Below are 55,162 nucleotides of genomic sequence, written 5' to 3' on the forward strand. Positions count from 1 at the left end.
CTGGTGCGCTGGGCGGCCATGGGGGTCTCCTCGCTGTGCTGTCGTGCTGTGCTGTCGTGCTGTGCAATGTCATGCGGTACCCGTCATTGTCGTCGAGATCTACAGGACGAATCCCGCCGGGAACGGGTCGGTCGGGTCGAGCAGGTACTGGGCGGTGCCGGTGATCCAGGCTCGGCCCGTAAAGCTGGGCAGGACCGCGGGGCGGCCGGCCACCTCGGTGGTGCCGAGGAGACGGCCGGTGAATTGGGTGCCGATGAAGGACTCGTTCACGAACTCGGTGTGCAGGGGCAGTTCACCGCGCGCGTGCAGCTGCGCCATGCGCGCGCTGGTGCCCGTACCGCACGGCGAGCGGTCGAACCAACCGGGGTGGATCGCCATCGCGTGCCGTGAGTGGCGGGCGGTGGCGCCCGGGGCGACCAGGTGGACGTGGTGGCAGCCGCGGATGGTGGGGTCCTCCGGGTGAACGGGCTCCTCCTCGGCGTTGATCGCCGCCATGAGGGACAGCCCGGCCTGGAGGATGTCGTCCTTGCGGGCACGGTCGAAGGGCAGCCCGAACTGCTCGAGCGGCAGGATGGCGTAGAAGTTGCCGCCGTAGGCCATGTCGTAGGTGACTGTCCGTCCGTCGGCCAGTGCGATCTTGCGGTCGAGGGCGACGACGAAGGAGGGGACGTTGGCGAGGGTGACCGCCGTGGCGGCGCCGTCCGTCACCGCCACCTCGGCGACGACCAGCCCGGCCGGGGTGTCCAGCCGGATCGTGGTGACCGGCTCGACGACCTCGACCATCCCGGTCTCCACCAGCACGGTGGCCACTCCGATGGTGCCGTGCCCGCACATCGGCAGATAGCCGGAGACCTCGATGTAGACGACACCCCAGTCGCAGTCGGGGCGGGTGGGCGGCTGGAGGATGGCGCCGCTCATCGCCGAGTGCCCGCGTGGCTCGTTCATCAGGAACTGTGTGATGTCGTCGCGGTGCGCGCGGAAGTGGAGGCGCCGCTCGTTCATGGTCGCGCCGGGGATCGTGCCGATGCCGCCGGTGACGACCCGGGTGGGCATGCCCTCGGTGTGCGAGTCGACGGCGTGCAGGACGAGTGTGCTGCGCATGACGCTCCTGGTGCTCCGGGACGGCAGGGCGAGGCTGGGTCGGGCGGTTCGGCTCAGGTCAGTCCGGCGGCGACGGCCTTCTCGGTGGCGGCGCGGACGGCGCTCTCCTGGTCCGGCGCCAGCGGGACGCGGGGCGGACGCACGGGGCCGCCGGGTCGGCCCACGATGTCCATGGACAACTTGATGGCCTGCACGAACTCGACCTGGGAGTCCCAGCGCAGGAGGGGATGCAGCTGCTCGTACAGCTTCTTGGCGGTGCCGAGGTCTCCCTCGGTGGCCGCGCGGTACAACTCCACGCTCGCGGCGGGCAGCGCGTTCGGGTAACCGGCCACCCAGCCCTTTGCGCCCGCGATGGCGAGCTCCAGCAGGACGTCGTCGGCGCCGATCAACAGGTCCAGTTCCGGGGCGAGTTCAGCCAGCCGGTAGGCGCGGCGGACGTCCCCGGAGAACTCCTTGACCGCGTGGATGTATCCCTCGCCGTGCAGGCGGGCGAGCAGTTCCGGCACGAGGTCGACCTTGGTGTCGATGGGATTGTTGTACGCCACGATCGGCACGCCGGCCTCGGCGACCGCCGCGTAGTGCGCCAGCACCGAACGCTCGTCGGCACGGTAGGCGTTGGGCGGCAGCAGCATCACGGACCGGCAGCCCGCGTCGCTGGCCTGTTCGGCCCAGCGGCGGGCCTCGGCGGAGCCGTAGGCGGCGACGCCGGGCATCACGCGTGCCCCGCCGACGGCCGCCACGGCCGTCTCGACGACCTTGGCCCGCTCCTCGGGGGTGAGTACCTGGTACTCACCGAGTGAGCCGTTCGGCACGACCCCGTCACAGCCGTTGTCGATCAGCCAGACGCAGTGCTCGGCGTAGGCGTCGTGGTCGACGGAGAGGTCCTCGCGCAGCGGGAGGGCGGTGGCGACGAGAACGCCGCGCCAGGGGCGGAGGTCGGTGGCGGTCATCTGAGGTTCCCTCTCACTAGGGTGTGACATTTTACTGAAGGTCGTCCTCGGACTCCCCGGCGTGGGCCAGCACCCCCAGGGGCACCGGGCGGGCGAACGGCCGTCGGGACGGGGTGAGCGCGCATCCGGCGAGTCCCGCGACCGCGGGCCCGCAGACCCGGCCCTGGCACCAGCCCATCCCGGCCCGCGTCAGCAGCTTCACGGTCCGCAGATCGCCGGCGCCCAGGTCGGTGACGGCCTCGCGGACCGCGCCGCCGGTGACCTCCTCGCAGCGGCACACGACGGTCTCGTCGGTGACCTGGTCACTCCAGTGGGCGGGCGGCGCGTACACACCGTCCAGCGCGGCGGCGAACTCCCGCAGCCGGGTACGGGACTTCGCGGCCGTCGCCCACCCGCGGGGGTCGGGTGCGGTGCCGTGGAGGCGGGCCGCGGCGGAGCGGCCCGCGATGTGGCCCTCGGCGAGGGAGAGGGCCGCGCCGCCGATGCCGGTGGTCTCGCCCGCCGCCCAGACGCCGGGTACGTCGGTGCGCTGCTCGTCGTCGACCTGGACGTTCAGCCCGTCGAGACGGCAGCCCAGGGTCTCGGCGAGGTCGGTGTGCGGGAGCATGCCGTGGCCGACGGCGAGGGTGTCGCAGGGGATGCGGCGCCCGGTACCGGGCCGTACCCGTCCGGTGGCGTCGAGCGCGGCGACGGTCACCGACTCCAGCCGCTCGGTGCCGTGCGCCTCGACGACGGTGTGGTGGAGGAGGGTGCGCACCCGGTGCCCGAGCAGCCGGGCCGCGTACCGGGCGCCTTCGGCGGCCTTGTCGGGCTGCGCGGCCAGTGCGCGGGAGTGTCGTACGAAGGCCTTCGGGTCGGCGGACTCGACGAGCGCGGCCACCCGGACCCCGGCCGCGGCGAGCCCGGTCGCCACGGGCAGCAGCAGCGGTCCGGTCCCGGCGACGACGGCGGTGCGTCCGGACACCGCGAGGGTGCCCTTGAGCATGGCCTGGGCGCCGCCCGCGGTGAGGACACCGGGGAGGGTCCAACCGGGAAAGGGCAGCACCCGCTCGTAGCCGCCGGTCGCCAACAGGACCGCGTCGGCGCGTACCTCGACGGGCTCCTCCTGCTCGGGCCCGAGCAGGGCGTGCACGGTGAAGCCCTTGTCGCCCTGAGCGGTCCGCCGCTCGACCAGCCAGACATGATGGTCCGTCAGGTGCCGGACGGTGCCCGCCGCCAGGTGCGCGTCGAGTGCGTCCCGCAGCCCTTCCCAGGTCCGCCACTGATGGTGCAGGGCCTCGGGGCGACGGGCCCGCAGTTCGGGGGCGGGCTGCCGGTAGAACTGCCCGCCCTCCCGCGCGGCGGAGTCCAGGAGGGTGACCCGGACCCCGAGGGCCGCCGCGGCGACGGTGGCGGAGAGGCCCGCGGGACCCGCACCGATCACCGCGAGGAGCGGTCGCTCAGTCATCGTGTCCGGTCCCTCCCTGGGTGCGGATCGCGTCTCCCGGGCGCAAGGGCACCAGGCAGGCGCGCTGGTTGGGACGGTCGTTGACCGTCACCAGGCAGTCGAAGCAGACGCCGATCCCGCAGAAGATCCCGCGCGGGCGGCCCGCGCCCCGGGTGGTGCGCCAGGAGGTGACCCCGGCCTCCCAGAGCGCGGCGGCGACGGTCTGACCGGGCAGCGCCTGGATCTCACGGCCGTCCAGGGTGACCGTGAAGGCGGGGCCCGGCCGGGCGCCGGCCAGGTCCTGGGGCGAGCTCACGCGGCCTCCTCGGTGAAGCGGTCCGGGCGGAAGGGAGCCAGGTCCAGGTCGGGGGCACGCCCGGTCAGCGCCTGGGCGAGGAGGTGCCCGGTACCGGTGGCCAGGCCGATGCCCGCGCCCTCGTGCCCGCAGGCGTGGTGGAGACCCGGGACGCGCGGGTCGGGACCGATGGCGGGCAGATGGTCGGGCAGGTAGGGGCGGAAGCCGAGGTAGGCACGCGTCGCGCGGACATCGGCGAGGAACGGGAAGAGCCGGGTGGCGCCCGCAGCCAGCGCCCGGACGGCCGGCAGCGAGAACGTCCGGTCGAAGCCGACCCGTTCGCGGCTGGCGCCGATCAGGACGGGCCCGGCCGCGGTGCCCTCGACGACCGGCGAGGTCTGCAGCGCGGCCGAGTCGCTGGCCACGTCGGCCACGTAGTCGGCGGCGTACACCTTGTGGTGGACCAGGCGTGGCAGGGGTTCGGTGACCAGGACGAAGCCGCGGCGCGGGAGGACGGGCAGGTGGGTCCCGGCGAGAGCGGCCAGTTCGGCGCCCCAGGTGCCGGCCGCGTTGACGACCGCCGGGGCGTGGATGTCGCCCCCGTCGGTGCGCACTCCGCGCACCGCGCCGTCGGGCGTGCGCAGGACCTGGGTCACGGTCCGGCCGGTGAGCAGACGGGCCGTGGAGGCGCGTAGCAGGTGGGCGGTGGCCAGGGCGGGCATCACCTGGCGGTCCTGGGGATAGTGGACGGCGCCCGGCAGGCCGGGGGCGAGGTGGGGTTCGAGGGCGTACAGCGCGTCGCCGGTGACCGGTTCGGCGACGACTCCGGCGGCGCGCTGCCCCGCGGCGAACCGCTCCAGCGCGGCGAGCCGGCCGGGCGAGGAGGCCACCACGACGCCACCCTTGGCCTCATACTCGATGAACTCGCCGAATTCCTGGGCTAGTTGGTGCCACAAGCGGCCGGACAGCAGGGCGAGGTCCAGCTCGGGGCCGGGCTCCTTGTCGGAGACCAGGAGGTTGCCCTCACCCGCGCCGGTCGTCCCGCCGGCGACCGGACCGCGGTCCACCAGGACGACGTCGAGGCCCGCACGAGCCGCGTACAGGGCACAGGCCGCGCCCACCATTCCGGCTCCGACGACCACGACATCGCAGGTCAGTCGCTTGCTCACGGCAGTACTATGTCACATGTCGCACTGTCAGGGAATGTCCTCACCCGGCGGAAGAGGTTGAGCGCGGCACCTCAAAATGAGAGTGAATACCTCAAAATGTTAGTGATGCAGGTCACTCTCTGGAGGTGGGCGCATGCTGCCACGGCGATTAGCGCTGGTCACAGCTCCGCGGGCGGATGAGGCGTTCGCGTCGTCGTGGGTGGATCGGATGGCTCGCGTGAACAGATGTCCGCTGGCCGAGGTGGCCGACCTGATGGGGCTGCACCTTCGGGGTGTGTATGCGAATGCCCGGCCTCCTGTATGCGGAGTGCAGTGTGATGAGGCGGTCCGACAGACCGTGTACGCAGCGACGGGTGTCCCGGGCGGCATGGTGGACAGGATGCACCTGTCACCTGTCGGTTTTCGATGGTGGGCCGCTGAGCGTGGCGGCGGTGCTCTCCGCCGACAAGGCGCACTGGCCGTCAGCGAGCCGGGAGTGGGTGGAGGTGTACGGCAGCCGGGCCTGTCCATGCTGTCTGCTGGCGTCGGGTGGGGCGGGTCTTGCCGGCACGGTGGGTCCGGCTTCCGACGAACTGCGCGAATTTTGTTCGCGGGAAACCGTGTTCACAGTGGCTGCCCGCGATTCGCGTGAGCCAGGCAGACAAGCGGACGGTCGCCGCGCAGCGGCGTTGGCTGGACATCGCGTACAACCGGGCTTGCCCCGCGCTGAGCGGCGTGAACGTGTCTGCAGGAGAGTGGTTCGCCGCGTTCCGCGCCTGTGTGATCTTGTTGCGGCTCGGACTGCCCGGGATCTTAGGACGTCTACCGAACGTGCCTGACTGGTGCTGTCGCGCCCTTCTGGATGAACGCGCCGAGCGCGATGTGCACCGGAACCAGTTTGGATGGGGTCCTGCTTCGGCCGGAGCTGCGGCAGCGTTTCTCAGGGTGGTGACCCCTCTTCTGGCCACGGCTGACACGCGGAAGTTGACTCAGCGCTTGGCGCCGTTGGTGCGGACGGCGATTGAAGGAGGCTGCTTGACGGCCCGGCCCTTTGCGCGGCTGCCGCTGCCAGAGGTCTTCGCGGAGGCAGTGGCGGCGCAGGTGCCGATGGGACGTTCGGCCAGGAGTCCGCGAGGCGGAGCAAGAGGAGGTGCTCGCGGTGAGCGGTGATGCGAAAGCACCGGAGCCATCCGGTCGAGACATCGACCTGGTGCGAGTACGGTACGTCGATTCCGGAGGGCTCCAGCATCTGGTGCGGCTGGAGGAGGCTGCTGACGTGCCGTTCGAGGACGGCAGGATGGTGCGGGCCATCCCCAGCCACCGGGACCAAGGACACATGCCGGGCCAGTACTGGGTGGCGAAACGGGGTGACTTCGCCGACTATGAAAGCGTGCTGGAGTCGAAGTGGCTGACGCTGCTGGACTTCGACCCGCAAGTGACCGCATTCGTCACGCAGCCCCTGGAGGTCGACGCGATCGACGCCCGCGGTGCCTGGCAGCACACCCCGGACGTCTTCGTACGCCACCGTGACGGCAGCGCGCTGCTGCTGGACGTGAAGAACCCCGAGCTGCGTGACGATCCGGACGTGCTGCTGCAGGAGGAGCGCACGCGGCGTACCTGCGAGCGGCTGGGCTGGGACTACGCGATGGTTTCGGAGCCGAGCGGGCAGCGCTGGGTGAACGTCGATCTGCTGTCCAGTGCTCGGCGCCCGCTGCATCTGGGTGCGGATCTGGCTCCACGCCTGCTCGATCTGGCCCGTGAGCCGGTGGAGATCGGGGAGCTCATGCGGTTCATGGAATACCCGGATCTGGCACGCGGGGTGCTGTATCACCTGATGTGGCATCAGCGGATCGTCACCGATCTGGATCGCCCGTTGCGGGAGACAACGCTGGTGAAGACCGCGACGAAGGCACAGGCATGACGTCCGACGGCGCGGTGCGACTGCAGCGTGGATCCAGGGTGTGGCTGGACGACGAGGTGCACACGGTGACCGGGGTGACCGATGACGGTGTACGACTGCGTTCGGAGAGCGGCTCGTGGACCGTGATCGGCCTGGGACACCTTCTCGCGGACCCGACCTTCCGTCCCTACGAAGGCGATGCGAACCCGGAAGGCGAGGACGTCGCTGAGCGCGACCGCTCGGAAAGGAAACTGTGGCTGGACGCTGCCGCCCTGTTCGACAAACTGAGTGACAAGCAGTTGGGGGAACTGCAGCGCGCCCAGGAGCACCTCCTGGAAATGACGACCGGTTTTCGCAGCGGAGATCCGGAGGACGCCTCGCCCGGAGAACCCAGGCCGGAGTATGCCCCTGACGTGTCGCTGGCCCAGCGGGTGCAGAGCAAGGCGCGGGAACTGGGCTACAGCGAGCAGCAGATTTGGCGACGTCTGCGGAAATGGCGGGACGAAGGCCCGTGGGGCCTGGTGGACCGGCGCAGCCATCGGCCGTCGGATCCCCTGGCTGGGGCGGACCCACGGTTGATCGATGCGATCGTCACCCAGTACTCCGTGACCGAGGCGGACGACTCGACCGGCAGTCTGAACCGGCTGCGCCGCCGAGTGGAGCGCCGCCTGGTTGACGCCCACGGGCCGGGCACGGTGAAGATGCCGGTTCCCAAGACGTTCAACAGGTATGTCGCCGCTCTCCTGCCCGGCCGCTACACCACTGGGCCCGCCACGACACGGCAGTCGGTGGCGAACCGGCCGGGCGGCCACTACCAGCCGATCACCGCCGGCCGTCCCGGTGAACTGGCGATGATCGACACCAGCTGGCTGGACGTACGTGCCTATGACCCGGTCGAAGACGTCGTCTTTTCGGTGGATCTCACCATCGCGATCGACGTGTGCACCCGCAGCCTGCTGGGATGGCGTCTGGTGCCCAAGGGAACGAAAGGCGTGGATGCGGGGCTGGTGATCGCGGATGCGATGATGCCGGAGCCGATGCGTCCGGGCTGGCCCGAGGGGCTGCGCCACCGGATACTGCGTCTGCCGTGCGAGCCGCTGCTCGCGCAGGACGAGCGGTTCGCGGCGGCCGCGGCCCGTCCTGTGGTGTTTCCCGAGAAGAGGTGAAACGTTTCAATACTTTCCAAGTGGAAAGCTTACGAACGGTACGGGCGAAGCACAATGGCTTGTTTCAGTCCGGTTTCGAGAGTCACGTCCTATGCGAGGTCGTGCGCGCTGACCCGGTGAAGACCAGGCAGCGCTTGTTTCTGTCGTCGCGAGCGGCCCAGGTTTCTGCCGCCTTCGGTGGCGCAGCACTGACCCGGGCACTTCATCCGGGTCGCGGCGCCTCGATGTTCACTGGATGAACAGTGGCGTTGTACGGGCAGAGCGGCCTTCGGATACTCGCGTCTGACTGCTTGCCGTGGGTCGGCAGCCGACCGTTACGAGGAGACGCCGACGTGATCATCCAGGACGAATCCCAGCTCACTGCGGCGGTGCTTGCCGAGACGGAGCGGGCCGGCGACCCGCGTGTCAAGGAGATCACCCAGGCTCTGGTGCGCCATCTGCACGAGTTCGCCCGCGAAGTACGGTTGAGTGAAAGGGAGTTCGACACCGCCCTCACCATCGTGACCCGGCTGGGCCAGCTCACCACGGCCAGCCACAACGAGGTCAGGCTGATGGCGGGCTCGCTGGGCCTGTCGACACTGGTGTCCCTGATGAACAACGGCACCGAGGACAAGCCGACTTCGGCGAACCTGCTCGGCCCGTTCTGGCGCCAGGGCAGCCCGACGATGAACAACGGCGAATCGATCGTCCGCTCGCCCACCGAGGGACCACCGCTGTTCTTCACCGGCCGGATCGTCGACACCGAGGGAAACGCGGTCGCCGGCGCGGAAGTCGACATCTGGCACGCATCACCGGCCGGCCTGTACGAAAACCAGGACCCCGAGCAGGCCGAGTGGAATCTGCGTGGCAAGTTCTTCAGCGACGAGGAAGGTGTGTTCGCCTTCCGCAGCATCAGGCCTTCCGGTTACCCGATACCGATGGACGGGCCCGTTGGCGATCTGCTGACCGCGCTCAAACGCCATCCCTTCCGACCGGCGCATCTCCACGCGCTGATCCACAAACCGGGCTACAAGACGATCGCCTCCCAGCTCTACAGCCACGACGACCCCATTCTGGAGACCGACGCGCAGTTCGGCGTCGTGCAGAATCTCGTCGGCATCTATACGCGCCACGAGAACGAGTCGGCACCGGACCCGGACGTGACCGAGGCCTGGTATAGCTTCGAGTTCACCTTCGTCGTCGAGCCGGGTGAGGCCTGGCTGCCGACGCCACCCGTGTCGGCCAAGCGCGACACGATGCCGGACAACGCCTGACGTGACCGTGCCGTCACCCGACGTGTGGTGCATGCCTTGCTCCACCCGAACGCCGCGCGACGACAGTCCGCACCTCCCGAGAGGAAACCGGTGATCCCCGAAGCAGAACGTCGCGCAGCCGCGGCTGCCCTCATGCAGGCCGACCGTGATCGTCAGCCGATCACCCAGCTCAGCGTGACCTATCCCGATCTCGAGATCGAAGACGCCTACGCCATCCAGCAACTCTGGGCGGCGGAGCGGGTGGCGGCCGGGGCCAGGCTCGTCGGGCACAAGATCGGGCTGACGTCCCGCGCCATGCAGATGGCCTCGCAGATGACGGAACCCGACTACGGTTTTCTCACGGACGACATGGTCGTCAGCGACGGCGCCTGTCTCGACGTGAGCCGCTACACGAAGCCCAGGCTGGAGGTCGAGCTGGCGTTCGTGCTCGGTGCGGACCTGCATGGTCCGAATCTGCGGGTCCACGACGTCCTGCGGGCGACGGAGTACGTCGTCCCCGCTCTCGAGGTCATCGATTACCGCACCGAGGTGCCGCGCTCGATCACCGACACCATCGCGGACAACGCCGCCGCCGCGGCGATGGTCGTCGGTGGGCGGGTCGTGCGCCCGATGGACGTCGATGTCAGGTGGGTGGCCGCGACGTTGTCGAAGAACGGTGTGATCGAGGAGTCCGGGGTCTCGGCCGCCGTCATGGGACACCCGGCGGCAGGGATCGCCTGGCTCGGGAACAAGCTCGCCGCGGTCGGCCAGCACCTCGAAGCCGGCCAGCTGCTGCTGTCGGGCTCGTTCACCCGACCCGTCTCGGTCGAAGCGAACACCGTCATCCACGCCGACTTCGGCCCCTTGGGCTCGATCGGTGTGGCGTTCCGATGACCGTGCACACCCCTCCGGCCGGCTCCTCGCGGCCCGCACCGGGCCAGTGGCCCCTACCACCGAACGCGTTCAAAGCGGCGCTCGCCCGAGGCGAGCAGGTGATCGGCATGTGGTGCTCGCTGGCAGACCCGTACCCCGCCGAGATCATCGCCGGCGCCGGCTTCGACTGGCTGCTTCTCGACACCGAACACTCCCACGCCGACATCGCGACCGTGCTCTCACAACTCCAGGCGGTCGCCCCGTACTCGTGCTCGACGGTGGTACGTCCCCCGGTCAATGATCCCGTCGTGATCAAACGACTCCTGGACGTCGGCGCGCAGTCGCTGCTGATTCCGCAGGTCGAGTCGGCCGAGGAAGCGCGGGCCGCGGTCGCCGCCACCCGTTACGCCCCCATGGGCGTCCGCGGGGTGTCGGCACTGACCAGGGCCACTCGATTCGGTCGCGTCAAGGACTACGCCACGCTGGCGCACACCGAACTGTGCGTGCTCGTCCAGGTCGAATCGCGGCAGGCGCTGGAACAGATCGAGGTGATCGCGTCCGTCGACGGCGTGGACGGGATCTTCATCGGCCCCAGCGACCTGGCCGCCAGCCTCGGTCACCCCGGAGACCTGAACGCACCTGGCGTCATCGAGGCAGTGGAGGAGGCGATCGGACGCGTGCGCGCGGCGGGCAAACCGGCCGGCATCCTGACGACCAACTCCACGTTCGCGCGACGGTGCATCGATCTCGGAACCACGTTCACCGCCGTCGGGGTGGACGTAGGCGTGCTGGCACGCGGCGCCGACGCCCTCGCCCAGGCTTTCCGGCAACAGGCCGTGTCGGCTGCCGCGAGTGGGTCCTCGGAGCCCCCATGAGGGTGGAGTCGTACGCCATGTACCGCCCGCAGAGGGCGCGTTCGTCGGCGGCCACGGTCGTAGCGTCTACGCCTCTGCGTCGCGTGCTCAGACGCTGTACGTCTCGTTACATCCGTCGAGTGGGACGCGGCAGGCGGCGGCACGCCTGTCCGCGGGCCAGGTTCCGGCTCACGGGCAGGCGTCCGGGTGCCTCAATCGGCCTGGAGGAAGGGGTAGTCGGTGTAGCCCTCGGGGCCGTGCGCGTAGAACAGCTCGGGGCGCGGCTCGTTCTCGGGGTGGCCGCCCTGCCAACGCTCGACCAGGTCGGGGTTGGCGATGAGTCCCCGGCCGATGGCCACGGCGTCGACGTGAGCGGCCTCGATCAACTGAGCGGCTTCCTCGTGCGAGGTGACCGAGGCGAAGCCGGTGTTGGCGATCAGCTTGCCGGCGAAGCGACGGTCCAGCTCCTGGACGAGGTCGCCGGCCGGCTCGTGGTGCAGCACGGACAGGTAGGCCAGGCCCAGCGGGCGCAGCTGGTCCAGCAGGGAGCCATAGGTGGCCGGCACGTCGTCCCGGTCGTGCTCGAAGGTGTCCTGGATGTTGTGCTCGGGCGAGATGCGCAGGCTGACCCGCTGCGGGCCGACGGCCTCGGCGACGGCCTTGACCACCTCGACGACAAAGCGGGCGCGGTTGTCGGGAGAGCCGCCGTACTGGTCAGTGCGCTGGTTGGACGCCGGGGAGAGGAACTGGTGGAGCAGGTAGCCGTTGGCGGCGTGGATCTCCACGCCGTCCAGGCCCGCGTCGGTGGCCCGGCGAGCCGAGGCGACGAAGTCGGCCAGGGCGTCCTGCGTGTCCTGGGCGTCATCTCCTGCGGCACGGGACAGGTCTCCATACCCGTGCCGGTGTGCATTTCGCCCTGGACGGCTATCACGCTGAGGGCGAGGAAGCGCCAGCCGCCGTTGACGCCGGGGTGGGCGGTGCGGCCATCGTGCATGATCTGCATCACGATGCTGCCGCCGCGTGCGTGCACCGCCTCGGCCACTCGCGCCCAGCCTGCCGCCTGCTCATCGGTGGCGATGCCGGGCCGCCCGATGTAGGCCTGCGACTCGTGGCTCGGGTGGGTGCCCTCGGTGATGATCAGCCCGGCGCTCGCACGCTGCCCGTAGTGCTCGACCATCAGCTCGCCGGGGATGCCGACCGAGCCGCTGCGCATCCGGGTCAACGGGGCCATGACGACGCGGTTTGCGAGCTCGATCTTCCCGAAGGAGACGGGAGAGAAAAGTGACGAAGCGGGTGAAAGTGGAGGAGTAGCGACAGACATGGGTTTCCTTCTGAAGGGAGGTGACCGCGGGATGGTCTCTTCATAGGCATCGAGTGCCGCCCACGCCGCACCGACCTGGACAGCCGCGAGCGAGGCCGGATACAGCGGCTGGATCTGGCCCAGGTACAAGGGGTTACCGGTGGAACGGGTGCCGTGCGTGCCTTCGGGAAGGGTCGAGTATCCCCAGTCGAACAGGGGAGACACGTTGTCGGCCGGGACGAAGACGTCCTCCACGACGACCGTGTTCGACCCGCTCGCACCGAGGGCCATCGTGGCGTGCCCTCCCCAGTCGTCCCGTACGGTGTAGTCGCTGCGAGGCAGCAGAACCACGGCCGGGGCGGGGTCGCTGCCCTCGGCCAGGATGATCGTGCTCACCATCGCGTGGGTCGAGTACGGGACACCGGACGAGTACGGCCACACCCCCGTGAGGCGGAATCCACCTTCCCTGGGAACAAGCGCGCCTCGGGGGTTGGCGGAGTGCGGCGCGATGAAGACGCCGTCCTCACCGAAGGCTTCCCGCACAACCTCCTCCGGGAAGTGTGCGACCAGGGGGATGGTGTGGCCCGTCCCCAGGGTCAGGCACCAGCCGATGCCGGGGTCTCCGCGCGAGATCTCGATCATCGTCCGGTAGTACGTCTCCAGGTCGAACTCGTAGCCGCCGTACTTCCGCGGTTGCACGAGGCGATAGAAGCCGGCGTCCTGGAACGCCTGGTGGATCTCAGCGGAGTACTTGCCCTCCTCCGCAGCCTTCACACGATTTTCGCGGAGAGTCGGGCGCATCGCCGCGGCACGGGCGATCACCTCCCGCGGGGTGAGGTCCGGCTCCGGTACCCGGAGATCGCCGATCACAGCGGTCGTGTCGTTCGACGACATCGTCGTTCCCTTCGTCCGCTCCTTCTCACCCGGCCTCGTTGCCGTGGGATGAGGAGTGGATCTCGCTCGCCTGCAGCGCCGCCTACGCGGCCGAGGAACAAGCGTGGCTCACGAGCATCGACGGTTCGCGCGGGGAGCTGGTCAGGGCTCTGCTGCGTGGCGACCACGCGGTCCTGGACCCCGCGAAGGCGCTGCGGTACGAGCTCGTGAACCGGACCCATGTCAGCCTGATACTGCGACGCGACGCGCACGCCGACGGCGACGAGGAGTCAGAGGGACTCGACCGGGTGGCCGCCAAGCTCTTGACGTGTATCGGCGCGACCGCACACCTGGTGATCCCTTCGGACGAGCGCGAGGTGTGGGCATGGGGCGGGTTCACCGACCCGCGGAGTGCGGCGGTCCGCTCGATCCCCGTGGTGCCGGGTGCCCTGGTGACGGTCGGTCGCCCAGCGCGCGGACTCGATGGTTTCCGGGCCACGCACGAAGAGGCGAAGGCAGCGGCCCGCGTCACGCTGTACTCGGCCGGCCGCGCACGCGGCCGCACAGTCTTCTTCGAGGACGTCCGACTCGCGGCGTTGCTCACCTCGGACCCGGAGCGGGCGCAGAGCTTCGTCCGGGACGAGCTCGGGGCCCTGGGACATCCGCGAGAGTCGCTGCTCCGGGAGACCGTGCGCGTCTACCTCGAATGCAACTGCAGCCCCGCGACAGCGGCGGCGCGGCTCGACGTGGTGAAGAACACCGTCGTGTACCGCATCCGACGTGCTGAGGCGATGTTGGGACGGAGCGTCAAGGAACAGCAGGGCATTCTGTGGGCAGCGCTCCACCTCGTCGACATCGTCGACCCCGTGGAGTCGCAGTTTTCGGCCTGACGACGGGTCGCACTCGGGCGGATGACCACTCGCCCGCCATGTGACTCGGCCCTGTCGCCCGAACCGTTTGATCATTGGGCACTGCGGCGTACCGACTGTGGCGGTGAGCACAACAGACACCGCAGGTAGTGAACCTGTCCGACAAGGCCGCCGGTAAGGTCGTCCATGTGACAGGGGAAGAGACGACATCAGGGAAGTCGGGAGCGGCGTCCGGCAGGCAGCAGCGCCGGAGGCACCCCGGTGATCCCGGTCGTCAGCGAGACCCGGTGGGCACCCGGCGGGCCATTCTGACCGCCGCCGCCGCGGAGTTCGCCGCCCACGGATTCGACGGAGCCCGGGTCGTACGGATCGCGGAGTCTGCCGGCGTCAGCCATCAGCTGATCACCTACTATTTCGGGGGCAAACGAGGGCTGTACGAGGCGCTGAGCGACCAGTGGCTCGCGGAGTCCATGCGCGTCAGCCAGTCCCGCACCTTCGCGGATGCCGCGCGGCGCTACGTCCACTGGGCGCATGAGGACCCCTCGTGGGTGCACACGCTGACGCGCGAAGAGCCCGGCACGCGCCCGCCCGCCGAGGACGAGCGGGCCGCCGAACTGTTCAAGCACGTCGAGGAACTCCGCGAGCGGCAGGCGCGCGGCGAATTCCGCAGCGACCTCGACGTAGGGGCCGTGGCCCTCGTCTTCTTCGCCGCCTCGATCGCTCCGGTGGCCATCCCGTGGATCGCCCGTGAACTCGGCCAACAGGACCCCGACTCACCGGAGTTCATCGACCACTACGCGGAGCAGGTGGGCCTGATAGTCTCCGCGCTCGCCGAAGCGACGACGGCGACACAAGCGGCTCAGGCGGCTCAGGCGGCTCAGGCGGCTCAGGCGGCTCAGGACGAGGGCTCGCCGGTGGACGGCGAGCCCCAGGACTGACGGCCGGCCCCCGGGTTCCGGGAGTCCGTACGCCGCTCAGCCGGGCGGCAGCCGCCGGGCCATCTGGAGGTGCGCCAACCGCCAGCCACCCGATGAGGAGCGCACCCAGACCCGGGTGACGGCGGCCTGGATGACGAACGGGGCCAGGTCAGGCACGAAGGCGACCCACAGCTCCTGGAGACAGCTGACCACGGCCGTGGTGCCGAAGCGCTGGACGGTCACGTCATGGGTGTCCACCTGACTGGTGCGGCCCAGCTGTGCCGCGTACCGCAGCCAGTCGTCCACGCCGTGGATGTGACCCACCGCCGAGTGCACGATCACGCAGTCGGGATGCATCAGGGCGCGGAGCGCCGGTTCCGGGTCCGGGAGGGTCTGCGCGGCAAGCCAGGCGGCCTCGGCCTCCTCTACCGTGGCGGGAGCGGACGCCGAGACAGGAGCCGAGGCCGAAGAGGGGGCAGAGGCCTCGAGGTCTTTCGCCCCGGTCGACGAGGTGGTCACAGCTCCAGCTCCAGGACCGGCGACTTCGACCGGGACGAACACGGGGTGAACAGACCCTCCCCGCGCTCCTCGTCGGTCAGGACGTCGTCCCGGTGGTCGGGCTCACCGGCACGCACCCGCACGACGCATTCGCCGCAGATGCCCTGTCCGCACGAGTTGGGCGCGTCGACGCCGTTCGCCAGCAGGACGTCCAGGACGCTCTGGTCCTCGGGGACGGGGTACTCCGCTCCCGTGGAGGACAGGCGCACGGTGAATCCGCCCTCCCCTCCCCCGCCGGGCTCGGCCGCCACCTGGGGCGAGGCGCTGAAGCGCTCCTTGTGCAGGGCGGACGCGGGCCATCCGAGCTCGGCCGCCCGCCCCAGTGCGTAGTCCATGAACCCGCCGGGACCGCAGACGTAGACCGCGGTCCCGGGAGCGGGGTCCCCCACGTCACGTCCCAGATCCAGGAGTTGTTCCGGAGGCTCGTCGTCGAAGTGGAGGGTGACCCGCGGATGGTTCTCCAGGTCGGCGAGGAAGGCGGCCTCGCTCCGGCTGCGGGCGCAGTAGTGCAGCTGGTAGTCACCGCCGGTGGCGTCGAGGCTCTGGGCCATCGACAGCAGCGGGGTGATGCCGATGCCGCCCGCGAGCAGCACATGCCGGCGCGCGGACGTCAGGCCGAAGCGGTTGCGCGGTGCGGCGATGCGCAGCGTGTCGCCCTCGGCGAGGGCGTGCATGGCACGTGAACCGCCGCGCGAAGCGGGTTCGTCGAGGACCGCGAGCCGGTACTGCTTGCGGATGTCCGGTGGTCCGCACAGGGAGTACTGGCGGATCAGTCCCGCCGTACCGACGGTTACGTCGATGTGGGCGCCGGGCTCGTACTCCCACAGCTCTTCACCGTCAGCCCGGGCGAGGTCGAACACCGCGATTCTCGGCGTGGCGTCGTACCGGGCCACGACGACCGCGTCCGTCCAAGTGGTGCTCACGCTTCAGTCACGCCCCTGCCGCCGTGGGCACTGCCGCCCGGTCCGTTCCCGTGGAGTCCTTCGGCCGGGTGGAGAGGCCTGCTTCCACGCGGCGGACCGGCTCGCCGGGGGCGGCGACGCCGAGCGGGGTGCGTCCGGCCTCGACGTCGTCCAGCATCGTGCGCAGCATGCGCCGGAGCATGACGACGCCCTTGTCGGACGGCGCCAGGGTCTCCTCGGAGTGCTGGGTGATCGGGCCCTGCGACCACTGGGCCTCGTAGTCGCCGGGGAAGCGCTGCTTCTCCTCCTCGCTCAGCTGCCAGCCGTCCTTGCCGTTCTGCTTGATGCCGAACATGAAGGACGTGGCCCGCTCGGGGTCGGCGGAGCGGATGGAGAAGACCAGCCGGTGGTGTGTGTCGTCGGCGGGGACGACCCAGATCAGCATGTCGTTGCGGACGTCGGGGGTCGAGCGGATGAAGTCGGGCAGGGCGATGATGTTGGGCAGCATGCACTCCACGGACCACTCCAGGTCGACGGGTGCGCCGCCGTCGCCCTTGGTGTCCTCGTAGCGCCAGATGTACCGCACGCCGTTGTCGGTTCGGTGGTATGTGGTGCGCTCGGCGGCGGTGCGATGGTCGTAGTAGTGCTCGGGGAAGCCGGTCGTGCCGGTGCCCTGGAACTGGAAACCGCTGTGGTTGGAGTGCAGCCACGCCGCGTGCACGGGGTCGACTGCGTTCTCGAACAGCTGGAGCCAGTTGTAGTCCTGCTCCAGGCCGATGACCTCGGCGCCGGGCACCATCCAGCTGGTGTGGTAGCTCTCGCCCTCGCCCAGGGGTTCGAGGCTGTCGTAGCGCGGCAGCGGGGGCTTGAGCTCGGGCGGGCCCATGTAGACGAAGACCAGGCCGTAGGCCTCCTCCACCGGATACCACGGCTGACGTGCGAGATTGCGGCGCTTGCCGCCGTCGAGTTCGCAGGCCTGGTCCAGGCAGTGGCCCTGCACGTCGAACTTCCAGCCGTGGTAACAGCAGCGGATGCCGTCCTCCTCGACGCGGCCGTAGAAGAGGCTGCTGCCTCGGTGCGCGCACCGCTCGAAGACGACGCCGGGGCGGCCCTGTCCGTCCCGGAAGACGATCAGGTTCTCCCCCAGCAGACGCACTCGGTGCGGAACGTCGCTGGTCAGGGCGGTGGAGCTGGCGACCGGCTGCCAGTGGCGGCGCAGCGCCTCGCCCATCGGAGTCCCGGGGCCGACCTCGGTCAGGCGGGCGTCGTGGGAGGAGGGCTTACGGCCGTAGCCGGTTCCCGTGTCGGGCACGGTCGTGTCGGTCATGTGGACCATCTCCTCGGCGTTGAGGCAGTGGGGACGCGTGGACGAGCGCCGTTTGACGGGTCGGACAGCCCGCGGTCGGGGCTTCTTCGCGCTGTCGCGAGGTGTCACGGCACGATCGTGCGGCGGCTCTTCCGGCACGCTCGGACAGGGACGGACGGGCACGGCGAGCGGTGTGTGCCCATGAGGCGGTCATGCCGTTGTACGGCTCTGATGAAAAACTGTCAATGGCTCCGACCTGCTTTGATGAATTACTTGCAGACCCCTGTCGGATCGCCGGACGCCCTTGTTACGGTGACCCGGCACCGAGGTGACGACCCGCTCACGGACTCCGCCACACCTCGCGACAACACCTGAGAACGTGCCGAGCCGGCGACCGCCTCCCCGCGATTTTCCGCAGCTCCTCCAGCGCGCGTTCGCTCCAGAGCCGAAGGAGACGAGATGTCCGGACCCACCGCAGGACCCTCCGTATGAACGCCGGGCACAGCACCGAGTACGACTACGTCGTCGTCGGCGCGGGTACGGCCGGCTGCGTCCTCGCCGCGCGCCTGTCCGCGGACACCGGGACACGGGTGCTGCTGATCGAGGCCGGCCCGCCCGCGGACCGCGGCCTGCTCGTTCAGCTGCCCCTCGGGGTCGGGCTGCTGTCGGGACGCAAGGACATCAGCTGGGGTTATGAGTCGGAGCCCGAGCCGGGCCTGGACGGCAGGCGTATCCCGGTCCCGCGTGGCCGACTGGTCGGCGGCACCGGATCGATCAACGGCTCGACCCATGTCCGTGCGCATCGCCTCGACTACGACGACTGGGTCAAGTCCGGTGCGACGGGCTGGGGTTGGGACGACCTGCTGCCGTACTTCCGCCGCTCGGAGAGCAGTTGGCGCGGGGACACCGAGCACCACGGCGGGTACGGCCCCGTCACCGTGTCGACCACGGTCCGGCGAGGTCCTTTCGGCCGCCGTCTGGACCGCGCCGCCCGATCGCTGGGCATCGAGTTCCCCGACGACACCCAGAGCGGGGACCCCACCGGAGCAGGCCAGGTCGAGAACGCCATCCACCGCGGGCGACGGCACAGCACCGCCGCCGCCTACCTGCGCCCCATTCTGCGGCAGCGGCCCAACCTCACCCTGCTCACCGGGGTGCTGGTGGACACGCTCGTGCTCGACAAGGGACGCGTGACGGGCGTCCGTGTCGTGAAGGGCGGACAGAGCCGGGTGATCCGGGCGGCCCGCGAGGTCGTGGTCTGCGCGGGTGTCTACAACTCGCCGCAGCTGCTGATGCGTTCGGGCATCGGACCGGCGGGTCACCTGCGCGAGCACGGCATCGAACCGGTGGCGGACCTGGCCGGCGTCGGCGCCAACCTCCAGGACCACCCGGCGGCTCCCGTGCTGTTCGACGTCAAGGATCCGGTGACCTTCCACGAGCACCTGCGCGCCGACCGCGCGGCGGTGGGCGCGCTCCGCTGGTTCCTCAGGGGGAACGGTCCGCTGGCCGGGATGCCCGAGTTCCTCTCCGCGTACATTCGCACCCGCCCCGACCTGGACCGTCCCGACGGGTTCCTCGGCATCCTGGGCGGCGGTTTCGACGCCCGGCCGTGGTTCCCCGGCATCCGGCCGCTGAAGAACCGGCACTGCGTGGCCCTCAACGCCGTCGCGACCCCGCGCAGCCGCGGTGAGGTCCGGCTTGGCTCCGCCGATCCGGCCGCCCCGCCGCGGATCACGTTCAACCTGCTCACCGAGCCGGAGGACGTCGCCGCGCTGCGCGAGACCGTGCGCACCACGCTGGCCCTCCTGCGCAGCTCTGAGGTCTCCCCGATGATCAGGGTGGAGCTCGCACCGGGCCCCGACGTGCGCACCGACGCCGACTTCGAGCGTTATCTGCGCGAGACCGGTTATTCCGCCAACCACGCCTGCGGCACGTGCGCCATCGGCACCTCCGAGACCGCGGTCGTCGACCCCGAGCTGCGGGTGCGCGGCATCGACGGGCTGCGTGTCGTCGACGCGTCGGTGCTGCCGACCGTGCCCGGCGCGAACATCAACGCCACCGTCATCGCCGTGGCGGAGAAGGCCTCGGACCTGATCCGCGGGATCCCGGCAGCCTCCGGCGCCCCGCTCCATGAGAGGACCGCGGGATGAGGGAACCGCTGTCGTACGCCATCGCGTACGGGGCGGCCGAGGCCGCGCTGGAGGCGGCCCGGGCCGAGGGGGCGCGGATCTGCGTGGCGGTCGTCAACCGCAGCGGCATCACCAAGGTGCTGCTCAGCGACGACGGAGTCGGCCCCATCGGGATCGAGACCGCGCGCCGCAAGGCCTACACCGCCGCCGTCACCGGCGTGCCGACCTCGACGTTCGCCGCTTTCGCCGCGTCACCCGCGATGGCGGTCGCGCCCGTGCACCTCGTCGACGCGCAACTCCTGCCGGTGCCTGGCGGGGTGCCCATCACCGTGGACGACGGCGAGGTCATCGGTGCCGTCGGCGTCGGCGGAGCCGACGGCGAGACCGACGAACGGCTCGCCTCCCGCGCCCTGGACAGCGTGAAGGACCTGATCGCGTGAGCGCCTCTGCCACCCGTGACACCAAAGGAGAACGACCATGATCGAGGACTTCCTCGTCGTCGAGGGCGTGGCCCACAACTACAACTTCCGGCCCGAGAACTGCGTCAACCCGCACATCGGGGCAGCCATCGGCGAGCACCTCTACGGCCTGCACAAGCGGGTCAGCGGCCCCGAATACACCCTCGAACGCTCCACCTACATGCAGGGCGCGGGCGCGGACATCATCGGCCGGGCCCTGCTCGCGGAGAGCCAGACCGACGTGATCGCCTACCACGAGACGCCCATCTACGGCCACTTCCGGGACGGGGGCTCGGCGCTGAGCTTCGGCCTGGAGATGCGCGAGAAGTGGCCGGAGCGCGTGCTGATCTACGGCGCGGTGTCCCCGCTGCGCCCCGGCGCCCTGGACCGGGTGGACGAGCTGGTGGAAAAACACCGGGTCAACGCCCTCAAGCTCTATCCGATCGACGTCGTCGAGGGCCGGGTGACCGCGCTGGACATGGGTGACCCGGAGATCTGCTTCCCCCTGTTCGAGCGGGCCCGGCAGCACGGCCTGAAGGTCGTGGCCATCCACAAGGCCCTCCCCGTGGGGCCCGGGCCGACCTCCGCCCTCGGGATGAGCGACGTGGAAGCCGCCGCGCTGGCCTTCCCCGACCTCACCTTCGAAGTCGTCCACGGAGGCATGGCCTTCGTCGAGGAGACGGCCCTTCAGCTGGAGTCCTTCCGCAACATATGGGTCAACCTGGAGGCCACGTCGTTCATGGCGGTCTACGCGCCCCGCCGCTTCGCCCAGGCGATGGGCGCCTTCCTCCAGGCCGGTGCCGCCGAGCGCATCATCTGGGCGACCGGCTGCGACGCCGTCCACCCCCGGCCGGCGATCGAGGCCTTCTGGAACTTCGAGATGCCGCGTGACCTGATCGAGGAGTACGGGCTGCCCGAGCTCACCAAGGAGATCAAAGCCGACATCCTCGGCCGTAACTTCCTGCGGATGCACGGCATCGACGAGAAGGCCCTCCGCGCGCGCATCCGCGGCGACGAGTTCGACACCACCGAACTCCAGAAGCCGTGGGGCGGACGGGTCGCCCCGGTCGACGACGCGTTGGCCGGTGCCCGATGACGGTCACGGAAACCCAGGTCCGCGCGGCGCTCAACGAGATCCTCGATCCGTGCAGCATCACCGCGGGAGTCCCCGCCGGACTCGACGACATGGGACTCGTCGGTGACATTCACGTGCAGGACGACGGCGTCGGCGGTCAGCGCATCGCGGTCACCGTCGGCGTGACCGAGCCGAGCTGTGTGCTCATCGGCTCGTTCGCGACCGAGGCCCGGATCCGGCTCACGGCTCTGACCGGTGTGTCCGCGGTGGACGTACGGCTGGCGGACGACTTCGACTGGACGCCGGACAGGCTCGCACCGCACTACCGGCAACGGCTCGACGAACACCGTGCGCACAAGCGTCGTACCCTCCCCCTTCTCGCCATGACCAGGACAGGACCCACCGGTGACCAGTGAGACCCGACAGCAACCGCACACCGTGGACCTGACGGCCGTCACGGCGAACAACGCCGCCGTCATGGGCCGCTTCATGGAAGGGCTCAGCCAGGCACCGCTCCCGCCCGAGAGCGTCGACCCGACCCCCGTCCGGGTGGTGCGCGACATCGCATACGGCGCGGCACCGGACGCGGACCTGCGAATGGATCTGTACCTGCCGACGGGCGCGACGGCATCCACCCCCGTGATCGTGTGGCTGGCCGGGGGCGGCTGGCGCCATCAACGCCGGGGCTACGGGCCCCGCTTGCCCCGGCTCTTCGCCGAACGCGGATACGCCATGGCGGACATCGAGTACCGCTCCTCCGAGGCCGCCGTCTGGCCCGCGCAACTGCACGACGTCCAGGCCGCGTTGGACCACCTGCACGACCTCGCGGACACCCACAACCTCGACCCGGCGTCGATCGGGCTGTGGGGCAGCTCGTCCGGCGCGCACCTCGCACTGCTCACGGCCTTCGCCACCGACGCCGACGGCACCCCCGCGGCCCCCGGCGTACGCGCGGTGGTGGCGGGCTATCCCCCGACCGATCTGCTCCGGCTCAACGAGGACGCGCTGCCCGGTGGAATGCTGGGCGTGGATCCCTCCGATCCGGCGTGGGGTCTGCTGGGCGGCCGGCCGTCGGACCGGGCCGCCGCCGCGATCGAGGCCAGCCCGGTCCGGCAGGCCCACCCGGGGGCCCCGCCCGTGCTCCTCCTGCACGGCGACGCCGACCTGCTCATCGGCCCGGCCCAGAGCCGCCGCCTCCACGACAACCTGGTCGCCGCGGGCGCCGAGTCCCATCTGCTGCTGGTGCACGGCGCCGACCACGGCCTCCTCAACACCGGCGCCTGGGAACTGAACCCCATGACAGCCACGGTGCGCTCCTCACACTCCCCGGACGCCGAGAGCTCCGTGCAGCTGACCCCCGCACTGATCGAGCGCTTCTTCGACCGCCACCTGCGAGCGGACCCCTGGAACACCTGACACATCACGGCGGTACGACGACATGCGCCGCGATCTGTTCCGTCGCGCCCTGCGGACGCGCACAGGCAGGGCCCAGTTGGGCAGGGTGTTGTCGGGGTGGTGGTGCGGTGTGCCGACGAGTTCGACGCACCCGACGCGGCGCGGTCAGCAGCGCCTCGGCCTCCAAGCGGGCCACGTGCAGGCCGACGCAATGATGGACGCCCGTGCCGCAGCCGATCTACCCGAAGGGGGCGCAGGCGAGGTCGAAATGAGCGGTGCCCGTCGCTCACCGAGGGCCTCGACCACGCGATGGTGTCGTCGTCGGCTTTCCCGGTTCAGAGGGAGTCGGGGAACGCCTGGTCCATTCCGAGCAGGCTGAGTGCGTACTCCTCCCGGTTCATCAGGGTGTTGTTCAGGCCGTGGCGGCTGGCGACTTCGAGGTCGCGCCACACCCGCTGAAGCGGGTTGGACAGCGCGAAGCTGCGGGTGCCCCCGATGTCGAGGAGCAGGTCGACGGCGTTGCGGAAGCTCCGTGTGGCAACGGCGGCGGCACCGCGAAGGTTCCCTCGCTCAGCGAGGCTGAGAATCCGGCCCTCGTGGGCCGCGCTGTCGATGGCGTCGGCGGCCCGGAGCAGGTGGAAGCGTCCCGTGTCGATCGCCGTGCGCGCGTCGGCGAGAGCGAGGCGGTAACCGGGAGCGTCACGGATGTCGCTGTATGCGGCCGTGATCGGCCGGCCTGACTTCATCGAGTCCAGCACCAGATCCCACGCTCCTTCGGCCATTCCCATGAGCGGTCCCACGATGCCCAGAGAGGCGAGAGTGCCGATCGGAGCCCGGTAGATGGGCTCCTCCGGGAGCCAGGTCGCGAACTTCCGTCCTGCGAAGGTCTCCAGATCGAGCGTGAACTCACGCGGCACGTACAGGTCGTCCGCGACGTAGGTGTTGCTGCCGGTGCCGGCCATCCCCGCGACGTACCAGGTGTCCTCGATCGTGAGATCGGCCGCGGACACGAGGGCGAAGCGGACCTCCCGCAGCTGGCCGGCGTCGTCCAGCACCCTGAAGGCGGTCACCGTCCACTGTGCCTGGTGGCTGCCCGATGCGAACGGCCACTTTCCGGTGAGCCGGTACCCACCGTCCACCTCGGTTGCCGCTGCGACCGGTGTGAACTGGCTGATCGCCACACTCTGGGGATCGGTATAGACGGCGGCTCGCACGTCGTCGGGGAACAGTCCGAAGGTGAAGGCGGTGGTGTTCGCGATGAACGCGACCCAGCCCGTGGAGCCATCGCCACGGGAGAGTTCGGCGGTGACGTCCACCATGGTGCGCAGACCGCCGCCGAACCCCCCTGACGCACGCGGTGTGCAGACCTGGAAGAGACCGGCGGATCGCACCGCGTCGGTCACCTCGTCCGTGAGGCGGCGATCGCGCTCCGTGCGTTCCGCGTTGTCGCGCAGGAGGGGGATCAGGTCATGTGCCGTGCGCACCAGCTTCTCGCGGGTGGTTGCTTCGTCGGCTGCCGCTTCCGTGGGGATGACCGCGTTGATCGTCATGATGTGGGCTTCCTTTGGGGCAGATGTCCGCCTGCCTTCGGGCTCCGGCCGGGTGGACGGAGCGGCATGGGGCTGCGATCGCGTCATTGCGCGCCCGGCATCACCTGGGACTGCTCGCTCAGCTGATGCCAGGTCCGGTTGTGGTAGACGAGCGGGCGCGGCGCGTCACTACGGGCGGCGATGTCCGGGGACGCGTAGTGCGCGTGGGTGGCGTTGACGACGACGAGCGTCGAGGCTCCCGCCGTGAAGGTGGCCGCGATGGTGCCGCGGATGCTCACCGGGGCCGCGACGAAGTACGGCTCGCCGGTCACCAGCCGGGCCCAGGAGCCGGTGTCCGCGAAGCGGTCCGCTCCGCTCGTCGCGCAAAGACGCGCGAGGTCGACCTGGTCGGCGCCCAGCAGGTGCACGACCATGGACGACGACTCCAGGATCGTCGGCGTCGCCGAGGAGAGGACCGACACCGAGAACACGAGCAGAGGTGGCGTCGCGCTCACCGATGTCACCGATGTCGCCGTCAGCGCGACCGGGCCTCGGCCGGCATCGGCGGTCACGACCGCGACCCCGCCCCGGTGATTGCGGAACGCCCGCGGAAAGCCTCGGACGACAGCCCCGGCTCCAGAGAGGATCCGGCGGTCAGCGCGCCGTGGTTGCGTATTCGATCACGGCCACTTGTCTCGGACATCGGCAGCGTCTCCAGTCAACATCGTCGAAACGATGTCTTCATGGAACCGAAGGTGCCCACCTGCCTGCTTGCCCGAACTCACCAAATCGTTCGCCGTCGATTGCCCTTACGGACCAACGCCTCGCCGGGCGACCGGCTTACGTAGCTGGTGAAGGAGAGCCTGCGTCCGGGCCGATGACGGCCGGGAGCCGCAACGCGACGCGCAGTTCGAGCCGCCCGGGCACCCGCGTACACCTGACGCGGTGGATGACAGTGATTTTCGCGACGAACAATGCCCATGTCCCGACGCCTGCGGAGCAGGCCTGTTGCCGCCTGCGCCGGGCGGTGTCCGACGGCACGCCAGACGCCGCATGCGTGGCGAACTCCACGTATGCGGCGCGTCTGCGAGGCCTCGTTCGACCGACTCGGCCCGCGGTCGCTCGGACGCCGGGTCCACGGCGAAGGGCACGCCAGGGGAGCCGGGTTGCAGGGCTCCCGCCCTCCTCAGTAGCCGACGCTGAACCGTGTCCGGTGGTGGGCAGGCGTGTCGATCTCGTCGAGGAGTGCGATGGCGTAGTCGGCACCGGAGATGGAGGACTTGCCCTCGGCGTCGGAGAGCAGCACGTCACCACCGACGCGCTAGGTGCCGGTGCGCTCGCCGGGGGCCTGAGCGCCGAACTGGGCGGCCGGACTGAGGTAGAACCAGTCCGCGTCGGTGTCAGATGTGGCCGCCGGCGTAACCGGTCGCACCGAACACGGTGATGATCGCCATGATTGGCTTTCTCGGTAGGTAGGTACGTAGGTGGGTCGCGAGCGGGCCAGGGCCGGTCTGACGGCGAGCCCACGCAGCGGTCCCTTCACGGGCCGCCGCACTCGCGTGCGGGAGACACCACTGCCGCAAGCCCGCCGTCGGCGTACTCAAGGGTCTGCCAGCACGTAAGGAGCACGGGGCCGCGGCGGCGCGGAGGGTCAGTCCCGGGTGACGGGGAGGGGCAGGAAACGCCGGAAAGCGGGGACGGCGACGGCTGCGACAACGACGTGCATGACCATCAAGGCGATGACCGCGCCCCAGCTGGTCCCGGGCCGGCTGTCGGAGGCGCCGACCATGATGTCCGGGATCAGGCTGACGATCAGGATGACGGGCACGAGGGTGCGCAGCAGCCGGTCCGGGCGGGCGGAGCGCGCGCGGATGATCGCCCAGGCGGCAGCGGCGATCAGGACGCCGAAGACGGTGAGGGGGGCGTAGGCGGAGAGTTGGAGGGGCTGGAAGTCGTCCGAGGCGCCGGCGGCGTGGGCTATCACGGCGACGACAGCGTTGACGGCGATGGCGACGGCAGCGGTGCCGATCAGACCGCCGGCGATGACGAGGCCGCTGGGGCGGGCCGGGTGGGCGGCGAGCTGGTGGCTCATGGTGTTTCTCCGGATCGAATAGGGACGGGCGGGAGGGACGGGCGGGGAAGCGGGTGGGGTCAGCCGGCTATCACGACGGAGCGACGGCTGGTGGTGGTGTCGGTGAGCGCGGTGAGCATCCAGGTGGCGACGTCGGCGCGACTGATGGTGTCCGCCATGCGCAGGGTGGCCGACTCGGGCAACAGCTTGGTGACGCCGGTGGCGGGGCCGTTGGTGAGGCGGACGGCGTGGACGAGGGTGTAGTCGAGGTCGCTGGCGCGCAGCGCGTCCTCGGCGGCTGCCTTGTCCTTGACCATGGCGCCCATGGCCGTGCTGGACATGAACTTGGCGGGTCCGCTCAGGCGCTCGCGCAGCACGGCGAAGGAGGACATCTCCACGAACCGACTGACACCGGTGGCGCCGGCTCCGGAGATGACGGCCCGCGTGGCGTCCGTGATGACGGATCCGCCGGTGGCGCCGAGCGTGCTGATCACCGCGCCAACGCCCGACATGGCCTGCGTGACGTCATCGGCGTCGGTGGCCTGCCCGGCAACCACGTCGAGGCCGGGCTGAGCATCCAGCTTCTCGGGCGAGCGGACAAGCGCGCGGACGGTGTGGCCCGCGGCCAGCGCCTGATCGACGACGAGACGCCCGGTGGCACCGGTGGCGCCGAGTACAAGCAGCTTCATGGGGGGGACTCCTCAAGGCTTGGACGCTGCTCGGAACCCCCGGGCAGTCACTTAAAGCATTAACTCAAAAATAGCGGCTATGACTTCAAGCTTCAAGCAAAGGTGGGCTGAACTTACTTCAAGCGTTAAGCGTTCGGTACATTGGGGGGCATGACGAACACCCCCGCCGACGAGGCACCCCGCTGGCTCGACGAAGAGGAGCGCCACGCCTGGCTCGGACTGGTCGGCATCATGCGGCGCCTGGAACACGCGCTCGACGCGCAGCTGCGAGACGAAGGGCTGACGCACTTCGAGTACGGGGTGATGGCAGCGCTGTCGGAAGCGCCGCAGCGGGAACTGCGCATGAGCGCGCTCGCCGCGTACGCCGAGGGGTCGCTCTCTCGTCTGTCCCAGGTCGTGGCCCGGCTCGAACGGAAGGGGTATGCCCAGCGGCGCCCCGATCCGGCCGACGGCCGCTACACCCTGGCCACCCTGACCGACGAGGGGTACGAGAAGATCGTCAGCACTGCTCCCGGCCACGTCGCGGAAGTACGCCGCCTGGTGTTCGACCCACTGACCAAGGCGCAGGTCAAACAACTCGGCCACATCGGCCGGCGCATCCTGCACACCATCGCCGCCGACCCCTGCGACGGTGACCGCGGCTGAGACTCCTCGTCGGCGGGACATCCCCCCTTGGGCTCGGCTGTCCGGCCTCAGCAACTCCGCCGGAGCGCCTCCTGCAGCGACACCCGGGCATGTCGGCCCACATGGCCGGGTGCCGTGCCGATCGCGCGTGTCTAACGCTCTCGGGCGACCACGCCGCCCGAGGAGATGTACGACTGCTGTCACTGTTCATGCACAAGGCCGACTCGTCGCATCATGGCCGCCGGTGGCCGTTACCCACGACCTCGTGCTCACAGCCTTCGCCGGACCAGCGAACTTGGACGAGCTGGACCGGGACACTTCCACACGAGCGTGTCAGGAGCTCCAGGGCAGCGTGGTGCCGAGTCGTTCCGCCAGTTCGTCCGCGCTGATTCCGTACGTCTCGCGTATCCGTGCGCCTTCGGGGCCGACGTCGAATACGCCGTGGTCGGTGTAGACGCGGCTAACGCAGCCGGCGCCGGTGAGCGGGTAGGCGCACTGCGGCACGAGCTTCGGCTCACCGGAGCGGGTGAAGAGCGTCATCATCACGTAGACGTCCTTGGCGCCGATGGCGAGGTCCATGGCGCCGCCCACGGCGGGGATGTCCTCGGGCCTGCCGGTGGTCCAGTTGGCCAGGTCTCCGCCGAAGGCGACCTGGTAGGCCCCCAGGACGCAGACGTCGAGGTGTCCGCCGCGCATCATGGCGAAGGAGTCGGCGTGGTGGAAGTAGGCCGCCCCCGGCCGTTCGGTCACCGGGACCTTGCCGGCGTTGGTCAGGTCGGGGTCGACCGCGTCACCCTCGGCCTTCGGGCCCCGCCAACCGCGAAGCGCCGTCGTTGAGCGGGCTGGCGTTGCCCGCGGTGATGGTGCCGCCCTGCTCCGCCGTACGGAAGACCGGCTTGAGTCCCGCCAGCACCTCCGGCGTGGATCCGGCGCGGATGCCCTCGTCACAGGTCAGGTCGACGCCTCCGACCGGCACCACCAGATCGTCGTAGAAGCCCGACTCCCATGCCGCGTGGGCGAGTCGGTGGGAGCGGGCGGCGAACTCGTCCTGGCGCTCGCGGGAGATCCCGAAGCGCTCCCGGAGCTGCTCGTTGGACTCGCCGAGGCTGACCGTCCACTCCTTCGGCATCCGCGGGTTGACCAGCCGCCAGCCGAGCGTGGTCGACACGGCGGTGACATCGCCGGCCGGGAACGGCTTCGCCGACTTCGGCAGCACCCACGGCGCACGTGTCATCGACTCCACGCCGCCGGTCAGTACCACCTCGGCGTCGCCGGATTCGATCGTGCGGCTCGCGATCATCGCCGCGTCGAGGCTCGATCCGCACAGCCGGTTGACCGTGGTACCGGGCACGCTCACCGGCAGCCCTGCGAGCAGCGCCGCCATACGGCCGACGTTGCGGTTCTCCTCACCGGCGCCGTTGGCGTTGCCCCACACCACGTCGTCGATCGCGGCGGGGTCGAGGCCCGGCACCCGGGCGAGCGTCGAGGTGATCGCGGCGGCGGCGAGGTCGTCGGGCCGGAGCCCGGCCAGCGCGCCGTTGAAGCGCCCGAACGGCGTGCGGGTGGCGGAGTAGAGGAAAGCACTCATGGCAGCGACGCTAATGGCGGGCCGCGATATTCTGAAGTACGTATATCGAGACTGATTGATATGGAAGGCATATGGATCTGCGTCAGCTGCGGTACTTCGTGGCGGTGGCCGAGGAGCGGCATTTCGGTCGTGCTGCGGAGCGACTCCACATGGCCCAGCCGCCGCTCTCCACGCAGATCCGCCAGCTGGAAACCGAGCTCGGCGTACAACTGCTCCACCGCACCACACGCCGTGTCGACCTCACCGAGGCCGGCCGGGCCTACCTGGAGCGGGCGCGCGGGATCCTCGCCGACGTCGACGCGGCCGGCCATCACGCCCGGCTCGTCGCCGCCGGCTCGGTGGGCCACCTCGCGATCGGCTGCGTGGGCTCGGCGACGTACAGCCTGCTGCCCGCGCTCTCGCGGCGACTCACGGAAGAGCTTCCCGGCGTCGACTTCTCCTTCCGGGGCGAGATGCTCGCGCCCGACCAGGTCGAGGCGCTGCGCACCGGCGCGATCGACGTCGCGCTGCTGCGCCCTGTGGCCGCCGACCTCTCCCTCACCGTGCACAGCCTGCGCCGGGACCGGCTCGTCGTCGCCGTACCCGTCGACCACCCGCTCGCCCGCCGGAAGCGGCTGCGGGCAGCGGACCTGGCCGGCGCCGATCTGATCGTGCACTCCGCCGACCGCCGTTCAGTGATGTACGACGTCGTGCTCGGCCTCCTGCGCGACGCGGGCGTCGAGCCGCACATCCGCCACGAGGTCGGCGAGACCTCGACGCTGGTCACGCTCGTGGCCGGCGGCCTCGGCGTCGCCGTCGTACCCGAGCCCGTGACCGCGCTGGCCCTCGACGGTGTGGTCTACCGACCGCTGACCGGAGCCGACGCACGCGTGGAGCTTGCCGTGGCCCACCGCGCGGACCGCTCCGAGCCGCACCTGGGGCGCACCGTGGGAATCATCCAGGCGATGTTCTGAGACGTCCACCGACGCCGGACACGGTGCGGCGTGGGCCGCGGGGTCGAGGGTGAGACCGGAGCCTGCGGATCGTGGCTCAACCTCACTTGGCCACTCTCGGCGACGAGGGTGTGCGGAGGCAGCGCGTCGAGGTCGATGTCGGCGGTGCTCATGGGAGGACCATCCTTGATGCAGCCCTCCGGCCTGGGGCCACACACAAAGCACCGGACCAAACGCTCAGTCAGTCGTGTCGGCCGAGGGTGTCGGTCAGTGGATGTCGCCGGCGGTTTGTACGCCACTCCAGCGGCTGGTCTCGGCTGCCAGGTCCAGGGGTTCGATGGGCACGGCGGTCGCGTACGCGGCCCACTGCTCGCGCGGGAGCATCCACATGATCTCGAATTCGTTGCCGTCGGGGTCGGCGCCGTAGACGCTCTTGGTTGTGCCCCCGTGGCTGGACTCTCCGGTGTACGCGCCGGCCTCGGCCAGTACTTCGCGGGCGCGCTGGAGGTCCTCGATGGTGTCGACCTGCCAGGCCAGGTGGTAGAGCCCGATCCCGCCGCGCCGCTTGGGCGGCGCGGACGGGCCGACGCCCATGAGGCCGAGATCGTGATCGTTGACGGAGCGCGGCAACCGCAGAAACACGGCCCGGCCCCGGGGCTCACGCGCGGCGACGTCCATGCCGAAGACCTTGGTGTAGAACCGCTCAGATCGCGCCACATCGGCGACGAACAGAACGGCATGGTTGAGTCGCACCGGACCGATGCTCATCGGGATTCTCCTTGTCGTGAATGCTCAGGAAAGCGTTGCTGGATGGCCCCGGGTCGCTCGGGGATGTGCGGCAGGCAGCGTCGCCGACCCCACGTCCCCCGAGCCGTGGTGTCACTGAGCCAGGATGAATCCGCCGGTCCACGAGGTCTTCGCGCCGGCGGCGAGGGTGAGTTGCAGGAAGCCGAGTGCCTCCAGCTCCCGAGCCCGCTTGAGGCCGCCCGCGTCCACGGCGCGCAGCCCGGCGGCCATGATCACGCCGACGAGCAGCGCCTTGGCGTCCGCGTCGTCGCCGGCGAGCAGCACGGTGGTCGGCTGCCCGCCGACCGTGCCGGTGGCCAGCGTGCCGGCGAAGCAACTCGGCGGCGGCCGAGCTCTCGGCCGGGACGGCCAGTGAGCCGAAGGTCTCGAAGGTCAGCAGGTTCGTGATGTCGACGACGACATTGCAGGCCGACTGCGCACCACGTTGCCGCCCTTGCCGGCCAGGTCGGCAAGGGCCTGACCCATGTTCCCCGTGCCGATGATGCTGATATGCGTCATGCGGCCCCAGAGGTTGCAGCTACAACCATGGCACATCAGCATGGTTGTAGCAACAACTATATTGGTGACATACTGTGCCGCGTGGACACGCGATGGCTCACCCGGGAACAAGTGGCGGCATGGGTACGGCTGGCCGCCGTACTGGAGTTGCTACCGACGGCCCTGGACAGCCAACTGCGACGCGACGCTCAACTGACGCACTTCGACTACTACGTACTGGCCCTGCTCTCCGAGGCGCCCCAGCGGACGATGCGGATGGCCAAGCTCGCCCAGAGCACCACTGCCACCCTCGCCCGACTCTCCCACGTGGTACAGCGTCTGGAAGGCCGCGGCCTGCTCGATCGCGTTCCCTGCCCGACGGACCGGCGCGCCACCAACGCCCGCCTCACCGAGGCCGGCTGGCAAAAAGTGCAACAGGCCGCCCCGGGCCACGTGACCTTCGTACGAGACCACGTGATCGACGCGCTCACACCCGACCAGGTCATCCAACTCGCTGACATCACCCAAGCCATCCTGCACAGGCTCGACCCCGATGCCGGCCGGGCCGACACGAACCAGTTGCACGACTCGCCCGACTAGCCGCTCGCCCTCGCGAGTGCGAGTGGCCGTGACCGCGCACGCCAGCCGGGTCGTACCTGCCCGGAAGCGTCAGCTCATCCATTCCGCGGCGACATCAGCGATCCCAGGTCCGCCGCGGGACTGCGGACCGTCTGTTCGGTGAACAGCTCATAGGCCTTCGTCAGTACCAGCGTGTACAGGCACCCCTGCCGCCTGGTCTGGTGACGCACTGCCAGCTCGACGGAGTCGATCATGACGACACCATGCCGCCACCCCTCCTGCACAACCATGTCGCCCAGCTCTGGACACTGCAGATCAAGCGGTTGCCCCGCGCGGGGGGCCTCCAGCACCAGAAACGTAGGCGGCCGGCGCCGCACCCTCCACGCCCACCCGTCGGCTTGGAGAGAGGTGCGGTCAGCACCGGAAGAGCGCTCTGCACCCCGATCCCAGGTCATTCAAGTTCCATACCTCATCGAGAGAAGGCCCCGTGCCCGGTCCCGTAGTCCACTGGTCCGCCGCCGAGACGGAACGCGCCGGAACACCCCTGGTCCTAGCCCTCCACGGCTGGGGCGCCGACGAGCGGTCCTTCGCCGACCTGGCACCGCAACTGCCTGCCGGGACGACCGTCGCCTCCGTCCGAGCGCCCATCCCGGCAGGCGGCGGCTACGCCTGGTTCGCCAATCGCGGCATCGGACGGCCGCTTCCGGACTCGATCGCCGACACCGCCCGCCGGCTCTTCGACTGGCTCCACACTGTGCAACCGCAGCATTCCTCCGTCACCGTGCTCGGCTTCTCGGGCGGCATGGTCATGGCCGGCGGTCTGATACTCGCACGCCCCGGGGAGTTCTCCGCCGCCGTCCTGCTCTCCGGCACCCTGCCCTGGGACGCGGCCCTCCCGGAGGAGCCCGGCCGACTCGGCGGTCTCCCTGTCTTCTGGGGGCGCGACACCGAGGACCAGGTGATCCCGGCCGATCTCGTCGCACGCACCGGGACCTGGCTCCGCGAGCAGTCCGGGGCAGTCCTGCATGAGCACACCTACCCGGGCCTCGGTCACGGCATCAACGCGAAGGAAGTGGCGGACATCCGCGACTTCCTCGCCGCGCTCCCCACACACAGCGCCGGGGGGTCGCCGTCAGGAACGTGAAGGGCACTGTCACGTTGACTGACTCGCGGGATGATCAAGTTGGTCGGGCTGAGGAGGCTGTCCATGGCGGACGCACTGTCGTCGCACAAGGGGCAGCGGTACCCGGTCTGGGCAATCTCCCACTGCGAGTGGCTGTACCACGCTCCCCGCTGTCGTTCGGGGAAGCCGAGGAAGTGATCCCGAAGCGCGGTGTGACCGTCTCGTAGGAGACGGTCACACCGCTGGTGCGCCAAGTTCGGGCGGCAGTACGTCAACGCGCCGCGCCGTCGGCGTCCCCGGCCAGGGGGCAACCGGTACCTGGACGAGGTCTTCACAAGCCCAGGTTCGACGTACCACTCCTGGAGGTGGCACTGCGATTGCCCGAAGTCGGGTACGTCGGGGCGATGGGCTCGCGTCGTACCCACGACGACCGGATGGCCCGGCTGCGGAACGCGGGACTGACCGAGGAGGAACTGGCCCGTCTCTCCAGCCCCATCGGCCTGGACCTCGGCGCACGCACGCCCGAGGAGACCGCCATCAGCATCGCCGCCGAAATCGTCGCCGGCCTTCGAGGGGGATCGGGGCAGCCCCTGGCCCGTTCGGCAGGGCCGATTCACGGACCGACGCGCTCCGGACACGCCGACCAGCGCGAGGACCTTGTCATCGGCGGAGGTGAGCTGGTTCAAAGAGCGGGGACTCCGGCTCACCTGTCCGCGTAGGCGGCAGCCTCACCTCATCGGCCCAGGGCCGCTTCCCGCAAGAGACAGGCGCGCGACGCGAGATCACGCACACTGGCCGGCGCCCGGAAGTCAGCCCACACCGCACGGGTCGCAACGGCGGCAGCGGCCCTCCATACTTTCGCCGTACCGACCAGGAGGCAGCCCTGCGCGACAAGAACTTACGCGACGATCTTCGCGACGGAATCACGAGCCTGCTGCGCGATGCGGTCGTCCGTGGTGTCGTCCGCCCCGCCTATGCCGATGGCGCCGATGACCTCCCCGTCGGCCGTCACGATCGGCACGCCGCCGGCGACAGGCAGAAGGTTGGAGTCAAGCAGGTGGGGAGGTGCCACCTGCATCTGCGGGGATGCCGCGAAGGCCGCGAACTTTGCCGTCGGGACACCGCTCACGGCCGAGGTGTAGGCCTTACGTCGAGCGGTCTCCACGCCGAGGAGTCCCACGCCGTCGTCGCTGAGGAGGACCTTCGTGACACCACTTCGGTTGACCACGACAGCGCACACCTGGTGCCCCTCGGCCCTCCCCGCTTCCAGCGCGGCGAGTGCGGCGCCGTGCGCGATCTCGTAGCTGAGCGGCTCTCGCATGGAGCGGTTCCTTCCCTTGCCGACCGGAAGGTCGACCGGCCGCCTTCCGTGAAGTCCGCTCAGTATGCAGCCGCCAGACATGAATGTGAAGCGGGGATCGCATTCACATCTTGCGGTCCGGCGCTCACTGCGCCGGCATCCCGAGCAGGTACAGACAGGCGACATTCACCAGCTCGTCGGTGAGCTGACGCCACGTCAGCGACTGGTCGGACTCGAACAGTTCGCCGTACAGAACGCGGTTCTGACAGGTCCCGTAGATCAAGCGATAGACGACGTCCACGCGCACCTCCGGCTCCGGCGCGTCGATCATCTGCACCATCGGCTCCAGGAACTGCCGAAAGACTCGAGCGGCGTCAATGGCGGCCTCGGAGCCGACCCGGGCCACCGCGGAATCGGTGGCGCCCGCGGCCAGGAAGACGCGCATCAGGCGCTGGTGCGCTTGGTACGTCTCGGTGAGTCCGGCGACCGCGGAGGCGACCAGCGCGGCGGGATCCGTGCGCAGCGGAGGGAAGCGGCGGATGATGTCGTCGCGGAACTGGTCGATCATGTCGCGCTGCAAGGCTGCCATCAGGCGGTCCTTGTCGCCGAACCGCCGATAGACGCTGCCCACCGAGACGCCCGCCCGGGCGGCGACGGCCGCGACGGTGAGCGCTTCGGTGCCGCCCTCTTCGAGCAGGGCCGTGCCTGCCTCCAGGATCCGCTGCTGAGTCAGCCGGCTACGCGCCTGCTGCGCCGGAGGTAGATCGAGCGAGGGTTCGGTACTCACCGCACCAGCGTATACGGCGCCAACATCCCCTCCAGCGGCCTCCGTACGCGCCGCCGCCGGACGCCACCAGCGGTGCACCCAAGCGCCCTCCGACCTCACTTGGCCGCCGCCGACCGGTCACACCTTCCGCCTACGAGCACCTGAACGTGACCCTTGACACACTCGCACGTTAAATGCGAATGTGAATTAACAATCCTATTCGAGGTCGCGCACGACGGTGCCCTCGCAGGTGCTCCCCCGTAGCCCTGCATGCTCCATCTGCTGTGCACCCGAGCCGCACGGGAGACGAACGATGACCACCACTTCAGAGGTCGACACCGGCACGGCCTACGGCCGCCCGAAGCCTTCGTACAACGCCCGCCTCCGCGAGGTGGGGCCCGGTACCCCCATGGGCGAGGCGCTGCGCCGCTACTGGCATCCGGTCGCCAGCTCGGAAACTCTGATCGCAGGCGCGCTGCCGCAGAAGACCCGCGTCCTGGGCGAGGACCTGGTCGTGTTCCGGGACGGACAGGGCAACCCCGGTGTCGTGATCGAGCGCTGCACCCACCGAGGCGCCAGCCTCTTCTACGGCCGCGTCGAGGACGACGGCATCCGCTGCTGTTACCACGGCTGGAAGTTCGACGTGCAGGGTCACTGCATCGAGCAGGCGTGCGAGCCGGGTCTGGGACGCAGGCGCGACGCCGCCCGTCAGCCGTGGTACCCCGTCGAGGAGCGCTACGGCCTGGTCTTCGTCTACATGGGCCCGCCCGAGCGCAAGCCCGAACTCCCTCGCTACGACGCGATGGAGAACCCCGCCGAGGACGAGAGGTACTTCGCCAGCTGGCCGGTGCCGCACGCCGCGGTCCTCGGCATGCCGGCGGATTTCAGCTGGCTCAACATCTACGAGAACTCCGCTGACCCGACGCACGTCACCTGGCTCCACTCCACGCACAGCGGATACCAGATGCTGGGCACCGGCACCTTCGGCTACCCCGAGAACTTCTTCGACCCGGCCACCATCGCCGAACGCCTTACGTACGGGCGCACCGACCACGGCGTGAAGTACACCCAGCGGTTCGAGGTCGAGGGCGAGGACGGCGAGGTCACCGAGTACGGCTTCGCGGTCGACCAGCACCTGCCCAACGTTTTCGGCCTGCCGGACTACGTGAAGATCGCCCCCGACGAGCGGGCGGACCAGTTGCTGTGGGTCGTGCCCTCCGACGACACCAGCCACCGGCTGTTCTTCTCGATCCGCACGAACGACCCCGAGCGCATGGTCCGCTTCGTCATCGGCATCACGCAGGACGGCAGGCAGAACCACGAGCTCACCGACGAGGAGCGCCAGAAGTTCCCGGGAGACACGGAGGCCCAGGGCTCGCAGGGAGCGATCACCCTGGACTCCGAGGAGACCCTGGCCACCGGGGACCGCGGCGTTGTCATGCTGCGGCGCATGCTTCTGACGATGGCCGACGATGTCGAGGCGGGGCGCGACCCGATCAACATCATCCGCGACGCGTCGGAGGTCCACCACGTCGAGACCGGCCTCTTCACCCTCGGCAAGAAGCGCTCGGCGGACGACACCACCGACACCCCGGCCACCGCCGGCATCTGAGCGGGAACCATGAGCAACGAATGGCTCGACACCATCGTGATCGGCCGACGCGACGCGACTGCCCGGATCGTGGTACTCGACCTGGTCAGTCCCGACGGCTCCGAACTCCCTGAGTTCGCCGCCGGCGCCCATGTCGACGTCATGGTGGACGGAGGCGCCGGGCTGGTCCGCCAGTACTCCCTGTGCGGGCCGCCGCACGAGCTCACCCGATACCGGCTGGCGGTGCTGGCCGAGACGGAGTCGCGCGGCGGCTCGCTGGGGATGCACCGGCTCAGCAAGGGCGACCGTCTGCGGATATCCCGCCCGCGCAACAGGTTCGGCGTGTCGGACGAGGCACGTCGCCATCTGCTGGTGGCCGGCGGTATCGGCGTCACACCCCTGCTGGCCATGGCGCACGCGCTCGAAGCCAGTGGCGCGGAGTACGAGTTGCACTACTGCGCTCGAAGCAGGGCGGATGCCGCGTTCCTCGACGAGCTGGAGCACAATTCCCGCGTTCGGCTTCACTTCGACGACGGCCCGGACGCCCAGCGATTCAGCGTCGCCGCCGACCTCGGCCGGCCCGACCCCGAGACGGCGGTCTACGTCTGTGGCCCCGGGGGCTTCATGGACTTCGTGATCTCCTCCGCACTCGAAGCGGGATGGCCTGCCGAAGCGATCCACAAGGAGCGCTTCGCACCCGTGGAGGACGTCGCCGCGCACACGGCTGGAGCGACGTTCAGGGTGCGGCTGGCCAAGTCCGGCGGCGAGTTCGAGGTCAAGGACGGCGAGAGCGTCCTCGACGCCCTGCTCGCGGGTGGCGTCGACGCGCCTTACTCATGTCAGCAGGGGATCTGCGGTGAGTGCATCGTCCGCGTGCTCGCCGGAGAACCCGACCACCGCGACGACATCCTGACCGACCGCGAGCGCGCCGACGGGATGTTCACCACGTGCTCGTCGCGAGCACGCTCACCGATTCTGGAGTTGGACCTATGACCACCACACACACCACCGCCGTCCAGGCGATCGAACAGGCAGAGGCCGCATGGCTCGCCGCTCTCGTCGAGGGCGAGAAGGCACTGATTCCCCTCATGCTCGAGGACAGCCGCGTCGTCCACGGCCCGGTCGGGAAAGTCGACGACCGGGAGACCTGGGCCCACTTCCATGTGACCCGCCGCCGCTCCGTCTCCGCGAAGGCCACGGAACTCGCCATCACGGTGCGTGGCAACACCGCGATCACCACGTGTTTCCACGAGATGTACACCGTCCTGGACGAGAGCATCGCGCCGTTCCCGATGCAGGAGACGGTGACGAAGGTCTGGGAGGAGACCGACGAGGGCTGGCGCCTGGCGCACATGGTCATGGGCAGGCGTTTCCCGCCGGTCTGAGGCCCCGCTGAGCCGGTCGCATGCCTCCTACACCACTGTTCGATGAACGGACAAGAGGGTTCAGGGCATGCCGCCGGGCGAGGAAAGTTCGACATACATGGTTGGTACGGCGATCGCCACACATGGTTCATGGCGATCGCCGCTGTCGTGAAGGTAGGGCAACACATGTCAACCACTGAGATCGAGGCACCCACGTCAGGCGCCGTCCGCACCAGTGACCTCTTCATCGCGGGCGAGCACGTCGCGGCCAAGGACGGCCGCTACTTCGAGACGACCGAGGCCCTGACCGGCGAACCGATCGCACGGGTCGCCGCGGCCTCCGTCGAGGACGTCGACCTCGCGGTGAACGCCGCGGCTGCCGCCCTTACAGAGTGGTCGAGCCTCCCGCCGGCCGCCCGCCGGTCGGTTCTGGAGCGTGCGGCCGTCCTGCTCGGCGAGCGCACCGACGACATCGTCGCCACGATGAGCCGCGAGATGGGCGCCACCCTCCCCTGGTGCGGCTTCAACGTGCACGTCGCGAAGGGCATGCTCGTCGAGGCGGCGGCCCAGGCGTACGCGGCCGTCGGCGAGGTCATCCCGTCGGACGTGCCCGGCCTCACCGCCCTCGGCGTACGTCAGCCGGTCGGCGTCGTCGTCGGCATCGCACCGTGGAACGCGCCGCTGATCCTCGGCGTACGTTCCATCGTGTGGCCGCTGGTGTGGGGCAACACCGTGGTGCTGAAGTCCTCCGAGCAGACACCGCTCACCCAGGCCGCCATCGTCCAGGTGCTGCACGACGCCGGCGTGCCCGCCGGCGCGGTCAACCTCATCAGCAACGCGCCCGAGGACGGTCCGGGCGTCGTCGAGGCGCTGATCGCCCACCGCGCCGTCACGCGCGTGAACTTCACCGGATCGAGCCGGGTCGGCCGTATCATCGGCGAACTCGGCGGTCGCCACCTCACCCGTGTCGTGCTCGAACTCGGCGGCAAGGCGCCCTTCCTGGTGCTCCCCGACGCTGATCTGGAGGAGGCGGCCGCGGCGGCGAGCTTCGGTGCCTTCATGAACCAGGGCGAGATCTGTATGTCGACCGAGCGCGTCATCGTCGACAGAACCGTCGCCGACGAGCTCTCCTCCCGCCTGGCCGAGCGTGCCTCCAAGCTCGTCGTGGGGCCGCCGAGCGACCCCACCTCCCAGGTCGGTCCGCTGGTCCACGGCGCCGCCCGCGACCACGTGGTCGCGTTGATCGAGGACGCCCGCGCCAAGGGCGCCCAGATCCTGGCCGGCGGCATGGCCGACGGCCTGTTCGTGCAACCGACCGTGCTGCGCGGAGTGACGCCGGACATGCGCATCTACACCGAGGAGACCTTCGGACCGGTGGTCTCGATCATCGAGGTGGATTCGACCGACGAAGCCGTCACGGTGGCCAACGACACCGAGTACGGACTCTCCGCCGCGGTCTTCGGCAAGGACGCGGCCGCCGCGCTCGACGTGGCCCGCCGGATCAGGTCCGGCATCTGCCACATCAACGGCGCCACTGTCCACGACGAACCCCAGATGCCGTTCGGCGGTGTTGGCGCCAGCGGCTGGGGCCGGTTCGGGTCCCGCGCCGCGCTGGAGGAGTTCACGGAGTTGCGCTGGATCACCATCCAGTCCGGATCCCGCCACTACCCCATCTGACCTGCGCAACGAGATCGATCGGAGATCGAACCATGTCGCAGGCCGACAACGACAGCCATGAGATCCGGCGGCTCACCGAGAACTGGGCGCTGTGGCGCGACGCCGGTGACTGGAGCCGCTTCGCCACCGTCTGGCATCCGCGGGACGGCTGGATGAGCGCGACCTGGTTCCAGGGAAGCGCCACCGACTTCATCAAGGCCAGTCGTGAGGGCTTCGAGAACGGCGTCAGCATCCTCCACTTCCTCGGTGGCCACACCGCGGACATTGCTGGCGACCGGGCCGTCGCCCAGACGAAGATGACCATCAACCAGCGCGCGAGCGTCGACGGCGTCGAGGTCGATGTCGTGTGCACCGGTCGCTTCTACGACTTCCTCTCCCGCCACGAGGGGCGCTGGACCCTGGTGCGCCGGCAGCCGATCTACGAGAAGGACCGGCTCGACGTCGTGGATCCCGCTGTCTCACTGACGTTGGATCCCGAGCTACTGAACCGGTTCCCGACCGGCTATCGGCACTTGGCATACCTGCAGACCAAGGCGGGTTTCACGGTGAAGGACGGGCTTCCCGGTCTCACCGGCACAGCCGTCGAGCAGCTCTACGAAGAAGGCAAGCAATGGCTGGCAGAGGCCCGATGAAGTTCACTCACGAAACCCTCCCTCAGCGGGTCGTGTTCGCGGCCGGGGAATCACCCGCCGCCGTGGCGGCGGAGGTCGAGGCGCTCGGCGGTTCCAAGGTCATGCTGATCGCGTCGGACCGCGAGAAGGAGCTGGCCGACCCGATCGCCAAGGAGATCCCGGTCGTACTGCGTCACGAGGAGGTCGTGATGCACGTACCGGTCGAGGTCGTGGGGCGAGCCCTGCGGGCCGCGGTCGGCGCGGAAGCAGACATCCTGGTCAGCGTCGGCGGCGGCTCGACCACGGGGCTGGCCAAGGCGGTGGCGCTGACCACCGGGCTGCCGATCATCGCGGTACCCACCACCTACGCGGGCTCCGAGGCAACCAACGTGTGGGGGCTGACCGAGGGTGAGACCAAGACCACCGGCGTGGACGGCAAGGTGCTGCCCGCGTCGGTCGTCTACGACGCCGCCCTGCTCACCACACTGCCCGCCGAAATGACGGTGGCCAGCGGCCTGAACGCGATGGCGCATTGCGTGGACTCGATGTGGGGTCCGCGTGCCGACCCGATCGACCGGGCGCTGGCGCAGGAGGGCATCCGCGCGCTGGCAGCCGGCCTGTCGGCGGTGGCCGACGACTCGACCGGTGTCCAGGGCATCGAGCAGACGCTGTACGGCGCCTACCTCGCCGCTGTCGCGTTCGCCTCGGCCGGCTCCGGGATGCATCACAAGATCTGCCATGTCCTCGGCGGCATGTTCAACCTCCCGCACGCACAGACCCACGCGGTCGTGCTGCCGTACGTGCTGGCCTTCAACGCCCCGCACGCCTCCGAGGCGGAGGCCCGTGTCGCCCAGGCGCTCGGCTCCGGAAAGGCGAGCGCCGGCCTGGCCGCCCTGCGCGAGGTGCTGGACGCGCCGAGGGCGCTGCGCGACTACGGCATGCCCAAGGACGGCATCGCCAGGGCACTGGGCCCGATCATGAAGGCGATCCCGGCCAACAACCCCACTCCCGTCACCTGCGCGAACCTGACCCTGCTGCTGCAGGCGGCGTGGGCCGGCGAACCGATCAACTGAGAGAGGCCGCCATGGCTACCTACGTCAACCCCGGCTCGGCCCAGGCAGCCGGTACCCACGGCGCCATCTACCGTGAGGTGTCGCCGGAGCAGCAGGAGGTCGAGCAGCAGCTCGTCGACAACGTCGTGGCCTCCTTCGACCTCTGCGAGGACCCGCGGCTGCAGGAGCTCATGACCTCCCTGGTCAAGCACGTGCACTCCTTCATCCGCGAGGTCCGGCTGACCGAGGAGGAGTGGGGGACGGCGATCGACTTCCTCACCAAGGCCGGCCACATCACCGACGAGGTCCGGCAGGAGTTCATTCTGCTGTCCGACACCCTCGGCGCCAGCATGCAGACGATCAACGTCAACAACCAGGCCTACAGGGGTGCCACCGAGGCGACCGTCTTCGGGCCGTTCTTCGTCGAGGACTCCCCCGCGATCGAACTCGGCGGTGACCTGGCCTTCGGTGCCCCCGGCGAGCCCTGCTGGGTCGAGGGCACCGTCACCGACACCGACGGCACCCCGCTCGCCGGCGCGCTGATCGAGGTCTGGGAGGCCGACGAGGACGGGCTGTACGACGTGCAGTACGAGGCCGGCAAGCGCGCCGGCCGGGCGCACCTCTTCTCCGCGGCCGACGGCGGCTACCGCTTCTGGGGCCTCACCCCGACGCCGTACCCCATCCCGAACGACGGCCCCGTCGGCAAGATGCTCGACGCGGTCGGCCGTTCACCGCTGCGCGCCAGTCACCTGCATTTCATGGTGTCCCACGATGGTGCGCGCACGCTGGTGACGCACATCTTTCCCGAGGGTGATCCGATCGGCCGCAAGGACACCGTCTTCGGTGTGAAGGACTCACTGATCAAACGGTTCGAGCAGCAGCCCGTCGGCACGCCGACGCCCGATGGCCGCGTCATCGACGGCACTTGGAGCCGGGTGCGCTTCGACATCGTCCTCGCCCCCAAGGGCGTATGACCGCTTGCCGCTCTGCCTCTCCGACCGGAGAGGCAGTTTTTGGCGCCGTTTCACTCTGACGACCGACGCTTCGCGTCGCCCGGGGCCAGCAGGCCGTCCACCACCAGTCCGGCCAGGGCCTCCGCCCTGGCGAGACGTTCCGCCTGCGACAGCTGCTCGGGGCGGCCCAGGCGCCGGGCGAACGGCTCCTGCACCAGGCCGGCCACGGGAGCGATGATGGCGAAGAACAGGACGTCCATCGGTACCCGTGCCATGCGCCCGGACGCCGTCAACCTCTCGATGCTGGGCACGACGAGGGCCAGCGTCGGCTCGATGTAACGCTCGTAGAGGTAGTCCAGCCGCTCGGTGTCCCGTCCGGATTCGTCCGCCATCAGCAAGGCCAGATACGGCTCGCCGATGTTGACGCGGTAGAACTCCCTGACGAACTGCCGCACCACGTCCTCGTCCCCGCTGCCGGGCGCGGCGGGCGCCATGCGCGTGAGCTGAGCTCCGAGCGCGGCGTCCACAACGGCTCGCCAGAAGGCCGCCTTGGACCCGTAGCGGTCGTTGATGAAGGTGTGACTGACCCCGAGTCGGCGCGCGAGCTCCCGCGCCGAGGCCCGGTCGTAGCCCAGCTCCGAGAACGCCTCCAGGCCTCGCAGCAGGACGTCCCGCTCCGCGGGTACCGCGGCGGAATCCGCTCCGGGCCGACCCGGGCGTCGAGTGGTGGTCGACCTGTCTCCCAAATGTCCTCCTCAGCCGGCCGTACGGGCGTGCCTGTCAGTCCGACCAGCGTAGTCGTCCGGATCGGCACCTCTGAGCACGGTTGACACCTGCCCGCCAGCAGTTAAACTGACATCTGTCGGATATACGCGGGACTGCGCATACGGCGCCCTCCCGAACGACCATCCGCACCTTTGGGCGACCGTTCACCGACCGCACCCTCCCCGCACAGCAGGCTTCCTCCTGCAGACAACAGCGTTCATCGACAGTACGAAACAGTTTCGTTCACACACCGTGCATCCGTGCAGAACCTCCGCGCAAGGAGCCACCATGCGTAAGACCACCGCCGGCGCCGCCGCCATCGCCTCCGCGCTGATCGCCTCACTCACGCTCGCCTCAGGTGGGCCGGCCACGGCGACGACCGCCGCCGACCCGACCGCAGCGAACCACACCACATCCACGAAGGGGCCGGCCCGGACCAACCTGCCGGTTCTCATCGACCCGGCCGCAGACCTCACTTACGACCCCGCCCAGTCCAACCAGTCCTGGTACGTCACAGCGCACGTGACCGCCGGAGGTCACCGGTACGGATTCCTGGCCCACTACCTGAACTCCAGCTTCGGCGATCAAGGGGGCGCCATCTCGAGGGTGTCGATCGTCAACGAGGACACCGGCTGGTACACGAAGTCGGAGATCGCCCTCCCTCCCGCGACGGGTCTTTCCGACAAGCAGGGCGTGGACATCCACACCGACAACATCACCTGGACCGGCGACGCGAGGGAGATGAAACTGCACGCCAAGGTCCCCGAGGGGACCATCGACGTCACGCTGCGCCCCCGCGGAAACACTCTCTACAACATGGGCACGGGCTACTTCCCCATGTTCGGTGACGCGAAGTACTCCAACTACGAATACGCCCTGCCCACCGTGGACACCTCCGGGTCCCTGACCCTGAACGGCCGCGCCGACAAAGTCCGCGGTCAGTCCTGGGTGGACCGCCAGTGGGGACCTCTTCCCGACCTCAGCACGGGACACGGCTCGTGGTCCTGGATGAACCTCAACCTGTCCAACGGCGACAAGGTCAGCGTCTGGAACCAGAAATACGACGACAAGAAGAACAACTTCGCGACGATCCTGAAGCCCGACGGCACCCAGACCCTCACCGAGGCCACCCTCACTCCGGACGAAAGCACCCTCTGGACCAGCCCGGCCACCGGAAAGCGCTACCCCACGCGCTGGAAGGTCACCATCCCGGGCGAGCACGCGAAGCTGAACGTCACCGTGTACGCCAAGGACCAGGAGCTGACGGTCCCCTCACCTGGCTACGAAGGCAGCGCTGCCGTCACCGGCACCTACGACCACCGCCCGGTCACCGGCAACACCTACATCGAACTCACCAACGGACAGTAGTCGTCCACGGCCACACAACTCCGGCGAACGCCGTGGACGACCAGAGGGGCGTCCACGGCGTTCGCCCGGGCCTCGTGGGAGGGCGCAACGCGTCGAGAGCCGGGGGCCGGTGGCCGGGCACCGGCCCCATAGTCAGGCCTGCAGCGACTCCGCGAAGTCCCGCCAAGGGCGCCCCATCCCAGCCGGCGCAGGCCCGCCACACGGAAGTGAAGATCCCGCGCGGCCCGACAGCCGAGTCCGGTCCACCAGCGCATCCCGGCAACCACGTACTCGACCCATATGACGGCCCCGGCCGGCTGGCCGAAGGGCAACGTCATGACAGTCGTCCTCGCTCTGGTCCTGTGGCGCGGGTGCTGATCGAGGGCGGCCGTCTCCTCTACGCCGGCGGGCGGGTGAAGCCGGTGGCGCCGCCGTCCACCGGGAGCGCCGCGCCTGTGATGTAGCCGGCTTCGGAGGAGGCCAGGAAGAGCACGGCGTCGGCGAGCTCGTCCGGTTCTCCTTCTCGGAGCATGGGAGTGCTGAGCCTGACCCGCTCGCGGAAGGCCTCGGCGCCGTCAGACGGAAGGCCCGTCGTGCGGGCGGCGATGTCGGTGTTCATGCCGCCCGGAATGACGATGTTGACCCGGATTCCCTCGCCGATGACCTCGGCGGCGAGGACCCGTGTCAGGTGCTCGAGTGCGGCCTTGCTGGTTCCGTAGGCGGCGGTTCCCGCGCCGGCCCTTCGGCCTGCTGCCGAGCCGCAGAAGACGACGGCCCCACCGGGTGCGAGCAGGGGCCTCAGTCCCTGCATGAGGAAGAACGGACCCTTGACGTTGGTGTCGAACACCATGTCCCAGGTCGCTTCGTCCATGTCGTCGAGACGCTTGATGCCCGCCCGCCCAGCGTTGAGGAAGGCGGCATCGAGGTGGTCGACCCGTGCGGCGACCTCCGTGACCGCGGCCTTGATTCCGGCCGACGAGGAGAGATCGGCTGCCACGGCGATCGTGCCGTCGCCGATCAGATCGCTCGCGGTCTTCAGCCGGTCCGGGTCCCGCGCGATGATGATCACGCGGGCGCCCTCGCGCGCGAACGCCTGTGCGGCCGCCAGTCCCAGTCCACTGCTGCCGCCGGTGACGAGGCAGGTCTTCCCGAGGAAACGCTGACGCCGGTCGCCGACGTCCAGGTCGCGGCGTCCGACGTCAGTCGTGTCCTTCACGGTTCCCCTTCGTGGGAGATCAGGAGGTGCGGTTCACGCGTCGATCTCGACGCCGCCGAACGGAGCTCCGCCGTTCAGGACGCGCTCCTCCGGAGGAATGGGTGCGAGGCTCACGCGTACGTCGATGCATGTCGGCCGACGGGCCGCGAGGGCCGCCTCGATCGCGGGGCGGAGCTGGTCGAGTTCCGTGACGTCGACGCCGTCCGCACCGAGAGCTCGCGCCACGCCGCTGTAGGAGCCGTTCCCCAGACGGTTGTTGGTAACACGGTCCTGTCCGTAGAAGAACTGCTGCGTGTGCAGTGTGGCGCCCCAGGCCTGGTTGTTGAGGACGATCACGACGACCGGGAGTCCCGCCCGGACGAGGGAGTCGAACTCGGCGAGGCTGTAGCCGACGGCACCGTCACCGGTGACCAGGATCGTCGCCTTGTCGGAGGCCCCGTACTGCGCTCCCAGGGCCACGCCGAGGTTGCTCCCCATCGAGCTGAGGTAGCCGTGCCCGAGGTAGTGGGCCAGCGGCGCGAGGGCGATCGTCTCGGAGAGCCACAGCTCGGTCAGGGCGCCGTCGACGACCACGGTGGCCTGGTCGGGGACGCTCTCGGCGATCGTACGGACAGCGAGATACGGGTGGATCGCGTCGTCCTCGTGCCCCTCGGTCTCGGCGGCGAGTGCCGAGCGCCGGGTGGCCGAGATGTCCCGCAGGGTCGCCAGCCAGTCGCCGCGCCCGGAGGGAACCGGGCTGTCGCCCAGGCGCTCGTTCAGCAGGCCGACCGTGCCGATCGGATCCGCCTGGATGCCGAGTTCCACATCCTGCAGGCGGCCCAGTTCACGGCCGTCGGGGTCGATCTGGAAGATCCGCGCGCTCTTCGGGAGCAGTCGGCCCGTGCCGAACTGTGTCGTCATTCCGAAGCGCAGCCCGAGCAGCAGGACCAGGTCGGGCCGCTCGTCCTCGGGGACGGTGGCCAGGGTCTGGACGAGACCGACGTGCTGACCGGAGCCGACGATCGCCCCGAGGCCCTCCCAGTCGGAAAGAAGGGCCACTCCGGTGCGTGCGGCGAACTCGTGCAACTGGGCTCGCGCTTCGGCGGTGACGAAGGACTTGCCGACCAGCGCGATCGGCCGCTGGGCGGCACCGAGCGCGTCGATGATCCGGTCGACGGCGTTGGCGGGGGCGATGCCGGTGCCGTCGATCTCGACGCGGTAGTCCTCGAACTCGTCGACGTCGATCTGCCGGCGCAGGACGTCCCAGGGAATGTCGAGGAGCACCGGGCCCTTGGGCTCCGACTGCGCGGTGCGGATCGCCTGGGCGACCAGGCGGGGGATCAGGTCCGTACGGGTGACGCGGTGCGCGAACTTGGTCACCGGGGCAGCCATGGCGACCTGGTTGAATCCGGCCTGCTGGTCGTTGACCTCGTCCGTCTCGAGAGGACCGGAGCCGGTGATGTACAGCACGGGGGTCCGGTCCAGATAGGCGTTGGTGATCGAGGTCAGCACGTTGGTGAAGCCACCGCCGGCCGTGACGACGGCGACCCCCAGGTCCCCGGTGACCCGCGCATAGCCCTCCGCCGCGTGTCCGGCGTTCATCTCGTGGCGCACGTCGACGACCCGGAGCTTGGCGTCCATGGCCTCCTGGAGAATGGGGTCGATGTGCGCTCCGGGCAGACCGAAGGCGACGTTGACTCCGGCTCGCTGCAACGTACGCACGACAAGCCCACTACCGGTTGCGGTTGCCATTCGATGATCCGCCCTTCGGGACGTACTCAGAGTTTCAACAAAAGACGCTGGGGCAGGGCCATGTCTCAGGCCTCCCGTACCGGAGTCTCGGGTGTGACCTGGATGACGACAATGGCCGTGTTCGTTGGATGGTCAACGCCTTGTTCGCCATGGAAGAGCGGAGACCCGGCGACCGGACCATTCGGGAGAGGGATGTCCAGACCGACGGGCATCGGATTTACGTCGGTATGTCGTTCCAGGCAATGCAACCCCGCCGGCTCAACATCCGCCTGGCTCCCGGCCGGCACTCGGACACCCACGTGGACGGCGTGATGCGGCCGCTCAGTCCTTCCGCGCCGTGGGCACCGAGGACACCAGCCACAGCTCGCAGCCACGGCAGGGGCACCGAGCCATCAACCGGTCCGCAAGCTACATCTTGCGTTCGACGATGCGGCGTTGGATCTCGGCGAAGCCGTCGGCCAGGACGTCCAGTTGCTGTTGAGTGAGGACATCGATCACCAGTTCGCGGACCAGGTCGGCGTGACCGGGTGCCGCACGGCTGATCAACTCCACGCCGTGCGGAGTGACAGTGGCGATCACTCCGCGGTCGTCAGTGGTGCAGGCTCTGCGACTGACCAGCCCCTCCTTCTCCATTTGCACGATCTGATAGGTCAGGCCGCTCTTGGTGACCGCCAACGCTTCGGCGAGCGCCAGCATCCGCATCGACCCGTCGGGGGCGCCGGCGAGGCGAGTCAAGATTCCGTACTGCACGTGGGACAGCCCGGCATCGTTGCGCAACTGCTGATCGATCACCCGGTTGAGCAGCGTGCTGGCGGTGACGAACGTGCGCCACGCCTGCTGCTCGCGCTGGTTCAGCCACTTGGATTCGTCCACAGGTCCAAACTACCACCACTTGTTCAAGTTCGAACTACCTGTTAGCTTCATCCTGTAGTTCAAATTCGAACGACTCGCTTCGGCGCGACGCCATGTGTGGTGGAAGCCGCCGACGGGGTTCGAGCAACCTTGTTCAAGGAGGAATGTCATGATCGATCGTCGCGCTGTGCTCCGCGGCAGCGGCGCTGTCGCCGCGGGCGCCCTTGCCATCACCGCGGTGGAAAGCGGCAACGACTCGGCGTTCGCGTCGGTCATGCCCGCGCTGATGGGCAACCCGGCAGAAACCGGCGAGTCGCTGGGCTACCCCAAGCACCTGACCCATCAGGAGCGGCGCAATCTGGAGGCCTTCGACGAGTTGGACTTCGTCGTCTACTCCGGCCAGCAGTGGGACCGAGTCCGCGAAAGCCACTCGGACAAGATCCGCGCGCACTGGCCCGACGGCCACTACACCGACGGCCTGGCCGCGCACATCGAGGACCTGAAGTTCCAGTTCACCTTCGCGCCCGACACACGCGCCGTCGACCACCCGGTCCGAGTGGCCAAGGACAACCTCACCGCCGTGACCGGAGTCACCACCGGTACGTTCACCCGGCCCATGCCCGACGGCAAAGGCGGCTTCTACCCGCCCACCGGCAAGAAGTACGCCATCAACCTGGTCACCGTCGGCATCTGGAACAGAAAGGGTGTGATGGAAGAGGAATTCATCATCTACGACCAGTTGACCTTCATGCGGCAACTCGGGCTCGCCTGAATTCCTCGTTGCGTAACAGCATCCATCGGTCTCCATCAGACGCAGGAACAGCGCCCTCGCTTCCAGCCGTGAGTCGGTCCCGGGAGGCACATGTGCCTCCCGGGACCGACTCACACCGAAGCCGAGACGGCGACCTCGGGGTCGTACTCGTAGATCCAGCCGTTCGCCCTGAGTGGGTCGGCCTGTGAGTACGCCAGGTCGCGGGCCTGCTGCTCAGGGCCGTCCGGAAGGTGGTTGATGTGGGACCTTCCGTGCGACACCTCCTGCAGGCGTGCCGTGCGGCGTCGACGGAGCTCTTCGTAGCGTGCCAGCGCCGCGAACGGGTTGTCCGGTTCCTGCGCGAGGCACAGGGCGAGGACGGCGCCGTCCTCGATCGCCTGGGCAGCGCCTTGGGCGAAGAACGGGAACATCGGGTGGGCCGCGTCGCCCAGCAGGGTCGCGTTGCCGCGGTTCCAGTGGTCGAGGGGTTCGCGGTCGAGCAACGCCCAGCGTCCCGGCATGTCGGCCGATCTGATCAGCTCCACCAGACGCGGATCCCAGCCGTCGAACTCCTCGAGCAGTTCTTCGAGCGTCGCGGTGGCCGTCCACGACTCGACGCTGCTCGCCCCGGCCGGCGCGAAGGCGACGAGATTGACGTACTCCCCGTCCGAAACCGGGTAGTGCACCAGATGGTGGTCGGGGCCGATCCAGAGGGTCTGGGCATGCCGCCTGGCGAACTCGGGTGCCTTCTGTGCCGGTACGAGGGCCCGGAAGGCGCAGATGCCGGACTCCCTGGCCTGAGTCGGCCCGACGATGGCGCTGCGCACCCGGGAGTGAACTCCGTCGGCACCGATGAGAATGTCCGGGCGAACCGTCTCGCCGTCCTCAAATTGCAGAACCGCCTGGTCGCCCTCGAACTCGATCGAGACACAACGCTTGCCGAGGTGGAGCGAGTGGCCGGGGACGGCCGACCTCAGGGCGGCCAGCAGATCGGCGCGGTGGGCAGCGTAGGTGTGCTCGCCGTACAGGCGTTTGCACCCGTCCTGAAGGTTCTCCGCGGAGAGGACGGAGCCGTCCTCCCAGCGCCGGAACTCCCAGCCGATCTCCATCTGCACCGCGCGCTCGATGAACCGGTCCAGCACTCCGAGACGCCGGAGCAGGCGGGCGGCATTGGGGGCGATCACCAGGCCGGCACCGACCTCGGTCAGGGCGGCGGCCTGCTCGTAGACGTCACTGTGGAAGCCCTTGTCGCGGAGGAAGGCCGCGGCAGCGAGGCCTCCGATGCCACCACCGAGGATCGCGATCCTGGGGCCTGCTTCCGTATTCATCATGCTCTTCACTCCCGTGGACCTCTGGCGAGGTGATAGCTGGCTCCTGCAAGAGTTCGGCAAAGCACGCACTGAAAGAACAGTTTCATCCATTCAACGAACATTGAAGGTAAGGTGGCTGTCCGGGGCCGCACATCATGAAGGAGAGGCCCATGCCTCGCGCGAACGAGCCAGGACGCACCGTCAGCTCCCGACTCTGGGATCTACTCTTCGCCTTTGACCCCAACAACACCGAGCTGACCCTCGCCGACCTGGTCCGACGCACCGGCATGCCGCACGCCACCGCCAGGCGGCTGACGCTCGAACTCGTGGAGGCCGGCGCGCTGGAACGCACCAGCGACAACCGCTTCGCGATCGGTCTGCCACTGTGGCGCCTCGGGACCCTCGCACCGCGTGCCGAGACGCTCCGCAGTGCCGCGCAGCCGTTCGTGGAGGACCTGTACACGGCTCTTCGCCAGCATGTGCAGCTGGCCGTCCTCCAGGGCGACCAAGCCGTGATCATCGAGCGGCTGTCGGCGGTCAACGCCGTCGGTCTGACGTCGCAGATCGGCGGACTGCTGCCCCTGCACTGCTCAGGAGTCGGCAAGGTGCTGCTGAGCCACAGCAGTCCAGCCTTCATCGATGAGGTGCTGGCCGGAAGACTGCAGAGATTCACTTCCAGGACGATCGTGGACCCGGCCGAACTCCGTAGCGAACTGGCGTCCTGCCGCTCGACCGGAACCGTGGTCGTCAAGGAGGAGCTGAGCGAAGGGGCCGAGTCGGTCGCGACGCGCATCGTCGACGGCCGCGGCAACGTCGTCGCGGCGCTCTCCGTCGTCGTGGCCGCGGGCTCGATCAAGCTGCAGGCGGCCGTTCCCTCGCTGGTCGCGAGCGGGCTGGGATTGTCCAGGAGTCTCGGCTGGAGGCCGGGCATCCCCATCCGCACTGCCTGACCTCTCACGGGGCGCGGGACCGGGCCGCCGTGCCGACGGCTGCCGTCAGGAGAGCTGCATGTGGGCGAGAGCCGCGGCCTGCGCCAGCAACGGCGGCAGTTCGGGCAGGCGCCGGACACTCATCTACCGGGAGCACGTCGCTACGGCCCGTTCGCCTCGCTCTCTGCAGGTCACCCCGCTGGTCTGGGCCTCGGCCGTGTCTCCCGTGGAGGCGTTGCAGGCAAGGAAATGCTCGCGTTCATGGACATTCCCGGCCGGGCCGTGAGCAATCACGCAGCCGGGGAGCGTGAGTTCACGCTGTTGCTCGTCGCCGTCCGTGATCGCGAGAAGCCACGCTGCCTCTCCCTTGGCGACCGTGACCGGTACGCGGACGTCGTCGCTGCTCGCCTCCAGACGTGTCGTGGGCATTGTTCGACTCCTGTCCGGATGTGTCTGTCGATCGTTGTCTCTGCACGCCTGTGGCCCGCCGCGACTCCTGCTCCTGAAAAGAAGGTGGACTCGCGGCGGGCGCTCCGGCGCCGAGCGTTCGTCGGGGCGTCAGCCGTCGAGGGTGTGCGGGTCGTCGTCGAGATGAGCCTGGTCGACACCGCCGGGCCCGCCCATGAGGGTGAGTGCCGCCGCGACGAGAGCGGCCACGCCACCAAGCACGAACGCCAGCGAGTAACTGCTGCTGAGGGCGTGGAAAGCGACGTCCTTGAGTGGGTTGAAAGGTACGACGTGACCGTCCGGCGTGGTGATGCTGCCCGGCACCGAGTTGGCGCCGAGCGGACCCGAGCCCACGGCGTGCACCGCCGCCTCCAGCTGCGGCTTCTGATCCGCGGGGGCATGGGCCGGGGCGGCCTGGAACGCCGCGTAAGCCTTGCTCAGGGTGGGACTGTCGGCCAGGTTGCGGGCGATCTCCTTGGCAGCCTGGCTGAGCGCGATGGCACCCATGATCGCGGGGCCGAGCGCGAACCCGAGGTCCCGGAACGTGCTCGTGGCGCCACTTGCCATGCCGGCGAGGTGGTTGGGCAACGTGTTGACCGCGACCGCGCTGATGGCGGCGAAGGCGAGTGCCGAGCCGACGCCGGCGAGGACCAGCGGCCCGACGAGCGAGGACAGTGCCCGGTTACTCGTCGGAACACCGGCGAACCACAGCCCGCTGGCGCCTATGAGGGTCAGACCCGTGCAGAGAACCCACCGGGGGTTGTACCGCTCCAACAGCTTGGAGGTGAGGGGCAGTTGCACGAGCCCGATGCCTCCGAAGAAGAGGTAGGCGACGGAGGCCTTCAGCGGGCTGATTCCCTGGATGATGGTGAGGCGGATGCTGGTGGAGTACATGATCGCGAGGAAGCCGAACATCCCGATCACGGTGACCACCGAGTTCACGGCGAACGCCCGGTTCTTGAACGCGCTCAGGAGAAGGAGCGGCGCGTCCGTGCGGTTCTCCACGAAGACGAACAGCCCGAGGAGCACGGCCGCGGCGAGGAACGCGATGACGATCTGCGGGCTTCCCCAGCCGCTCTCGGAGCCCTGGATCACGGCATACAGCAGAGCGAACAGACCGAGTGCGGAGGTGATCTGCCCCGGCCAGTCGAGGGATCGGCCCTCGGGCGAGGAGGAGTTGCGGGCGACGGCCAGCGACAGGATCACGCTCACCGCGGCGATGACGAGGATGCCGACGTAGGCCCAGCGCCAGTTCGCGTTCCCGGCCCAACCGCTGTGAATCCTGGTGGAGAGCCCTGCGAGCAGCGGTCCGAGGAAGCCGCCGACCGACAGCGCGGCGGCCCAGACCGCTACGCCACGCGCGCGGGTGGCGGTGGTGTGCGTGCCGGCCGCGACCATGGCGAGGCTGGTCGGGAAGATGGCCGCGGCCCCGATGCCACTGATGAGTTGGGAGAGAATCAGCAACGTCACCCGAGTGTCGCTCGAGTATGCCGAACCCGGCACCAGGACCGCGATGGTCGAACCGACCGCGATGAGCACGGCGCCCCCGACCAGCAGACGCTTACGGCCGAACAGGTCACCGAACACGCCGAAGCCCAGCTCCAACGCGGCCACGGGAAGCATGAAGGCGTCGGTGATCCAGGTCAGTTGGGCCGAGGACGGCGCGAGGTCCTGCTGGAGCAGCCCGTTGATAAGCGAGGGGACGGCGAGGGCCATCTGTGCGAGGCACACCGCGAGAACCACCGCGGCCAGGGTGCCCGGGGTCAGGGTGTATCTGCCACCCTCTCCCTCTACCGCCTTGGGTGAATCGATCTGAACCATGGACGACTCCTTGGCGCAAAGCGCCGCTGTTCGGAACCGGCGTCCGCTGCCGGCCCTGATGTGGGTGCTGCTTTTCGCGGTCATCTCGGCAACACCGCTGCCGTGCCGCCCTGGGCCTTGCGAAGCGCCTCCGCGCCGCCCGTCCACCGGACCTGATTCAGGACGCTCGGCGTGGTGGCCGACCGGCTGAGCAGCGTCAAGCTAGGAGTGACCCGCATCACGCTCAACGGTCATGTTCATTAGACGAACAAGCCGCAACTGATCCGCGGTCTCCCAGCGCACCATCCCTGGAGGACGGCCTTGCCGCGCCGCCTGGAAGGAGCAGTGACGCATGGCTGGAAGGCTGACGGGCAGGACCGCCGTCGTGACCGGAGGCAGTACGGGCATCGGGCAGGAGATCGCCCGCAGGCTCGCGACGGAGGGAGCGGACATCGCGGTCGCGGACATCGATCCGGCCGACGAGACGCGGGACCTCGTCGCGGAAACCGGTCGGCGATTCTTCAGCGACAAGGTCGACGTCTCGGACGAGGAAGCCATCAACGGGTTCGCCGCCCGGGTCCGACGTGCGCTCGGCGCCGCGGACATCCTGGTGAACAACGCGGCTGTCGTTCTGCTGGCCGATATCGACCACGTGACCTACGACGAATGGCGTCGCACCTTCGCCGTCAACGTGCACGGCCCCTTCCTGGCCTCCAGGGCATTCCTGCCGGACCTGAAGGAGTCCGGGTCTGGACGGATCATCAACATCACCTCCTCCAGCTACTGGAGTCCGCAGCCTCCCTTCGTCTCCTATGTCTCCGCCAAGGGCGCGCTGAACGGATTCACCTCCGTCCTGGCCGCCAACCTCGCCGCTCACCACATCACCGTCAACGGCGTCGCGGCGAGCCTGGTCCGGACGGCCACGGCCGCGGAGAAGACGAGCGAGTTCTTCTTCGAGCAGACCGTGCAGATGCAGAACATCAAGCGGGTGCAGATGCCGGCCGACGTCTCGGGCGTCGTGGCGTTTCTCGCCTCGGACGACGCCGCGTTCATCACGGGGCAGATCGTCGTCGCGGACGGAGGAAGCACGCGCCGCTGAGCGGGCTCCTCTGAGTGGACGCCCGCCCCCTCTCGGGAACCTCCTGGTCAGGTCCGACGATGAGACGGCCGTCGACCTGCGCCCCCTCACCGGATCCGCACGGTCGAGCGGTGGCATCCAGTCGATCGTGAGATCCTCCGCGATCGCATCATGGGTGGCGCGACGCCCGGAAGGGCGTTGCGCGCTCAGGGCTGCCTGACTGTACGACGCAAGCACTCCTACTGACTGACGGACCGGTCCGCGGTCGGCTCGGGGGCGTCCGACCGGCACAACGGCCCTCGCGCCGTCCCCAGGGCCACTTTGCTCACCGCCGGATCACACGAGCCCGCAGTGCGCGTGTCTGAGGTACCGGGCCGGACCGTACGGATGATCAGGTGGGTGCAGGAACGAGCCGGTCGCCACCCGCGTATTTAGTATTTTGACATAGGTTTCTTTTCATAGGTATCTTGAAGTCG

General features: G+C 69.3%; 54 protein-coding genes and 4 pseudogenes (1 of these 58 cut by a window edge). 28 read left to right on the top strand and 30 right to left on the bottom strand.

Annotation, left to right across the window (positions count from 1 at the left end):
* The 6 genes from ACFYRY_RS06765 to ACFYRY_RS06790 form a co-directional block, all read right to left on the bottom strand.
* Positions 1–20, bottom strand: partial view of a GntR family transcriptional regulator gene (locus ACFYRY_RS06765; protein ID WP_389140777.1) — the start only. 673 nt of this gene lie to the left of the window's left edge; only the first 20 of its 693 coding nucleotides appear in the window; the start codon lies at positions 18–20; its stop codon lies beyond the left edge, outside the window.
* Between the two features lie 79 nt (positions 21–99).
* Positions 100–1,101 carry a proline racemase family protein gene (locus ACFYRY_RS06770; protein ID WP_389140779.1) on the bottom strand — a complete coding sequence of 334 codons (1,002 nt, stop codon included), beginning with the start codon at positions 1,099–1,101 and terminating at the stop codon, positions 100–102.
* 53 nt (positions 1,102–1,154) lie between these two features.
* Positions 1,155–2,051 (bottom strand): dihydrodipicolinate synthase family protein, encoded by an 897-nt coding sequence (locus ACFYRY_RS06775; RefSeq protein ID WP_389140781.1) that lies wholly within the window; start codon positions 2,049–2,051, stop codon positions 1,155–1,157.
* Between the two features lie 31 nt (positions 2,052–2,082).
* Positions 2,083–3,498 carry an FAD-dependent oxidoreductase gene (locus tag ACFYRY_RS06780; RefSeq protein WP_389140783.1) on the bottom strand — a complete coding sequence of 472 codons (1,416 nt, stop codon included), beginning with the start codon at positions 3,496–3,498 and terminating at the stop codon, positions 2,083–2,085.
* Positions 3,491–3,793, bottom strand: a complete 303-nt coding sequence (locus ACFYRY_RS06785; RefSeq protein WP_389140785.1) for a (2Fe-2S)-binding protein — start codon at positions 3,791–3,793, stop codon at positions 3,491–3,493. The genes ACFYRY_RS06780 and ACFYRY_RS06785 overlap by 8 nt, the downstream gene beginning before the upstream one ends.
* Positions 3,790–4,941: an NAD(P)/FAD-dependent oxidoreductase gene (locus ACFYRY_RS06790; protein WP_389140787.1), complete on the bottom strand. Its 1,152-nt coding sequence runs from the start codon at positions 4,939–4,941 to the stop codon at positions 3,790–3,792. The genes ACFYRY_RS06785 and ACFYRY_RS06790 overlap by 4 nt, the downstream gene beginning before the upstream one ends.
* Before the next feature lie 1,129 nt (positions 4,942–6,070).
* Between ACFYRY_RS06790 and ACFYRY_RS06795 the strand changes: the two genes are divergently transcribed.
* The 5 genes from ACFYRY_RS06795 (at position 6,071) to ACFYRY_RS06815 (ending at position 10,966) form a co-directional block, all read left to right on the top strand.
* On the top strand, positions 6,071–6,841 hold the full coding sequence (locus tag ACFYRY_RS06795) for a TnsA-like heteromeric transposase endonuclease subunit (RefSeq protein WP_389140789.1): 771 nt from the start codon (positions 6,071–6,073) through the stop codon (positions 6,839–6,841).
* The gene (locus tag ACFYRY_RS06800; protein WP_389140791.1) at positions 6,838–7,986 is read left to right on the top strand and encodes a hypothetical protein; all 1,149 of its coding nucleotides are present in this window, start codon (positions 6,838–6,840) and stop codon (positions 7,984–7,986) included. Before ACFYRY_RS06795 ends, ACFYRY_RS06800 begins: the two co-directional genes overlap by 4 nt.
* Positions 7,987–8,228: 242 nt before the next feature.
* Positions 8,229–9,239 carry a dioxygenase gene (locus ACFYRY_RS06805; RefSeq protein ID WP_389140793.1) on the top strand — a complete coding sequence of 337 codons (1,011 nt, stop codon included), beginning with the start codon at positions 8,229–8,231 and terminating at the stop codon, positions 9,237–9,239.
* Between the two features lie 90 nt (positions 9,240–9,329).
* On the top strand, positions 9,330–10,112 hold the full coding sequence (gene hpaH, locus ACFYRY_RS06810; protein ID WP_389140795.1) for a 2-oxo-hept-4-ene-1,7-dioate hydratase: 783 nt from the start codon (positions 9,330–9,332) through the stop codon (positions 10,110–10,112).
* Complete coding sequence (locus ACFYRY_RS06815; protein WP_389140797.1) at positions 10,109–10,966, top strand: aldolase/citrate lyase family protein; 858 nt, start codon at positions 10,109–10,111, stop codon at positions 10,964–10,966. The genes hpaH and ACFYRY_RS06815 overlap by 4 nt, the downstream gene beginning before the upstream one ends.
* Positions 10,967–11,157: 191 nt before the next feature.
* Here ACFYRY_RS06815 and ACFYRY_RS06820 read toward each other — a convergent pair whose 3' ends face one another.
* Both ACFYRY_RS06820 and ACFYRY_RS06825 read right to left on the bottom strand, forming a co-directional pair.
* A complete protein-coding gene (locus tag ACFYRY_RS06820) occupies positions 11,158–11,997 on the bottom strand; it encodes a hypothetical protein (RefSeq protein ID WP_389141120.1) in 840 nt (279 codons plus the stop codon).
* Positions 11,979–13,139: pseudogene (locus ACFYRY_RS06825) on the bottom strand (acyl-CoA dehydrogenase family protein); the annotation flags it as partial. The gene ACFYRY_RS06820 and the pseudogene ACFYRY_RS06825, both read right to left, overlap by 19 nt.
* A 38-nt stretch (positions 13,140–13,177) precedes the next feature.
* On the opposite strand from ACFYRY_RS06825, the gene ACFYRY_RS06830 reads away from it, so the two are divergent.
* Positions 13,178–14,008, top strand: a complete 831-nt coding sequence (locus tag ACFYRY_RS06830) for a PucR family transcriptional regulator (protein WP_389140799.1) — start codon at positions 13,178–13,180, stop codon at positions 14,006–14,008.
* A gap of 266 nt (positions 14,009–14,274) precedes the next feature.
* Positions 14,275–14,925, top strand: a complete 651-nt coding sequence (locus ACFYRY_RS06835; protein ID WP_389140801.1) for a TetR/AcrR family transcriptional regulator — start codon at positions 14,275–14,277, stop codon at positions 14,923–14,925.
* Positions 14,926–14,961: 36 nt separating this feature from the next.
* Here the strand turns inward: ACFYRY_RS06835 and ACFYRY_RS06840 are convergent, their stop codons facing one another.
* From ACFYRY_RS06840 to ACFYRY_RS06850, 3 genes are read right to left on the bottom strand one after another with little or no spacing between them, the layout of a single operon-like run.
* Positions 14,962–15,423 carry a YybH family protein gene (locus ACFYRY_RS06840; protein ID WP_389140803.1) on the bottom strand — a complete coding sequence of 154 codons (462 nt, stop codon included), beginning with the start codon at positions 15,421–15,423 and terminating at the stop codon, positions 14,962–14,964.
* On the bottom strand, positions 15,420–16,385 hold the full coding sequence (locus tag ACFYRY_RS06845) for a PDR/VanB family oxidoreductase (protein WP_389140805.1): 966 nt from the start codon (positions 16,383–16,385) through the stop codon (positions 15,420–15,422). Before ACFYRY_RS06845 ends, ACFYRY_RS06840 begins: the two co-directional genes overlap by 4 nt.
* Positions 16,386–16,392: 7 nt before the next feature.
* Positions 16,393–17,691 carry a Rieske 2Fe-2S domain-containing protein gene (locus tag ACFYRY_RS06850; RefSeq protein ID WP_389140807.1) on the bottom strand — a complete coding sequence of 433 codons (1,299 nt, stop codon included), beginning with the start codon at positions 17,689–17,691 and terminating at the stop codon, positions 16,393–16,395.
* Positions 17,692–18,158: 467 nt separating this feature from the next.
* Here ACFYRY_RS06850 and ACFYRY_RS06855 point away from each other — a divergent pair, with 467 nt between their 5' ends.
* The 5 genes from ACFYRY_RS06855 to ACFYRY_RS06875 are packed head-to-tail and all read left to right on the top strand — an operon-like array spanning position 18,159 to position 22,748.
* Positions 18,159–19,820 carry a GMC family oxidoreductase gene (locus ACFYRY_RS06855; protein ID WP_389140809.1) on the top strand — a complete coding sequence of 554 codons (1,662 nt, stop codon included), beginning with the start codon at positions 18,159–18,161 and terminating at the stop codon, positions 19,818–19,820.
* On the top strand, positions 19,817–20,239 hold the full coding sequence (locus ACFYRY_RS06860) for a heme-binding protein (RefSeq protein WP_389140811.1): 423 nt from the start codon (positions 19,817–19,819) through the stop codon (positions 20,237–20,239). Before ACFYRY_RS06855 ends, ACFYRY_RS06860 begins: the two co-directional genes overlap by 4 nt.
* Positions 20,240–20,276: 37 nt before the next feature.
* Positions 20,277–21,353: an amidohydrolase family protein gene (locus tag ACFYRY_RS06865; protein WP_389140813.1), complete on the top strand. Its 1,077-nt coding sequence runs from the start codon at positions 20,277–20,279 to the stop codon at positions 21,351–21,353.
* Entirely contained in the window at positions 21,350–21,748 is a 399-nt protein-coding gene (locus ACFYRY_RS06870; RefSeq protein ID WP_389140815.1) for a metal-sulfur cluster assembly factor, read from the top strand. Before ACFYRY_RS06865 ends, ACFYRY_RS06870 begins: the two co-directional genes overlap by 4 nt.
* The gene (locus ACFYRY_RS06875; RefSeq protein ID WP_389140817.1) at positions 21,738–22,748 is read left to right on the top strand and encodes an alpha/beta hydrolase fold domain-containing protein; all 1,011 of its coding nucleotides are present in this window, start codon (positions 21,738–21,740) and stop codon (positions 22,746–22,748) included. The genes ACFYRY_RS06870 and ACFYRY_RS06875 overlap by 11 nt, the downstream gene beginning before the upstream one ends.
* A gap of 314 nt (positions 22,749–23,062) precedes the next feature.
* Here the strand turns inward: ACFYRY_RS06875 and ACFYRY_RS06880 are convergent, their stop codons facing one another.
* The 4 genes from ACFYRY_RS06880 to ACFYRY_RS06895 form a co-directional block, all read right to left on the bottom strand.
* Positions 23,063–24,277: an acyl-CoA dehydrogenase family protein gene (locus tag ACFYRY_RS06880; RefSeq protein WP_389140819.1), complete on the bottom strand. Its 1,215-nt coding sequence runs from the start codon at positions 24,275–24,277 to the stop codon at positions 23,063–23,065.
* 83 nt (positions 24,278–24,360) lie between these two features.
* Positions 24,361–24,828 carry a flavin reductase family protein gene (locus ACFYRY_RS06885; RefSeq protein WP_389140821.1) on the bottom strand — a complete coding sequence of 156 codons (468 nt, stop codon included), beginning with the start codon at positions 24,826–24,828 and terminating at the stop codon, positions 24,361–24,363.
* 1,079 nt (positions 24,829–25,907) lie between these two features.
* Positions 25,908–26,348, bottom strand: a complete 441-nt coding sequence (locus ACFYRY_RS06890) for a DUF6069 family protein (protein ID WP_389140823.1) — start codon at positions 26,346–26,348, stop codon at positions 25,908–25,910.
* A gap of 59 nt (positions 26,349–26,407) precedes the next feature.
* Complete coding sequence (locus ACFYRY_RS06895; protein WP_389140825.1) at positions 26,408–27,016, bottom strand: NAD(P)-dependent oxidoreductase; 609 nt, start codon at positions 27,014–27,016, stop codon at positions 26,408–26,410.
* 150 nt (positions 27,017–27,166) lie between these two features.
* On the opposite strand from ACFYRY_RS06895, the gene ACFYRY_RS06900 reads away from it, so the two are divergent.
* Positions 27,167–27,661 (top strand): MarR family winged helix-turn-helix transcriptional regulator, encoded by a 495-nt coding sequence (locus ACFYRY_RS06900; RefSeq protein ID WP_389140827.1) that lies wholly within the window; start codon positions 27,167–27,169, stop codon positions 27,659–27,661.
* A 312-nt stretch (positions 27,662–27,973) separates the two neighbouring features.
* On the opposite strand, the pseudogene ACFYRY_RS06905 reads toward ACFYRY_RS06900, so the two are convergent.
* Positions 27,974–28,450, bottom strand: a pseudogene (locus tag ACFYRY_RS06905) (CoA-transferase); the annotation flags it as partial.
* 10 nt (positions 28,451–28,460) lie between these two features.
* A pseudogene (locus ACFYRY_RS06910) lies at positions 28,461–29,228 on the bottom strand (thiolase family protein); the annotation flags it as partial.
* A 71-nt stretch (positions 29,229–29,299) separates the two neighbouring features.
* Between ACFYRY_RS06910 and ACFYRY_RS06915 the strand changes: the two are divergent.
* Complete coding sequence (locus ACFYRY_RS06915; RefSeq protein ID WP_389140829.1) at positions 29,300–30,181, top strand: LysR substrate-binding domain-containing protein; 882 nt, start codon at positions 29,300–29,302, stop codon at positions 30,179–30,181.
* 246 nt (positions 30,182–30,427) lie between these two features.
* Here the strand turns inward: ACFYRY_RS06915 and ACFYRY_RS06920 are convergent, their stop codons facing one another.
* The 3 genes from ACFYRY_RS06920 to ACFYRY_RS06930 all read right to left on the bottom strand — a co-directional run bounded on the left by ACFYRY_RS06920 (position 30,428) and on the right by ACFYRY_RS06930 (position 31,465).
* Positions 30,428–30,928, bottom strand: a complete 501-nt coding sequence (locus ACFYRY_RS06920; protein WP_389140831.1) for a VOC family protein — start codon at positions 30,926–30,928, stop codon at positions 30,428–30,430.
* Positions 30,929–31,039: 111 nt separating this feature from the next.
* Positions 31,040–31,231, bottom strand: a complete 192-nt coding sequence (locus ACFYRY_RS06925) for a hypothetical protein (RefSeq protein WP_389140833.1) — start codon at positions 31,229–31,231, stop codon at positions 31,040–31,042.
* A gap of 108 nt (positions 31,232–31,339) precedes the next feature.
* The gene (locus tag ACFYRY_RS06930; RefSeq protein ID WP_389140835.1) at positions 31,340–31,465 is read right to left on the bottom strand and encodes an NAD(P)-binding domain-containing protein; all 126 of its coding nucleotides are present in this window, start codon (positions 31,463–31,465) and stop codon (positions 31,340–31,342) included.
* Between the two features lie 81 nt (positions 31,466–31,546).
* Between ACFYRY_RS06930 and ACFYRY_RS06935 the strand changes: the two genes are divergently transcribed.
* The gene (locus ACFYRY_RS06935) at positions 31,547–32,044 is read left to right on the top strand and encodes a MarR family winged helix-turn-helix transcriptional regulator (RefSeq protein ID WP_389140837.1); all 498 of its coding nucleotides are present in this window, start codon (positions 31,547–31,549) and stop codon (positions 32,042–32,044) included.
* A 74-nt stretch (positions 32,045–32,118) separates the two neighbouring features.
* On the opposite strand, the gene ACFYRY_RS06940 is transcribed toward ACFYRY_RS06935, so the two are convergent.
* On the bottom strand, positions 32,119–32,277 hold the full coding sequence (locus ACFYRY_RS06940) for a hypothetical protein (protein ID WP_389140839.1): 159 nt from the start codon (positions 32,275–32,277) through the stop codon (positions 32,119–32,121).
* 233 nt (positions 32,278–32,510) lie between these two features.
* Between ACFYRY_RS06940 and ACFYRY_RS06945 the strand changes: the two genes are divergently transcribed.
* Both ACFYRY_RS06945 and ACFYRY_RS06950 read left to right on the top strand, forming a co-directional pair.
* Positions 32,511–33,167: an alpha/beta hydrolase gene (locus ACFYRY_RS06945; protein ID WP_389140841.1), complete on the top strand. Its 657-nt coding sequence runs from the start codon at positions 32,511–32,513 to the stop codon at positions 33,165–33,167.
* 311 nt (positions 33,168–33,478) lie between these two features.
* A pseudogene (locus tag ACFYRY_RS06950) lies at positions 33,479–33,865 on the top strand (XdhC family protein); the annotation flags it as partial.
* 179 nt (positions 33,866–34,044) lie between these two features.
* Here the strand turns inward: ACFYRY_RS06950 and ACFYRY_RS06955 are convergent.
* Entirely contained in the window at positions 34,045–34,467 is a 423-nt protein-coding gene (locus ACFYRY_RS06955) for a heme-binding protein (protein WP_389140843.1), read from the bottom strand.
* A 124-nt stretch (positions 34,468–34,591) separates the two neighbouring features.
* Positions 34,592–35,233, bottom strand: coding sequence for a TetR/AcrR family transcriptional regulator (locus ACFYRY_RS06960; protein WP_389140845.1), 642 nt, complete (start codon positions 35,231–35,233; stop codon positions 34,592–34,594).
* Positions 35,234–35,525: 292 nt separating this feature from the next.
* On the opposite strand from ACFYRY_RS06960, the gene ACFYRY_RS06965 reads away from it, so the two are divergent.
* From ACFYRY_RS06965 to ACFYRY_RS06995, 7 genes are all read left to right on the top strand, one after another.
* A complete protein-coding gene (locus ACFYRY_RS06965; RefSeq protein WP_389140847.1) occupies positions 35,526–36,824 on the top strand; it encodes a Rieske 2Fe-2S domain-containing protein in 1,299 nt (432 codons plus the stop codon).
* A 9-nt stretch (positions 36,825–36,833) separates the two neighbouring features.
* Positions 36,834–37,796, top strand: coding sequence for a PDR/VanB family oxidoreductase (locus ACFYRY_RS06970; RefSeq protein ID WP_389140849.1), 963 nt, complete (start codon positions 36,834–36,836; stop codon positions 37,794–37,796).
* Positions 37,793–38,188, top strand: coding sequence for a nuclear transport factor 2 family protein (locus ACFYRY_RS06975; protein WP_389140851.1), 396 nt, complete (start codon positions 37,793–37,795; stop codon positions 38,186–38,188). The genes ACFYRY_RS06970 and ACFYRY_RS06975 overlap by 4 nt, the downstream gene beginning before the upstream one ends.
* A 165-nt stretch (positions 38,189–38,353) precedes the next feature.
* Positions 38,354–39,844: an aldehyde dehydrogenase gene (locus ACFYRY_RS06980; RefSeq protein ID WP_389140853.1), complete on the top strand. Its 1,491-nt coding sequence runs from the start codon at positions 38,354–38,356 to the stop codon at positions 39,842–39,844.
* Between the two features lie 32 nt (positions 39,845–39,876).
* Positions 39,877–40,476 (top strand): nuclear transport factor 2 family protein, encoded by a 600-nt coding sequence (locus tag ACFYRY_RS06985; protein WP_389140855.1) that lies wholly within the window; start codon positions 39,877–39,879, stop codon positions 40,474–40,476.
* A complete protein-coding gene (locus tag ACFYRY_RS06990) occupies positions 40,473–41,528 on the top strand; it encodes a maleylacetate reductase (protein ID WP_389141122.1) in 1,056 nt (351 codons plus the stop codon). Before ACFYRY_RS06985 ends, ACFYRY_RS06990 begins: the two co-directional genes overlap by 4 nt.
* An 11-nt stretch (positions 41,529–41,539) precedes the next feature.
* Positions 41,540–42,481: a dioxygenase gene (locus ACFYRY_RS06995; RefSeq protein ID WP_389140857.1), complete on the top strand. Its 942-nt coding sequence runs from the start codon at positions 41,540–41,542 to the stop codon at positions 42,479–42,481.
* Positions 42,482–42,531: 50 nt separating this feature from the next.
* Here the strand turns inward: ACFYRY_RS06995 and ACFYRY_RS07000 are convergent, their stop codons facing one another.
* Entirely contained in the window at positions 42,532–43,206 is a 675-nt protein-coding gene (locus ACFYRY_RS07000; RefSeq protein WP_389140859.1) for a TetR/AcrR family transcriptional regulator, read from the bottom strand.
* 307 nt (positions 43,207–43,513) lie between these two features.
* On the opposite strand from ACFYRY_RS07000, the gene ACFYRY_RS07005 reads away from it, so the two are divergent.
* Positions 43,514–44,593 carry a lipocalin family protein gene (locus tag ACFYRY_RS07005; protein WP_389140861.1) on the top strand — a complete coding sequence of 360 codons (1,080 nt, stop codon included), beginning with the start codon at positions 43,514–43,516 and terminating at the stop codon, positions 44,591–44,593.
* Positions 44,594–44,969: 376 nt separating this feature from the next.
* Here the strand turns inward: ACFYRY_RS07005 and ACFYRY_RS07010 are convergent, their stop codons facing one another.
* From ACFYRY_RS07010 to ACFYRY_RS07020, 3 genes are all read right to left on the bottom strand, one after another.
* Positions 44,970–45,788, bottom strand: a complete 819-nt coding sequence (locus ACFYRY_RS07010; protein ID WP_389140863.1) for an SDR family NAD(P)-dependent oxidoreductase — start codon at positions 45,786–45,788, stop codon at positions 44,970–44,972.
* A gap of 33 nt (positions 45,789–45,821) precedes the next feature.
* A complete protein-coding gene (locus ACFYRY_RS07015; RefSeq protein WP_389140865.1) occupies positions 45,822–47,519 on the bottom strand; it encodes a thiamine pyrophosphate-binding protein in 1,698 nt (565 codons plus the stop codon).
* A gap of 408 nt (positions 47,520–47,927) precedes the next feature.
* Positions 47,928–48,392 (bottom strand): MarR family winged helix-turn-helix transcriptional regulator, encoded by a 465-nt coding sequence (locus tag ACFYRY_RS07020; RefSeq protein ID WP_389140867.1) that lies wholly within the window; start codon positions 48,390–48,392, stop codon positions 47,928–47,930.
* Between the two features lie 148 nt (positions 48,393–48,540).
* Here ACFYRY_RS07020 and ACFYRY_RS07025 point away from each other — a divergent pair, with 148 nt between their 5' ends.
* The gene (locus ACFYRY_RS07025; protein ID WP_389140869.1) at positions 48,541–49,143 is read left to right on the top strand and encodes an ester cyclase; all 603 of its coding nucleotides are present in this window, start codon (positions 48,541–48,543) and stop codon (positions 49,141–49,143) included.
* 110 nt (positions 49,144–49,253) lie between these two features.
* On the opposite strand, the gene ACFYRY_RS07030 is transcribed toward ACFYRY_RS07025, so the two are convergent.
* Positions 49,254–50,453, bottom strand: a complete 1,200-nt coding sequence (locus ACFYRY_RS07030) for an FAD-dependent monooxygenase (protein ID WP_389140871.1) — start codon at positions 50,451–50,453, stop codon at positions 49,254–49,256.
* Between the two features lie 149 nt (positions 50,454–50,602).
* Between ACFYRY_RS07030 and ACFYRY_RS07035 the strand changes: the two genes are divergently transcribed.
* Positions 50,603–51,382: an IclR family transcriptional regulator gene (locus tag ACFYRY_RS07035; RefSeq protein WP_389140873.1), complete on the top strand. Its 780-nt coding sequence runs from the start codon at positions 50,603–50,605 to the stop codon at positions 51,380–51,382.
* A 123-nt stretch (positions 51,383–51,505) separates the two neighbouring features.
* On the opposite strand, the gene ACFYRY_RS07040 is transcribed toward ACFYRY_RS07035, so the two are convergent.
* Together ACFYRY_RS07040 and ACFYRY_RS07045 are read right to left on the bottom strand one after the other, a co-directional pair.
* A complete protein-coding gene (locus tag ACFYRY_RS07040; protein ID WP_389140875.1) occupies positions 51,506–51,790 on the bottom strand; it encodes a hypothetical protein in 285 nt (94 codons plus the stop codon).
* Between the two features lie 129 nt (positions 51,791–51,919).
* Positions 51,920–53,629: an MFS transporter gene (locus ACFYRY_RS07045; protein ID WP_389140877.1), complete on the bottom strand. Its 1,710-nt coding sequence runs from the start codon at positions 53,627–53,629 to the stop codon at positions 51,920–51,922.
* 331 nt (positions 53,630–53,960) lie between these two features.
* Between ACFYRY_RS07045 and ACFYRY_RS07050 the strand changes: the two genes are divergently transcribed.
* Positions 53,961–54,707 (top strand): SDR family NAD(P)-dependent oxidoreductase, encoded by a 747-nt coding sequence (locus ACFYRY_RS07050; RefSeq protein WP_389140879.1) that lies wholly within the window; start codon positions 53,961–53,963, stop codon positions 54,705–54,707.
* The last annotated feature ends 455 nt before the right edge of the window (positions 54,708–55,162 follow it).

Source organism: Streptomyces sp. NPDC005263, from assembly GCF_042872365.1.
Taxonomy (GTDB): domain Bacteria; phylum Actinomycetota; class Actinomycetes; order Streptomycetales; family Streptomycetaceae; genus Streptomyces.

Coding starts and splice junctions, on each gene's coding strand:
- ACFYRY_RS06850 (WP_389140807.1), bottom strand. CDS start 17,691: ATGACCGACACGACCGTGCCCGACACGGGAACCGGCTACGGCCGTAAG.
- ACFYRY_RS06895 (WP_389140825.1), bottom strand. CDS start 27,016: ATGAAGCTGCTTGTACTCGGCGCCACCGGTGCCACCGGGCGTCTCGTC.
- ACFYRY_RS06770 (WP_389140779.1), bottom strand. CDS start 1,101: ATGCGCAGCACACTCGTCCTGCACGCCGTCGACTCGCACACCGAGGGC.
- ACFYRY_RS07045 (WP_389140877.1), bottom strand. CDS start 53,629: ATGGTTCAGATCGATTCACCCAAGGCGGTAGAGGGAGAGGGTGGCAGA.
- ACFYRY_RS06955 (WP_389140843.1), bottom strand. CDS start 34,467: ATGCGAGAGCCGCTCAGCTACGAGATCGCGCACGGCGCCGCACTCGCC.
- ACFYRY_RS06890 (WP_389140823.1), bottom strand. CDS start 26,348: ATGAGCCACCAGCTCGCCGCCCACCCGGCCCGCCCCAGCGGCCTCGTC.
- ACFYRY_RS06975 (WP_389140851.1), top strand. CDS start 37,793: ATGACCACCACACACACCACCGCCGTCCAGGCGATCGAACAGGCAGAG.
- ACFYRY_RS07040 (WP_389140875.1), bottom strand. CDS start 51,790: ATGCCCACGACACGTCTGGAGGCGAGCAGCGACGACGTCCGCGTACCG.
- ACFYRY_RS06855 (WP_389140809.1), top strand. CDS start 18,159: ATGAACGCCGGGCACAGCACCGAGTACGACTACGTCGTCGTCGGCGCG.
- ACFYRY_RS06965 (WP_389140847.1), top strand. CDS start 35,526: ATGACCACCACTTCAGAGGTCGACACCGGCACGGCCTACGGCCGCCCG.
- ACFYRY_RS06800 (WP_389140791.1), top strand. CDS start 6,838: ATGACGTCCGACGGCGCGGTGCGACTGCAGCGTGGATCCAGGGTGTGG.
- ACFYRY_RS07015 (WP_389140865.1), bottom strand. CDS start 47,519: ATGGCAACCGCAACCGGTAGTGGGCTTGTCGTGCGTACGTTGCAGCGA.
- ACFYRY_RS06815 (WP_389140797.1), top strand. CDS start 10,109: ATGACCGTGCACACCCCTCCGGCCGGCTCCTCGCGGCCCGCACCGGGC.
- ACFYRY_RS06775 (WP_389140781.1), bottom strand. CDS start 2,051: ATGACCGCCACCGACCTCCGCCCCTGGCGCGGCGTTCTCGTCGCCACC.
- ACFYRY_RS06990 (WP_389141122.1), top strand. CDS start 40,473: ATGAAGTTCACTCACGAAACCCTCCCTCAGCGGGTCGTGTTCGCGGCC.
- ACFYRY_RS06940 (WP_389140839.1), bottom strand. CDS start 32,277: ATGATCGACTCCGTCGAGCTGGCAGTGCGTCACCAGACCAGGCGGCAG.
- ACFYRY_RS06915 (WP_389140829.1), top strand. CDS start 29,300: ATGGATCTGCGTCAGCTGCGGTACTTCGTGGCGGTGGCCGAGGAGCGG.
- ACFYRY_RS06970 (WP_389140849.1), top strand. CDS start 36,834: ATGAGCAACGAATGGCTCGACACCATCGTGATCGGCCGACGCGACGCG.
- ACFYRY_RS06870 (WP_389140815.1), top strand. CDS start 21,350: ATGACGGTCACGGAAACCCAGGTCCGCGCGGCGCTCAACGAGATCCTC.
- ACFYRY_RS06900 (WP_389140827.1), top strand. CDS start 27,167: ATGACGAACACCCCCGCCGACGAGGCACCCCGCTGGCTCGACGAAGAG.
- ACFYRY_RS06860 (WP_389140811.1), top strand. CDS start 19,817: ATGAGGGAACCGCTGTCGTACGCCATCGCGTACGGGGCGGCCGAGGCC.
- ACFYRY_RS06930 (WP_389140835.1), bottom strand. CDS start 31,465: ATGACGCATATCAGCATCATCGGCACGGGGAACATGGGTCAGGCCCTT.
- ACFYRY_RS07025 (WP_389140869.1), top strand. CDS start 48,541: ATGATCGATCGTCGCGCTGTGCTCCGCGGCAGCGGCGCTGTCGCCGCG.
- ACFYRY_RS07050 (WP_389140879.1), top strand. CDS start 53,961: ATGGCTGGAAGGCTGACGGGCAGGACCGCCGTCGTGACCGGAGGCAGT.
- ACFYRY_RS06985 (WP_389140855.1), top strand. CDS start 39,877: ATGTCGCAGGCCGACAACGACAGCCATGAGATCCGGCGGCTCACCGAG.
- ACFYRY_RS07005 (WP_389140861.1), top strand. CDS start 43,514: ATGCGTAAGACCACCGCCGGCGCCGCCGCCATCGCCTCCGCGCTGATC.
- ACFYRY_RS06920 (WP_389140831.1), bottom strand. CDS start 30,928: ATGAGCATCGGTCCGGTGCGACTCAACCATGCCGTTCTGTTCGTCGCC.
- ACFYRY_RS06780 (WP_389140783.1), bottom strand. CDS start 3,498: ATGACTGAGCGACCGCTCCTCGCGGTGATCGGTGCGGGTCCCGCGGGC.
- ACFYRY_RS06865 (WP_389140813.1), top strand. CDS start 20,277: ATGATCGAGGACTTCCTCGTCGTCGAGGGCGTGGCCCACAACTACAAC.
- ACFYRY_RS06880 (WP_389140819.1), bottom strand. CDS start 24,277: ATGACGATCAACGCGGTCATCCCCACGGAAGCGGCAGCCGACGAAGCA.
- ACFYRY_RS07035 (WP_389140873.1), top strand. CDS start 50,603: ATGCCTCGCGCGAACGAGCCAGGACGCACCGTCAGCTCCCGACTCTGG.
- ACFYRY_RS06995 (WP_389140857.1), top strand. CDS start 41,540: ATGGCTACCTACGTCAACCCCGGCTCGGCCCAGGCAGCCGGTACCCAC.
- ACFYRY_RS07030 (WP_389140871.1), bottom strand. CDS start 50,453: ATGATGAATACGGAAGCAGGCCCCAGGATCGCGATCCTCGGTGGTGGC.
- ACFYRY_RS06980 (WP_389140853.1), top strand. CDS start 38,354: ATGTCAACCACTGAGATCGAGGCACCCACGTCAGGCGCCGTCCGCACC.